General features: G+C 61.7%; 42 protein-coding genes and 6 pseudogenes. 18 read left to right on the top strand and 30 right to left on the bottom strand.

Annotation, left to right across the window (positions count from 1 at the left end; translation table 11 throughout):
• From P3W85_RS17700 to P3W85_RS17670, 7 genes and pseudogenes are all read right to left on the bottom strand, one after another.
• Nucleotides 1–520 (bottom strand): fimbrial protein (locus P3W85_RS17700; RefSeq protein WP_276265744.1); only part of this gene is annotated, 520 nt, incomplete at its 3' end.
• The gene (locus tag P3W85_RS17695) at nucleotides 517–834 is read right to left on the bottom strand and encodes a hypothetical protein (protein ID WP_276265743.1); all 318 of its coding nucleotides are present in this window, start codon (nucleotides 832–834) and stop codon (nucleotides 517–519) included. The genes P3W85_RS17695 and P3W85_RS17700, both read right to left, overlap by 4 nt.
• Before the next feature lie 673 nt (nucleotides 835–1,507).
• On the bottom strand, nucleotides 1,508–4,060 hold the full coding sequence (locus tag P3W85_RS17690) for an ATP-binding protein (protein WP_276265742.1): 2,553 nt from the start codon (nucleotides 4,058–4,060) through the stop codon (nucleotides 1,508–1,510).
• A 280-nt stretch (nucleotides 4,061–4,340) separates the two neighbouring features.
• Complete coding sequence (locus tag P3W85_RS17685; RefSeq protein WP_276265748.1) at nucleotides 4,341–5,561, bottom strand: EAL domain-containing response regulator; 1,221 nt, start codon at nucleotides 5,559–5,561, stop codon at nucleotides 4,341–4,343.
• Nucleotides 5,562–6,365: 804 nt separating this feature from the next.
• Nucleotides 6,366–9,767, bottom strand: a complete 3,402-nt coding sequence (locus P3W85_RS17680; protein WP_276265741.1) for an ATP-binding protein — start codon at nucleotides 9,765–9,767, stop codon at nucleotides 6,366–6,368.
• Nucleotides 9,768–9,800: 33 nt separating this feature from the next.
• Nucleotides 9,801–10,445: a response regulator transcription factor gene (locus tag P3W85_RS17675; RefSeq protein WP_276265740.1), complete on the bottom strand. Its 645-nt coding sequence runs from the start codon at nucleotides 10,443–10,445 to the stop codon at nucleotides 9,801–9,803.
• Nucleotides 10,446–10,914: 469 nt separating this feature from the next.
• Nucleotides 10,915–11,575, bottom strand: a pseudogene (locus P3W85_RS17670) (transposase).
• Nucleotides 11,576–11,759: 184 nt separating this feature from the next.
• Here P3W85_RS17670 and P3W85_RS17665 point away from each other — a divergent pair.
• Complete coding sequence (locus P3W85_RS17665; RefSeq protein WP_276265739.1) at nucleotides 11,760–12,155, top strand: transposase; 396 nt, start codon at nucleotides 11,760–11,762, stop codon at nucleotides 12,153–12,155.
• Between the two features lie 85 nt (nucleotides 12,156–12,240).
• Here P3W85_RS17665 and P3W85_RS17660 read toward each other — a convergent pair whose 3' ends face one another.
• From P3W85_RS17660 to P3W85_RS17620, 9 genes and pseudogenes are all read right to left on the bottom strand, one after another.
• Nucleotides 12,241–13,023, bottom strand: a complete 783-nt coding sequence (locus P3W85_RS17660; protein ID WP_276265738.1) for a hypothetical protein — start codon at nucleotides 13,021–13,023, stop codon at nucleotides 12,241–12,243.
• Nucleotides 13,024–13,474: 451 nt separating this feature from the next.
• Nucleotides 13,475–14,039 (bottom strand): annotated as a pseudogene (locus tag P3W85_RS17655) (IS630 family transposase); the annotation flags it as partial.
• A 107-nt stretch (nucleotides 14,040–14,146) separates the two neighbouring features.
• Nucleotides 14,147–15,748: an EAL domain-containing protein gene (locus P3W85_RS17650; protein ID WP_276265737.1), complete on the bottom strand. Its 1,602-nt coding sequence runs from the start codon at nucleotides 15,746–15,748 to the stop codon at nucleotides 14,147–14,149.
• A 593-nt stretch (nucleotides 15,749–16,341) separates the two neighbouring features.
• On the bottom strand, nucleotides 16,342–16,479 hold the full coding sequence (locus P3W85_RS17645; protein ID WP_276265736.1) for a hypothetical protein: 138 nt from the start codon (nucleotides 16,477–16,479) through the stop codon (nucleotides 16,342–16,344).
• A 277-nt stretch (nucleotides 16,480–16,756) separates the two neighbouring features.
• Nucleotides 16,757–17,485 (bottom strand): hypothetical protein, encoded by a 729-nt coding sequence (locus tag P3W85_RS17640; RefSeq protein WP_276265735.1) that lies wholly within the window; start codon nucleotides 17,483–17,485, stop codon nucleotides 16,757–16,759.
• 110 nt (nucleotides 17,486–17,595) lie between these two features.
• Nucleotides 17,596–19,299: a hypothetical protein gene (locus P3W85_RS17635; protein ID WP_276265734.1), complete on the bottom strand. Its 1,704-nt coding sequence runs from the start codon at nucleotides 19,297–19,299 to the stop codon at nucleotides 17,596–17,598.
• Between the two features lie 37 nt (nucleotides 19,300–19,336).
• Nucleotides 19,337–19,612 carry a hypothetical protein gene (locus tag P3W85_RS17630; RefSeq protein WP_276265733.1) on the bottom strand — a complete coding sequence of 92 codons (276 nt, stop codon included), beginning with the start codon at nucleotides 19,610–19,612 and terminating at the stop codon, nucleotides 19,337–19,339.
• A 293-nt stretch (nucleotides 19,613–19,905) separates the two neighbouring features.
• Nucleotides 19,906–21,255 carry a patatin-like phospholipase family protein gene (locus P3W85_RS17625; protein WP_276265732.1) on the bottom strand — a complete coding sequence of 450 codons (1,350 nt, stop codon included), beginning with the start codon at nucleotides 21,253–21,255 and terminating at the stop codon, nucleotides 19,906–19,908.
• An 897-nt stretch (nucleotides 21,256–22,152) separates the two neighbouring features.
• The gene (locus P3W85_RS17620) at nucleotides 22,153–24,126 is read right to left on the bottom strand and encodes a PhoX family protein (protein ID WP_276265731.1); all 1,974 of its coding nucleotides are present in this window, start codon (nucleotides 24,124–24,126) and stop codon (nucleotides 22,153–22,155) included.
• A 1,190-nt stretch (nucleotides 24,127–25,316) separates the two neighbouring features.
• On the opposite strand from P3W85_RS17620, the gene P3W85_RS17615 reads away from it, so the two are divergent.
• Together P3W85_RS17615 and P3W85_RS17610 are read left to right on the top strand one after the other, a co-directional pair.
• Complete coding sequence (locus P3W85_RS17615) at nucleotides 25,317–25,646, top strand: hypothetical protein (protein WP_346430271.1); 330 nt, start codon at nucleotides 25,317–25,319, stop codon at nucleotides 25,644–25,646.
• Nucleotides 25,643–26,101 (top strand): DUF2846 domain-containing protein, encoded by a 459-nt coding sequence (locus tag P3W85_RS17610; protein WP_276265729.1) that lies wholly within the window; start codon nucleotides 25,643–25,645, stop codon nucleotides 26,099–26,101. The genes P3W85_RS17615 and P3W85_RS17610 overlap by 4 nt, the downstream gene beginning before the upstream one ends.
• Before the next feature lie 148 nt (nucleotides 26,102–26,249).
• On the opposite strand, the pseudogene P3W85_RS17605 reads toward P3W85_RS17610, so the two are convergent.
• The 3 genes and pseudogenes from P3W85_RS17605 to P3W85_RS45540 all read right to left on the bottom strand — a co-directional run.
• Nucleotides 26,250–26,620 (bottom strand): annotated as a pseudogene (locus P3W85_RS17605) (IS6 family transposase); the annotation flags it as partial.
• A 96-nt stretch (nucleotides 26,621–26,716) separates the two neighbouring features.
• The gene (locus P3W85_RS17600; RefSeq protein WP_276265747.1) at nucleotides 26,717–30,124 is read right to left on the bottom strand and encodes an adenylate/guanylate cyclase domain-containing protein; all 3,408 of its coding nucleotides are present in this window, start codon (nucleotides 30,122–30,124) and stop codon (nucleotides 26,717–26,719) included.
• A gap of 761 nt (nucleotides 30,125–30,885) precedes the next feature.
• Nucleotides 30,886–31,050 (bottom strand): annotated as a pseudogene (locus tag P3W85_RS45540) (IS6 family transposase); the annotation flags it as partial.
• 154 nt (nucleotides 31,051–31,204) lie between these two features.
• Here P3W85_RS45540 and P3W85_RS17595 point away from each other — a divergent pair.
• A complete protein-coding gene (locus P3W85_RS17595; RefSeq protein WP_276265749.1) occupies nucleotides 31,205–31,372 on the top strand; it encodes a hypothetical protein in 168 nt (55 codons plus the stop codon).
• Between the two features lie 68 nt (nucleotides 31,373–31,440).
• On the opposite strand, the gene P3W85_RS17590 is transcribed toward P3W85_RS17595, so the two are convergent.
• The 10 genes from P3W85_RS17590 to P3W85_RS17545 form a co-directional block, all read right to left on the bottom strand.
• Nucleotides 31,441–32,547 carry a porin gene (locus tag P3W85_RS17590; protein WP_276265728.1) on the bottom strand — a complete coding sequence of 369 codons (1,107 nt, stop codon included), beginning with the start codon at nucleotides 32,545–32,547 and terminating at the stop codon, nucleotides 31,441–31,443.
• Nucleotides 32,548–32,928: 381 nt separating this feature from the next.
• A complete protein-coding gene (locus P3W85_RS17585) occupies nucleotides 32,929–34,353 on the bottom strand; it encodes an NAD(P)(+) transhydrogenase (Re/Si-specific) subunit beta (RefSeq protein WP_276265746.1) in 1,425 nt (474 codons plus the stop codon).
• 11 nt (nucleotides 34,354–34,364) lie between these two features.
• Nucleotides 34,365–34,688 carry an NAD(P) transhydrogenase subunit alpha gene (locus P3W85_RS17580; RefSeq protein WP_276265727.1) on the bottom strand — a complete coding sequence of 108 codons (324 nt, stop codon included), beginning with the start codon at nucleotides 34,686–34,688 and terminating at the stop codon, nucleotides 34,365–34,367.
• Between the two features lie 11 nt (nucleotides 34,689–34,699).
• Nucleotides 34,700–35,830 carry an NAD(P) transhydrogenase subunit alpha gene (locus tag P3W85_RS17575; RefSeq protein WP_276265726.1) on the bottom strand — a complete coding sequence of 377 codons (1,131 nt, stop codon included), beginning with the start codon at nucleotides 35,828–35,830 and terminating at the stop codon, nucleotides 34,700–34,702.
• Between the two features lie 73 nt (nucleotides 35,831–35,903).
• Nucleotides 35,904–36,938 carry an L-idonate 5-dehydrogenase gene (locus P3W85_RS17570; RefSeq protein ID WP_276265725.1) on the bottom strand — a complete coding sequence of 345 codons (1,035 nt, stop codon included), beginning with the start codon at nucleotides 36,936–36,938 and terminating at the stop codon, nucleotides 35,904–35,906.
• A 26-nt stretch (nucleotides 36,939–36,964) separates the two neighbouring features.
• Entirely contained in the window at nucleotides 36,965–37,738 is a 774-nt protein-coding gene (locus tag P3W85_RS17565) for a glucose 1-dehydrogenase (RefSeq protein ID WP_430869564.1), read from the bottom strand.
• Entirely contained in the window at nucleotides 37,738–38,253 is a 516-nt protein-coding gene (locus P3W85_RS17560) for a gluconokinase (protein ID WP_276265723.1), read from the bottom strand. The genes P3W85_RS17565 and P3W85_RS17560 overlap by 1 nt, the downstream gene beginning before the upstream one ends.
• An 8-nt stretch (nucleotides 38,254–38,261) precedes the next feature.
• A complete protein-coding gene (locus tag P3W85_RS17555; RefSeq protein WP_276265722.1) occupies nucleotides 38,262–39,257 on the bottom strand; it encodes a 2-hydroxyacid dehydrogenase in 996 nt (331 codons plus the stop codon).
• A 48-nt stretch (nucleotides 39,258–39,305) separates the two neighbouring features.
• Nucleotides 39,306–39,980, bottom strand: a complete 675-nt coding sequence (locus P3W85_RS17550) for an RraA family protein (RefSeq protein ID WP_276265721.1) — start codon at nucleotides 39,978–39,980, stop codon at nucleotides 39,306–39,308.
• Nucleotides 39,981–39,996: 16 nt separating this feature from the next.
• Nucleotides 39,997–41,205: an aspartate transaminase gene (locus P3W85_RS17545; protein ID WP_276265720.1), complete on the bottom strand. Its 1,209-nt coding sequence runs from the start codon at nucleotides 41,203–41,205 to the stop codon at nucleotides 39,997–39,999.
• Nucleotides 41,206–41,400: 195 nt separating this feature from the next.
• Here P3W85_RS17545 and nac point away from each other — a divergent pair, with 195 nt between their 5' ends.
• The 12 genes from nac to P3W85_RS17485 all read left to right on the top strand — a co-directional run bounded on the left by nac (nucleotide 41,401) and on the right by P3W85_RS17485 (nucleotide 51,357).
• Nucleotides 41,401–42,342 carry a nitrogen assimilation transcriptional regulator NAC gene (nac, locus tag P3W85_RS17540; protein ID WP_276265719.1) on the top strand — a complete coding sequence of 314 codons (942 nt, stop codon included), beginning with the start codon at nucleotides 41,401–41,403 and terminating at the stop codon, nucleotides 42,340–42,342.
• Nucleotides 42,343–42,432: 90 nt separating this feature from the next.
• Nucleotides 42,433–42,885: an acetyl-CoA carboxylase biotin carboxyl carrier protein gene (locus tag P3W85_RS17535; protein ID WP_276265718.1), complete on the top strand. Its 453-nt coding sequence runs from the start codon at nucleotides 42,433–42,435 to the stop codon at nucleotides 42,883–42,885.
• A gap of 15 nt (nucleotides 42,886–42,900) precedes the next feature.
• Complete coding sequence (accC, locus tag P3W85_RS17530) at nucleotides 42,901–44,268, top strand: acetyl-CoA carboxylase biotin carboxylase subunit (RefSeq protein ID WP_276265717.1); 1,368 nt, start codon at nucleotides 42,901–42,903, stop codon at nucleotides 44,266–44,268.
• Nucleotides 44,269–44,280: 12 nt separating this feature from the next.
• Complete coding sequence (gene pxpB, locus P3W85_RS17525; protein WP_276265716.1) at nucleotides 44,281–44,940, top strand: 5-oxoprolinase subunit PxpB; 660 nt, start codon at nucleotides 44,281–44,283, stop codon at nucleotides 44,938–44,940.
• Nucleotides 44,937–45,929 (top strand): biotin-dependent carboxyltransferase family protein, encoded by a 993-nt coding sequence (locus P3W85_RS17520; RefSeq protein ID WP_276265715.1) that lies wholly within the window; start codon nucleotides 44,937–44,939, stop codon nucleotides 45,927–45,929. The genes pxpB and P3W85_RS17520 overlap by 4 nt, the downstream gene beginning before the upstream one ends.
• Before the next feature lies 1 nt (nucleotide 45,930).
• Nucleotides 45,931–46,344, top strand: a complete 414-nt coding sequence (locus P3W85_RS17515) for an acetyl-CoA carboxylase biotin carboxyl carrier protein (RefSeq protein ID WP_276265714.1) — start codon at nucleotides 45,931–45,933, stop codon at nucleotides 46,342–46,344.
• Between the two features lie 12 nt (nucleotides 46,345–46,356).
• Nucleotides 46,357–47,157 (top strand): LamB/YcsF family protein, encoded by an 801-nt coding sequence (locus P3W85_RS17510; RefSeq protein WP_276265713.1) that lies wholly within the window; start codon nucleotides 46,357–46,359, stop codon nucleotides 47,155–47,157.
• A gap of 346 nt (nucleotides 47,158–47,503) precedes the next feature.
• Nucleotides 47,504–48,256 (top strand): SDR family oxidoreductase, encoded by a 753-nt coding sequence (locus P3W85_RS17505; protein WP_276265712.1) that lies wholly within the window; start codon nucleotides 47,504–47,506, stop codon nucleotides 48,254–48,256.
• A 13-nt stretch (nucleotides 48,257–48,269) separates the two neighbouring features.
• Entirely contained in the window at nucleotides 48,270–48,971 is a 702-nt protein-coding gene (locus P3W85_RS17500; protein WP_276265711.1) for an amino acid ABC transporter permease, read from the top strand.
• 3 nt (nucleotides 48,972–48,974) lie between these two features.
• Complete coding sequence (locus P3W85_RS17495) at nucleotides 48,975–49,721, top strand: amino acid ABC transporter permease (RefSeq protein ID WP_276265710.1); 747 nt, start codon at nucleotides 48,975–48,977, stop codon at nucleotides 49,719–49,721.
• 24 nt (nucleotides 49,722–49,745) lie between these two features.
• Nucleotides 49,746–50,480: an amino acid ABC transporter ATP-binding protein gene (locus tag P3W85_RS17490; RefSeq protein WP_276265709.1), complete on the top strand. Its 735-nt coding sequence runs from the start codon at nucleotides 49,746–49,748 to the stop codon at nucleotides 50,478–50,480.
• 34 nt (nucleotides 50,481–50,514) lie between these two features.
• On the top strand, nucleotides 50,515–51,357 hold the full coding sequence (locus P3W85_RS17485; RefSeq protein WP_276265708.1) for an ABC transporter substrate-binding protein: 843 nt from the start codon (nucleotides 50,515–50,517) through the stop codon (nucleotides 51,355–51,357).
• Nucleotides 51,358–51,520: 163 nt separating this feature from the next.
• Here the strand turns inward: P3W85_RS17485 and P3W85_RS17480 are convergent.
• Nucleotides 51,521–52,065 (bottom strand): annotated as a pseudogene (locus tag P3W85_RS17480) (IS6 family transposase); the annotation flags it as partial.
• A 132-nt stretch (nucleotides 52,066–52,197) separates the two neighbouring features.
• On the opposite strand from P3W85_RS17480, the gene zwf reads away from it, so the two are divergent.
• Together zwf and P3W85_RS17470 are read left to right on the top strand one after the other, a co-directional pair.
• Nucleotides 52,198–53,688 (top strand): glucose-6-phosphate dehydrogenase, encoded by a 1,491-nt coding sequence (gene zwf, locus P3W85_RS17475; protein ID WP_276265745.1) that lies wholly within the window; start codon nucleotides 52,198–52,200, stop codon nucleotides 53,686–53,688.
• Between the two features lie 67 nt (nucleotides 53,689–53,755).
• Nucleotides 53,756–54,566 (top strand): annotated as a pseudogene (locus P3W85_RS17470) (glucose-6-phosphate isomerase); the annotation flags it as partial.

Raw genomic sequence — 54,566 nt, 5'->3', positions numbered from 1 at the left:
TGGTGTAGAGCACCTTGGAGGTCGCCGCGCCGGCGGTGGCTACACCTGTCGCGACGTACTGCACGAAGTACGACAGGGTGGCGGAGCCGCCGGTGATCGCAACCGCCTTCGAGTTCTGCGACGCGTCGGCGTAGCCAGCCTTGATCGCGGTGGCGTCGGAGTTCAGCAGACCCAGCTGGACATTGGTGGCGCCATTGGCGTCCAGGTTCAGGTTGCCGCTCGCGTCGGTAGTCGAACCCGCCTCGAAGTAGGTGTGCACATTGCCCCCGGTCCCCGTGCAGTTCGTCAGCGCGATGTTGAACGGCGTACGGCCGGCCGTCTGCCCGGCGCTGGCCAGGCTCGCGCTCGACACGGGCGGCAGCGTGACGGTGAAGTTGGTCGCGGCGACACCGCCGTTGATGGTGCAGGTCTGCGCGGTGATACTACCGTTGAAGGTAATGGTGCCATCGGCTGCCAGCGCATTCTGGGAGAGAGCGATGACGCCGGCGGCGATCATGGTTGACAGCAGCTTCGTTTTCATGGGTGAACCTCAAAGAGAAGAGTAGAGAAGAGAAAAAAAGAGACTACAGAGAACATGCAGGCGGCCTTTCTATTGCCGAGGCATGCAGCTACTTCACAATTTCGCCCGCCAATAATGGGCAAAAATGTCCTTTGCCAAGCCATAGGGTGATGGGGATCAACGCTTGTTTGGACTTCGATGTCACCATGACTGACCAGCCCCTCCAATTGCGCTCCGTTTTCAACACCTTCGGCGACTACCGGCAACGATAATTTCGGACAAAAACCCGGAATACTTTTCAGAAATGCAATGGCGGGGGTATGCCGGAATTCCACGAAGGAAGGCTTGATCTAGCTTCACCCCGTCAACCCGTATGAGCCCATCGCCGCAAGAGGTGGAAAGACTGATCCGAAATCATTCAGAAAGAGACGAACCAAAAATTGCCGCAACGGACCTGCAAACTCGCTCAACGAAAGCAAAGTTGAGACGTCCTCGACCTCCGCGATTTCCAAATCGACGCTGCCCGGGTTGACACAGACTTGGCGGTGCCTCGACGTGGAGATATTTCAAGGACGAATCTTATCGACAGGATTCAGGGTCGGATATAGTAAGTTGTCCATTTTCTGCGAACTCGCCTCGCGCGGCTGATTATGTTGATCGTGCCACCGCGACCCTAGCCAAGCCCTCGATGAGGGTCGCCGTCATCGCGCTCCCCTGCTGATTAGCCAGATCGCCATCGAAAACTGGATGATTGCTGTCGGCGGTTCAGCGCCCTCGCACTCGATTTTCGATCCGCTCGTACACAATGCATATAGATCTGAAGGGGGAGCGAACGTGGATGGATGCATCTCACGAAGCTGGACCGCGCGGCAGACAGGCCCCGAGGGGTGTCACTCTACATCCACGGCGGCGCCCAGGTCACACGAGTCATCCGCTTACGTATGCATCGATAAAAATGCATGTCCAGCTTCGGCGAAATGGACAAAGAGGACTATTGGAAAATATCCTTCACTTCGCCCCGTACATTTGAGCGAGAGCGCTTCGCAGTTGATTTACTGACACCGGCTTGGTCAGAAACACTTCTGCACCGGCGTCACGACATCGCTGTTCCGTCTCCTTTAAGACGGAAGCAGTAATGGCGACAATCCGCGTACGGTGATTGGATGCAAGCTCAGCAGCGCGCACACGCAAAATCAACTCGATGCCGTCCAGCTTCGGCATATAGACATCGGTGATGAGGAGTGCAACTCTCGTAGTCGAAAGAACGCTCCATGCCTCTTCACCATGGCTACAGGTGAGGACCGCCTCGCAGCCTAGCTGCCTCAACTGATTCGTCAGAACCAGGCAGTTAACGGGACTATCATCCGCTACTACCACTGGGCCCATCGCCGCCCAATCCAGCGAGGGTTCAGCGAAGCCGCTGCCGGCGCCGTCCTCACTTGCATTCTGAGCGATCGCTTCCTGGCAAGCGGCAACGAAGAGAGACCAGTTCGGTGGGTTCGCCCAATAGTTCGGCAACTCCGAGACGCCTTCCGGCCGCACGGAATCGAGCCGCCCAACCAGCATGGCATGCCCCGGCCACCCGGGCATGCCACCTTCCGCGTCCCGCACATATAGGGTAGGCATCCCCCTATCCCGCGGCCACAATCGTCCCTCTATTGGCTCCATCCCTGCCGCTAGCGCGAAGGCCCGCAGCGACTTTGTTACGTTGATCATTTCGGTGCCGATGAGAATCACCCGCCCTTTGAACTCCGGGAAATCGTACTGCTCGCGCTCCGCGGTCAGGTCGATCCTAATTATCACCGACGTCCCGAGATGTTCGGCACTCGCGATCTCTACGGTCCCACCCATCATCTCAACCAGACGCTTGCTGATCGCCAGGCCAATTCCCACTCCGCCGAAACGACGTGTGAGCGTCCCCTGGGATTGCTCGAACGGGAGAAACAGTCCCTTCTGGGCCGTCTCCGAGATACCGATCCCGGTATCGTAGACTGTAAGCACCACCTGCTGCCTCGTGCCGTCTACTTTTCCGAGACTGACCGATATCCCAACGCGTCCTTGCGACGTAAACTTGATTGCGTTCGAAAGAAGGCTGAGCAAGACCTGGCGAAGCCGGTACGCGTCTGCAAGATACGTTGCGGCAACACCCGGATGGACATATACCGCCATCTCAAGCCCTTTACTCTCCCCGCTCCCCGCCAGTGCCGCCATGACCTCATCAACGACCTCCCGAAGATCCGTAGGTGCTGGCATCATGGCAAGCGTACCGGCATCAACCATTGAATACTCCAGGATGTCGTTAAGTATCTGCATCAGTGCTTTAGCGGAACTGTCCGCAACGTCCAGGTAATGCCGTTGTTGGGCATCAAGAATGGTTCGCCGCAACGCTTCCAATAGACCAAGCAGACCATGCATCGGTGTTCTGATTTCATGACTCATCATGGCCAGAAATCTGCCTTTTGCCTCGGATGATGCAACCGCTGCGTCTCGTGCCTCTTCCAGCAGCCCCGCCTGAACCTGACTATCACTCACTGCCTCCCGCAATCGCTCGACCAGCGTCGAACGTTCGGACTCCAGCTGGCCGTTTCGCACCATGGCATCCCTTAAGGCCTGCAGCGCGTCAAGAAGCGCCCCGATCTGATCCTTCCACCTGAATGAATAGGCCGGTGTGGAGTAATTCCCGCTCGCGAAACTCAGGATCGAAACAGTCGCGGCGGATATCGGCTCGATTATTCTCCGTGAAAAGAGGACGAGGACGGACACAATCGAAAGAATGATCGTCACAACAACCGCGGCCAGCAGGCCCAGGGCATTGCGTGTACTATTTTTCCGCTCGTCCACATACCGGATGGCGGCATCAAGCTCGGCATCCCGCAGCGCTGTAATCGGCCGCATGAGGGGCACATAGTGTTGCGCGAACGACGCCGCCGTGGGCATCATTGCTTCCTTGGATCCCGCCCGTGCGGTCTGCCTCAGATAAGCAATGCCGCCATCAAAATAGATCCTCTGCATCTGCGTTACCGCGACAGGATGCCTAAGCGTGCCTCTCCCGATCAAATCACCCAGGGCATGAATGCGTCCAATCACCAGCCAGAGTCTCTCCATTTCATCTGCAGACAGTGCCTTCCGGCTCATCAGCGCCGGTGTGAAAAGCGATCCTGCGCGGCCAGCTTGTTCTCGCAGCTCTGCAGCAAGACGTGCTACCAATACGTGTTCCGCCACCGATGGCTCGTCGCGGATTAATTCAAGGATGATGCGGTCAGTGACAAGATTCATATCCTCAATAAACCGAAACATCCTGGAAATTGCATGATCTGCGGCGCGCGTTGATCGTTCTTCCCGCGGCATAGCCGCGAGGCGATCGATATCCTGTCGCGCTAGCTGGAGGCGCTCACGGGCCGACCTCATGAGTGCAGCGTCGCGCTTGCAGTCGTCGCAGGACGATTCCTGGAGCCGCTTGATCGCGGCCTCTAGGGTTGCGTCACTTTGCGCCCTTGCCAGATCAAGCGCCGCTCTTAAACCGGCTCCGTCTGGTTGCGTAGCACCAATCAGCGCATTCATTGGCCCTCGCTCAGCTGACAGATACTCAGATGAGCTCAGCGTCGTCCTGAGAACCTGCAGGAGCATTGCGGCACGCTCTGTTGCCTTGTATGACCTCCAGTCTCGTGCCAGGAGTACTCCGGCACCACTCATTGTCACTCCCAGAACAATCACGGCAACGAGCCGAAACAGCTGATCGATGCGTATCGCGCCCATCGGAGAACTCATAGAAACAGTGAACGAACGGTGGCTCCAACTCAACAGCCGGAGAATGTGGCAGGATGCGGGGGGGGGGGCCGCGCTATCGATCCGTCGAATCGTCGCGCCGCAGGTTCAATCGTCCAGCCACCACGTCAGACAGAAAGGCTGCCTCGGACTTCGGCCTGGACCATAAATATCCCTGCCCAATCTCACACCCGAGATCCAGAAGCGCATCTCGCTGCTTCTCCGTTTCAACGCCTTCAGCGACGCACTCGAGCTCGAGATCACGCGCCAGACTGATCTGGCTACGGCAAATCGCGGTACGTTGGTTATTCTCGGCGAGAGCAGAGACAAATGATCGATCGAGCTTCATTTGCGTAAACGGCAGGTCAGCCAAAAGCGTGGGCGTTGCAATCCCAACCCCGAAATCATCAATCGCCACACCGTATCCACGCAACCGCAGCCGGTTCAAGGTGATCGCCAACTGGCACATGTCTGGGATCGGGCCGTCTTCGGTCACCTCGATAATGAGGAATTTTGGCGTGACCCCGCTTGAACCAACCTCGGTCTCGAATCGTTCGAACCAGCCGGGATTGCACAGAGTCTGCGCTGATACATTGATTCCGATCGGTATCGACATACCGCAATTGATCAGGTGCTGCTGTACCCCAAGACACCGGCCCAGGACAAGGAAGAATAGTGCTTCCAGGTGCCCGAGCGCTGCCAGCCGTGGAATGAACTTGTCGGGTGCGATCCTGCCCACAGGAGAGTGCTTCCAGCGACACAGCGCCTCGGCCCCCACGAGCTTGCCCGTCGAGATGTTGACCTGCGGTTGCAGGACAACCGCAAAACCATCCTTGACGCGTAGCGCCTCCGTGAGTTCTGCATCGTCCGGCGTATCAGGCTCTCCGCCTTGCTCATCTCTCCGCGTATCGCGAGTTAAAGCTATCTGCAAAGCCGGGGCGATCGCTGCGTTGGTCAGCGGCTTCTTCAACGCACACACCTGGCGAAATCCGACGGTGCTGGCGATGCCGGCATGGGAATAGATTATGTCCTCAGCCATAGCGGAGATCCATACCCATACCGGTGCTTCGCCAAGAGATCCATAGCTTGCGAGACGTCGCAGTTCCTGCATCAACTCTGGTCCGTTAAGATCCGGCAAATCGATGTCGCACAGTACGATATCGAAGCACCATCGCCCCAATGCCTCGATCGCTTCCCGTCCGCCGGACACTGCGAGAATCTTGCCTGCACCAAGTCCAAGTAACAGCTCCCTCATCGCAGACTGCTGGAATGGGTCGTCCTCCACAACCAGAACCATCAAGGAAGAATAACTTCTCATTCTCATAATTTGTCTCGTATCGCGAGCGCTTTGGCTTGTTCCCGAATCCACCGCAATGCGGAGAACGGCATTCCAGAACACTCAGCCCCAAACTGGAGAGCGACCCATGATCGGATCGGATAGCACGATGTGAAAGCCCATCGCCCTGTCTTGGTCAGCTGATCAATCCCCGTTCTCTAATGCGATCGCTTCTGATCGCTATCTTTTCCGGGCACGCGCAGAGGTTGTAGGGCTGCGGGGTAGGAGTCGGAATCTGGATCAGCAACCGAGTGGATCTCTCTGGTTAAGCAAGAAACAACGACTTCTCGTGCTCAATCTTGTATAAGACTACGGCAGTTGCAGGCCGGTAAGGCCGTCCTTACAGCTAGCGCATCATGGAATCGTGAGCAGTATCCCCTTGTAGTGAAGCATAGCCCTCGTCACGACAGGACCTCGTGGCATAGCCGTATCGCCGGTTCTGGTATTTCATATGTATCCCTGGAACACCGGTAATTGCACGACGAGAAGCGATAGATTCAAGAACAGCGCATAGAGCGTTGGCGAACTGCGGATCGGTGCTCTCCTGAACGATCACACCCTCACTGACGCCCCCGGAAGAACAGCTTGAAGTCATGCTAGCAAGCGAGTTTTCCGCAGTCCATCGCAATCGCTCCATATATCTCCGTGCTGCTCCTACACCCGATGGGCATCACCAGCCCGACCCCCTGCGCCAAAGGCCAGCCGGCTCGATCATTGGCCACGATACAAGAGCATTCAACACCACCGTGAAGCCGGATCAAAACCCTACTCACGCGACCCTTCCGAAGCGGCCATGTCGCCCAAACATAGCGCGGCGACACGCGCTTCGATGTCATTCACCATGGCACGCCAGTCGTCGCACCATTCGCCCGTACCCGTGCATGCCAATTCGACCTCGATACATCTTTCCGCGAGAGTTTGGTGCCCTATCAAGAGCAGCGTGCCTCGCATCCGATGCATCCACCGTTCGAGCGCACGCACATCCCGGTTTGGCACCAGCCGTTCCAGCTCAGCCAACTCTTCTTTCGCGTGCGCCTGAAACCTGGTTACCAATGCCTCTTTCCCGCCGCGGTCCATCGCCAGGGCTTGCTCCAACCACCGATCGTCCACAATATCTTCCTCGGGATGTGATGTATGGCACCGAACCAGCACACGCGATAGCCTATCGAGATTGACAGGCTTGGCGATATAGTCGAAGAAGCCCTGGGCAAGTCTCCTCTCCACCTCGCTATCAGATTCATAGGCACTCACCGCTACCACCGGAAGACCTGAATTCTGCTTGCGCACGGCGTCAAGTAGCTCTACCCCGCTCATCCCAGGCAGATCCAGATCGGTCAGCACGATATCAACATGGTTGTGATGCAACGTCACAAGGGCCTCAGCGCCGCCAGCTGCGCTTAGAACGCCATATCCGAGCGAGCGGACTTGATCGACCAACAACTCCCGATTTAACTTGCTATCGTCCACAACAAGCACGGTCAGTGCCATGCCCTGGTCGCGGCGGCCGGGAGACGAGACGATGCCAATTCCCTCATCGGCCACGGGCAAGGTCTGCATCCGCTCTGCCGGGGCCTGCCCCATGGCAAGTTGCAACGCCTCCTTGAGCGCCTCGGTGTTGAATGCGGTCACCTCGATCACACGCTCGGCCAACCGTATGGGTCGTTGCACCGCCATCTGCGCTACCAGGATGACCGGTACCTGCACTCTGTTCGAAATCTCCAGGGCGCAACCTGCATTGCTATCAGCAAGCACGACCACATCTGCCGAAGCGTCCGAGATCTCCAGCGCAGACGCCGCCCCGTCCCGAATTGAAGCACACCATCCCCAGTCGGTAAGCCATGCCTGTAGACATCCGCCGTATTCGCTCATCTCCGTAACAATCAGCGCACTTCCCATCGTCTCGCTCATCGCAACAGCTTGACTCGGCGCGACAGAGACAGGCAGTCGCACAGTGAAGGCTGAGCCCACATGAAGGATGCTCTTCGCGGAAATTGTGCCGCCCATCAACCTGCAAAGGGTCGCGCAAATCGAAAGTCCTAGCCCCGTCCCGGCATATCGCCGGCCTTCTCCGTCCGCTTGCGCAAATGGCGTGAAGATACGTTCAACCAGTTGCTCGTCCATCCCGTCGCCGGAATCGGTCACCTCGAGCATCAAGGTCGCAGACTTCGGCGTTTCGAGGACGAGAGAGCCCCTGACTGCCACTCGCCCGGCATGCGTGAACTTGAACGCGTTGCTAAGGAGGTTGTCGAGGATTTGAGAGATCCTGCTCGGGTCGCCGATCATAGCGTGTCGTCCCATGGCCGGATCCGCGAAGATGTGGAGATCGATGTGTTTCGAGATTGCACGTTCCACATAGCCCTGAACCACCCCCTCCACACATTGGAGAGGATAGAACTTGGACTCCACGAGTTTCATTTCGCCAGCCTCGATTCTCGATAGATCAAGAATATCGGTCACAATCCGCTGCAGAGCTTGCGCACCCGTATGTACGGCCTTAAGTCGGCCTACTTCGGCGTCGTTCAACTTTCCGACGGGAAGTAGATCGACGTTTCCAAGGATGACACTCAACGGGGTTCTGATCTCGTGACTCACCGACGCAAAGAAGTTCGATCTCGCGCGGAGCAGCCGGTCCGACTCTTCCCGCGCCTTCGTGGATTCGAGTTCGGCCAGTTTCTGGGTCGTTGCGTCGCTGACAGCACAAATCAGCACCGCCTCTCCGTTATAGCTCGAGGGTGCGAAGGCAATTTGAAGAAAAAACGGATTGCCGCCAGCTTCACGGCTCAAGCTTATATTGAAGTGCACGATTTCGGATCCCGCCTGCGCGCAGCCAGCTGAGCGCGCGCGGAACTCTGTTTCGATTGAAAACGGCAGTTTCATTGGCGCACGCATGTCAAGAAGCGATGCTGCCAACAAATTTGTCCGCACGACCGAATAGTCCCGGGCACAAACGATGAGCAAGCCGATCGGCACCGCGCTTACAAGGACATGGTTCAGTATCTCGTTCTCGATAGCACGCCTGGACGCTATGTGCCCCCTCGCCAGGACGCGCCTATCCCACTGATAGGCCGCCGCAAGCAACGTAAAAAGAAAGGTGCCACCGAGCGCCCAGATCCAGCCTGTGGGCCGCGCCACCGACCTGAGAAGGTCGATATAGCTTAAGCCATAGACCAGATGACCGAAGTGTTCGCTGACGGGCTCGATGAGATACATCCCGTCGCTTGTAAAGCGCGGTCCGCGTGCGCGCGACTGCTGCAGCACCAGCGCTGCCCCTCGGTCAAACCATGCGCCGGCAGCGCTCTGATCAATCAGGAGGGCGGTCGCACTGTACAACCCCAGCGCACCATATTCAACCTCGCGTCGGACTCCGGCCAGGAGAGACTTGACGGGCAGGTCCGAACCAAACAGGACGAGACCTCTTCCCGCCACCTCAATCACGCCAACGCAACTCAAGACGCTCTCAGCCTGGTCCTTGTCCACCAATGGGTACTTCCAGTGTACGCCTTCCGTTGCCCCCAGGACCTTCTCTCCAACGACTCCCTTTTCCCGCAACGACTGTACCAAAGCCAATGGACTAGTCCCCTGCACGTCGTTCGATAGTCGATAGTCCGCCGCTGGAAAGATGGCAGCATAGTCACGATCGAGTCCGACCACATACGCACGCCGCTTGATTTTCATCGCATCCAATGTTGACATGCCGCCAGCCGCGATGTTTGCGAGCGCATTAGCCTGCGCTTCCCATCCGGGTTCCAGGCCCTTCTTCCCCTCCTGTGGAAGTACAATCAAAAATGTATCAGCCTTGAATGCAGGGCGACCCCGGGCTTCTTCCGAAGTTCTGAGTGATTGAATCACGTCGCCAAACCGTCCTGCCTGCCATTCTCCGGCACTCGAGAAAAAGTGCTTGACCGTATGACTCATGCGCCGGACAAAAACTTCGTCATGCTCAATGATCCTCCCCACCTCCGAGGCGTACCGACCCAATTGGTCTGATCTCCGCTCAACCTCTGCACGCATGCAGAGGTATGTTGCCAGTATCGCAGCACACAAAACGCCAGCGGTGGCGAGGCTAATCCCCCAGTAGAAGAACAGGCGTTCCCGCCGGACCGTCGCCGTTAATGCGTCAAAGGCATTCTTATGTGCCTCTTGGTCTCTATTAAGAATCATCACCATTGACCCTTGGCAGCTACTCAGTGCCCATCATCTTTAAATCAGGCCTGTCTCAACGGCATAGCGAATGAGCTCAGTATTCGATGTGAGATGCAGCTTCCTCATCGCTGTATACTTTTGCGTCGATATTGTGCTCACGGCGCGACCGAGTTGATCGGCAATCTGAACTAGTGAGTGCCCGGCCGCATAGAGTCTCAGTACATCGAGTTCCTTACGCGTCAGCTGTTCACTTCTCCGCATCCCGCCCCCGTCGGCTTGATCCAACACCGCCTTCGCTACTGGCGAGCAGAATTGTCCGCTGCCTCGCTGAACAAGCAGGCAAGCTTGTATCACCTCACTGAGTTCGTCCTCCTTGCACACCACAGCATTGACCGATTGCATCAATGCTCGCCGCAAAACACTTGGGTTCTTCTGGGCGGTAAATAGAACAATACCGCAGGCGGGCGCGCAATCCCGGATCCTGCGCAGCAGTACGAAGCCATCTATCGAGAGATCGTCCCGACTCATGCTGAAATCGGTGACCACGATGTCTGTGGGCTTCTCCGCCAGCTTCTGCAGCAGATCGGCACCAGAAAGGCACTCGTGGACGACGGTGAAACCTGGAACCACGCTAACCAGTGAACTGACCGCCTGGATTGCTATGGGATGATCATCTGCAATCGATACCGTTATCTTCTTCATACCCAAGACTCAATTCGAACTGCACGAGTAGACCTGCTAGCTATCGTAGTTGAACTAGATTATGGCGATCTCACCAACGACGTAAATCGTAATTCGGCGATGTTTTTCATCGAACGGCCGTATCAAATAGCTGTTTAACTATGATTGCGTCGATTCGCGCAGCGCTGCACCAAGGCCGCGCCTCCAGTGTCGGCTGGACCAGGATTTCTGGCGCCCATAAAGCCAGTGCTGCGACGTGATCGCTATGGCATGTACGTCACCCGGCCAGCCACTCGGCTCTCCTTCCCAACCAGCCGGCGCAGCGAATCACTTGAAATTCTGCGCGGAGGTCGGCGCTCCGCACCGTTTCTTGTTTATTCGATTGTCAAATGAACCACCTGAGCGAATCCCATTCTCAGTTGCCAGCACGAGGTACGTGCTTGAAATTTGTGTAGGATACCCATCTGGCGGGATCCGATGCGCTAATTACTCAGCAGTCAGTAATGTAGGAAACAATCGGATGCCAGAAGAATGAGCGAACAAGAGCTGGATCATCGGCGACGGCTTGGAGTTGACCATCGACGCGCGCCTTCATCGTTTCGCCTTTGCGCGGAGGCCTGCGCGCCGGACCCGTAGTCTTGGCGTAACTCCACACCAACTCGTCGGGGCGAGGTCGGGCGCACAGTCCGGCATAAAATGCGGCGTGAGTTTTCCCTCGCGTGGCCTGCCCCGCGCGCATTTACCGCCGAGGCCGTGCTGATGCTCTGGCGTTGACCGGGCACTTGCACGATGGGAGTTTGGCCCTTGGCCGCCCAGGCTTTACCGTACACGGTATCGGCCCGGAAGCCCGACTCATCTCAGGAAAACACGTGGACGGATTCGGCACGTGCCTGACGGGCGATGGCCGGATAGACCTGGCGTTCCTGCGCGGTGCTGAGCTTGCGCGCGACCCGTAGCTGGCCGCGCGTCCAAGCCGTGAAACCCTTTACCCCGTCTGCCTGCGGCTTTAAGCCAGCGGTAAACCACGCAGCGATGAAAGCCATGGCTAGCAATCACCTGATTTGGAGATTCACCCTCGCGTACCCGCTCCACCGCCATCTTGCGGATGGGCTTCCGACGCGGTGGTTCATCTGCCCTCCGTCTCGCTTCATGGCAAATTTGACTCAACTGAACTCCGCCGGTTCCAGAATTTCTATCAAAATTCCTGACTGCTCATTAAGCGCAATAAATATATATATTACGCAAGCATTCTGTAAGCGCGAAATTTGCCACTCATAGCGTGGGAAGCGCCAGACGGCGCAGGATTGAGTCCGCATTTTTTAGTGGACACAACTCATGGGCCAGATCGATTTGGATTTCTTGCCGCTGCAGGTGATCAATGTCGGCGCCAACGACAAGCGCAGTTTTGATAGAGGTGACAAGGGACGGCTGGTGAAAGCGTGCCTGAGGCCTGGGATGTCGATGGCCAACCTGGCGATCAAGGCGGGGGTGAATGCGAACCAGTTGCGCTGCTGGATCGAGCAATACAAAGCGAAAGAGAGGGGCACGGCTGACACGAAGGGTGCCACCCAGGAAGCGCGGGCGGTATTCGTTCCGATGATGGAATTCCCCGGCGGCGACGACCGGGTCGAACCAGGGCAAGATGCAATGCCGGTGACGACATTGGCAGCGCTTCCGGTACGGTTGTCAGCGCGCTGGCCCAGTGACGCAGGCATGGGGCTGGAATGCTAGACATGACACGTCATGCAGACGCAGTCCGCATGACGTGCTCAGGAACGAGCGGAAAACAAACCAGAAAGAGAGGGGCAGGGCGATATCACACCAATAGCAGTGGCTTTATCAATGGAGCGAAGCGGGTCGCCGCCAGCTTAGCGAATCCACCAAAAGTCGGATGCAGCTCATTACTCCATTGGTCGTCGGTCAGCGTCCCTGGGGTGTTTACCCGTATGACTCGTCCCGGATTGTCCTTTTCGAGCGCCGACAGGTGCGTCGTCATGTCGTCGATCAGGAGTTTTACCAGTTGTCGCCGGAATGAGTCTGTGGACAGGTCTCCCGGCATTGGTACGTGACAATTGTTCATGGGGATCTTCAGCCACTGCCCGGAAATCCCGTGGAAGCTTCGACCATCAGGAATGGCGTAGTCATAGCTGTGGACCAGAACCTTTGCGTCCGGTCGTAGTTCGACGACGTCTGCGATCAACGTCCGATAGGACTTGATCACCGCATCGAACAGATTGCCGGGTTCAGCTTGACGGAAGCAGTCGGCCGGGTTCTGACACTGGGAGCAATCCTGGTTGAGCAGATCGGCAAAGTCGTCCAGGCCAGCAAAGTCGTTGCCCCCGGCACTGAGCAGGACGACCTTGATGGTGTCGAAGGTCTTTAGGTAAGCCCGGAAGTATTCACGGTATCGGTGGGCAGCCAGTTGCACGGATTCGGCCCCGTTGGCGCCCAGGCAGAGTGTATTCGTGCCGGCACAGAGCTTATCGATCGGATTGAGTAGATTGTTCTCCGGGTACCAGAACCAGGAGTCACCCAGTGCCAGGATATCCGGGAAAACTCCTACGTTCCGCATCTGCGGTTCGAAATTCCAGACTGCCATATCGCCTCCCAATAGAAACAGATGCTGGAGTGGATCGCGGGAAAGTAAGGTGTCCTACGTGACGATGAAGAGGGATAAGCCCCTGGGCACGATCTCGTGCTAATCCTGCTCTGGCAGATGGATCTATAGTGACACAATATATCGACTTCGGCACCCTACAGGAAGGGGGGGAGGCAACCAATCAGCGCAATAGCATCAATCGAAGGTGACGGCTGGGTTGGCGATGACGCCCAGGCAGGCAATCGAGTCGACGGCCGGTGTTATCACCGAGAAATCTTTTGCTGCGGGAACGTATTTGGATGTTTTACTATTCTCATTCGGCTATCGAGACGCGATACTTGCAAACAGTAGCGCTAGCTCCCCCTGTGCTGCTTCACTTGTGAGGTTACCCCCCTCCTGGTATTTCCCGCGAGCATCTGTCTCACCGGCAGATGCTCTTTTTTTGTATAGCGAAGTGGAACCGGATAACCGGCGTTTGCCCCTTCAACGCCCAGGTCTGCATCCGTGTGGGGCGTTCGCTGATACCGGATTCGTCGATGAAGACGATCAATCGGCGCTCGCGCCGGGTTTTTTTAAGTGCCGGCCAGGTGCGCTGCTTCCTCGGGCGTACAGCCTCTTCGTCGTGCTCGATTGCTCGGCGCGCAGGCCTTTTGCACGCTGAAACCCAGGGTCCCAACGAGGCGCCAGATTTGCGTTTGTCCGAACTCAGCACCGTACATGCGCTGGATGAGCGCACCCACGCGCTTGAGCGTCCATAGTTCGGTGCCAAAGCCGTGTTCGGTCGGGTTTTGTAGTAGCGCCTTGCACAGTCCGGCGAGTTGCTCGTCCTCCAGTCTGGCCGGACGGCCTCGACCGGGCACGGCCCGTAGCGCATCGATTCCGCCTTCATCGAGCAAGCCCTTCCACGTGTACGCGGTCTGTCGGGCTAGCCCCACGGCCAACGCCACCTTTGCCGGACGCTTGCCCGCCAATAGCATCCGGCCAGCCCGCCAGCGCTTCTTCGCCATGCCACCCATCTCCAACCATTCCGTTAGAGAGACAACGCGCCAGCATGGAATCGGTCGTCATGTTTTACGGAAATCTCAATAACTGACGCAGCGTACCAGGCTCCTTGTGCGCAGCGTTATCCTGCAATCCCGCTACCTAACTCAGATCCCGGATCCTGCAGTGACTGGCTATCAATCCACGACTGCAATGCCCGTGCGCTCATAGGCCGGGCAAACAGGAAGCCCTGTGCATACTTCACGCCTTTGCCGCGCAAGTAGGCCGCCTGTGTCTCGGTCTCGATACCCTCCGCAATCAGCGTGACGTCAAGGCGTGCGCCCAAGGCGATGATCAACTCCAGCACCGGCGCATTCACGGCATCCGTGTTGATCACCGAGACAAAGCCGCGATCGATCTTGATGTAGTCCACCGTGAATCTCTCCAGGTACGCCAGCGAACTGTGCCCCGTTCCGAAATCGTCGATGGCGAATTGCACCCCAGCCGCGCGCAGCGCCTGTATGTTCTTCAGCACCGCATCGGTGTCGGGCACAACCTTGCGTTCCGTGATCTCCAGCACCAGACGTGGCGCTTTTCCGTGCAGCGCTTGCTGCAGGCGCTGCACATCCGCAATCATGTCTGTGCTGGCTAGGTGCTCCGCCGTGATATTGACGCCAATATGGAAGCCGGGCGGGAACGACAGCGATTCGACGTCACGTTGTATCAGGGCAAAAAGATGCCGCGTGAGGGGAAGCGCCAGCCCGTTGTCTTCTGCCACGCTGAACAGCAGGTCAGGGCGGATCGGCCCAGCACCCGGCTTGTTCCAGCGGATGAGCGCTTCCACGCCAGATGTCCTGCCGCTGGCGAGTTCAAGCAAGGGCTGGTAGTGCACATGGAATTCGTTGTTGCGCATGCCGCGGCGGATCTCGGCCACCATCGACAGGCGCTGCATATGGAAACGATAGGCTGCGTACGCGAGCAGCAACGATGCCAACAGCATGAAGGGCGCGTAGTGAGCCAACAGCTGATTGCGCAGTGCTGCAATCACCGAGGGCTGGATACCGGCATGCACGGAGAGCGAGTAGCGCTCGGACGGTAGCGGTGGGAGCGTGTCGAGGCCAGGCGTGGTCAGCGGTGACCCGCCAGGCCCCGCCAGTACGCTGCCTGAGTGTTTTAGCACAATCGCCATGGCGAAGCGGTCCCGTGGGCTGGCAGCGGCGAGGAGATCCTGCAGATACTGGCCGTCCAGCGTGGCGATGGCGCCGCGCCCGCCGTCCAAGCGCAGTGCCACGAGTAGTGCCGGGCGGTCGGGCACCTTGGGTGTGCCCGGCAGGATATACAGGCTTCTGCCCATCGGAAGCGGGCCGGGCCGCTTCGTAAGATGCGGTATGGGCAGTTGCAATGCGCCGGTTGCCGACGAGCAGTAGAGGGTGTCGTCACGCACCAAGAACAGCGAGCGGAAATAAGGCCTGAAGGCCCCGATCTGCTGTAGCTGGGCTGCCACCTGGTCGCAAGGCTGCGCGGCGAGTGTGGCCAGGACCCCCGTCAGGTTGACGGCTTGATTGAGCATGGTCTCGGTTTGGCGCAGCACGATCTCGCTGGCGGCAATGGCTTCTTCTTCCGCTTGCCGCTGGGCCTCTATATAGATGACCTGCAACATCAACAGGAATGGCAGCGCGGCGGCCATTGTAATGGACAGAAGCCGCAAGCCCGTCAAACGGCCCCGCATGATTCTAGTTGGCATGGGTTCAGCGCTCCGCACAAAATGCGTGAGGATGTCGACGGGGAATCTGGGCTGGGCCAGGCACGCCTTTAGTCTAAAGGCGGAACTCCAGCCGAGAGGCTTTTAGTACTGCGGCGAACGATTTCAATTTCTCAAGCAAGATTCAAACCATCTGATTGTCAGGCTGCATGTCGATTTTCCTAGGGGATGGAAGCAGACTATTGCTTGCGAAGCAAGCGCCAGCGAGATCTTGCAAGTGGCGCAGTACAAAAGGCTGCGTGAATTTCACATTTTCATCGCGATTAGAGCATTGGCGCTAGTGGCGTAGCAGATCAGTGATGACCGACCTCCAGGCAGCCGGTTGCTTTGCCGTAGTCGCGCCGCCGCCGGCACCCGAGCCGACGCGCACCTACCGTAACGCCGAAGGGCAGAAATGAAACAGACAGGGCCGAGTGGTCGCCGTGGGTCAAGGCTGACTGCGCTGTACCGGCAGATCAAGCGATTCTTCCAGGCCTGCGCCAGCGAGCCGGGCCTGGTGGATCCGCGCGGCGCGCCGCGCCGAGCAGGCCGAGTAACGAGGGAAGGGCGAAAGCCTCACCCGATCCGGGGCGATCCTACAATCCTGCCCGCATCAGCGCCTTGCTGTCCATCCAGCTTTGCACAAGCTCCGCGACTTGGTCGGCGTTGCGATCCATCATCGCCATATGGGAATTGCCCCGGATACCGAGCGCCGGCAGGTCCACGATCTGCACGTCGCGCCGGCTTGCCGCACGGCTTCAAGATAGGCTGTCGAGGCACTCCGGTAGTGCTGCCATAACGGCGACTGGCTGATGTAGTCGCCCCAGACCGCGAGGTGGGGAATGCGCGACCTCCTGCCGGTATCCGCACCTTACGGATCGACACTGTTGAGAGTGCCTGGCGTGAGAACTCGGAGGCTCGCGAGAAATATCGACTTGGCAGTTCTGATAGGCGCCGTTTCCAACTTATTCTGGAAATTAGAAGAATATTATTGTTTGCCTATTGGTGATACTATTGACCCGGCTTCTCTAGCTTCAAAAGCATCGCCTTGTTCTGGTCAAATGCAATGCCAATGATTCCCGCCTCTCCGGCTTGCCGGGTGAGATTCCACAGAGTCTTTTGAGGGTTAACCCAGTTTCCGTCTGCGTCTCGACCGGTGGCACGTATTGTGCTGAGTTGCCAAAGCGTCGTACTTGCTAATGCGTGACGCTTTAGCGCAGCCGAAATGTTTTCCTCGTACCTGTAGACCTGGGGCACTGCAACCCAGAATGCCACAGATGCAGAGCATAGAAAAAAAGATGGTTTCAGCCACCCTGGTGCCGACGCCCATCCGTATATCGAGATCGCCAACAAGGTCATAGCGCTCAGCGCGCCAGCAATAAGTGCCGATAATGTGGAAAAATACTGCCATTTAAAAAACGACTTAATAAGGTCAAACTGTGTCTCGGCGCCTTTGAGAATTCTCTCCTGCGCACTATTGATTAAGTCCAACTCAGGTTTGTTAAAATCATTGCATCCTGATGTTTTTCCTCTCTGCAATGATGTCGAGATTTTTTCGCACTCATAAATGTTAGTAGAGATGGAAATCGGTGATCGGAAAAATGGACAAAATTCTTTGATCGTATCATACCCCACCGTAACCAAGAATGCGTACGGAACCAAGTAGATCAAAACTGCAGCAGCGAGCGTCGGGGCCGCTAGCTTCACAGCCTTGATACCACCTTCTATCATTGCATTCATGGATCACTCCTTTGCGACCTCCAAGGCCGAGTTGATCGGTACGATCATCCTGATCTGTTTGAGATAGTCTTGCCGCCGGCAACGCCATCGGTTTTCTGCGCACACTGGGACTAAGCGTGTACCCAGAACGCGCTCTCGGCAAACTCCATCCCGTTCCACCAATTGGCCCGGCCCTTGCCATAGCGGAAGTTCGTGGCGCCAGCCTGGCTCTGGAGCGGGGCGGTAACCTCGCCCATAGCATCACGCCTGGCGCTCTCGACGGCGCTTTCCGGTACCACGGCAACGATGTGACCCGAGCGACCGTCCTCTTTGCGCCGAGCGACGATCAAGCCGATCGCCCCCTGGTTGACCGTTTGTTGTAGCTTGGTCAGCGTGCCGGTCTGGCGCCAGCCGAAAGTGGGGCCGAAGTCCCGAAGCCAGCGAAACAGATCGTTGGCACGCATTTCAGCGATTGTGTCGCCAATCAGCGGTTCGACGGATTGGCCCTGTGTCAGCGCTAGGATGGCGCGGGTCGTCCACCACACGCGCGGCAGATAGACGTCGGCGAGGTGGCAGTAGTCGTGGCAATAGATATTGCAGAACGTCAGACCGTCATGGGGTTGGTAACGCCCGTGCGCCGCCTTGTCGACAGCCAGCCAGTCAATTATGGCGCTCAGCGACGCGCGGAGCTCGTCGGGAGATGTGCCCGCACGCGTTGGTTGATTCGGCTCGTTAAGCGAGTGCGCGCCGGCCGGGTCCGAACGCTTTGTGATGTGGCCTGGCCGGCTGGGCATGAAGACCGCGACCACACCGGTGACGGGTGGCGCCTCTGACGCTGTGACAATGGGAATCTCCGTGACGCCGGTGTCGGCCACGAGATACTTCTGCGAGGCGAATCCACGCAGCAGCGCACCGTTCAGCGAGGTCTCGACTTCCCGAAACCCATTGCGGGCCTTGCCCGTGAAGGCTCGCACCGGCTGCCCGTCAGGCATGTGGCCGACCACGTTCGCTTGCGGCGGATCGCTGATCTTCGGTTCGCTGCGCAACCGTAACATGCCCTCCTTCGTGTCCACGCGCAGGAACGTGCCCTGCGCGATCACCGGGCTCGGTGATGGCACCACAGCCGTGTTCTCCCGTGGCGGAGTCAGCAGCGGAGAATTGCCAGGAAGGGCCACTCTGTGGGCCATCTGAAGGAAATCGAAGAGCTGCTCGCCGTAGAACTTTTGACCGTCGAAGAAACCCTGGCGTAGGCCCTTCTTTGGAGTGAAGCTGCCTGTGTTATAAGCGATGCCCACCGCGGCGAGCTCCATGTCAGTCAACAACGCGCGGCCCTCGAATCCGAGCCGCTTTGCAGCGTGGCCGAGTTCTTCCAGGCAACATTCGAGCGTGCCCTCGAACGTCGCATAGCGCTTCTCCAGGAAGTAGTCAGGGTCGGACTTGAAAAATTGCAGGTCCCGTTGAAACATGCCAAAACCGTGGCAAAACTTGTTTGGCCGCTTTGCCACGGCGGCAAACGACGGAATCTCTTTCGACATGTCGATGAGTGCCTGGCGGGCGATCGTATACATCTCGTCGCCGTGGGCGGCAGCTAGTAACGCTGCCTTGTTCCTTGGAAAAGCGCTACGTCCCTTGTCATCGTCGAGCGTATCACCAACGCATAGGGCCAGCACCTGGTCGATCGGCAGCCTTGCACGCAGCCTAGACCACACGTAACCGGTTTCCTGGCAGGCGATTGCGGCGAGGAAGTCGACGGTCAGCGGGGAGTTGGCCAACAGCGGCTCGATGCGCGGTTGGAACTGGGTCTTGAACCACAACACGTCGTCCCGAGTTGGCATGGTGGACTCCTTATGGGGGCGTAGTGGCCGGCGCGTCTTAAGCGTGCCAGATGCGCGGCAGGAATCGGTAGGGGCCGTCGGCGACGATAAACGCCAGACCGAGGAGGATAGCCGCAAGCTTCGCGAGCGTACATACCGATGACAACACGCGCCATGGATAGGCCGTCCGCCCGCCGAGCATCTGCAGTATCGCTTTCCCACTGCCGTCCAATGGAATCGCCAGATGTGCGAGCCACGCCATGGTGGCTGCCAATGAGGCGTAGTTAGACCCCTGGCCGGCGCCGCTTTGTATGCAATGCAGCGAGATCGCCACGGAGTAGCGCAGAAGGCACAGAGAGCCGATGGGCGTGTGAAGGCGCAAAGCCTGGACGCCGAGGGGGTGGTATTTCGTAAGGCGGCCAGCATCGCTTTTGCTCGGGATTGTCCCCGCGGTATCTCGAAGTCGACGGCGGCACGATACGGAAAGGGACCCCCTGAATTGACCGCGCTTGACGCGCAGGTACGCACCGGCGAGCAGCGCGAAGACGACCGCGACAGCGCTACCGGCGCGCTGGGCTGTTGGGCTGAGGGAGGCGAGCGGACCAAAAGCCATGGCCGATGGAACGCTCAGTCCGGCTTGCTGCCACGGAACTGGCTCCGCGGCATCGTGCTTGCCGCCGTCATCTGCGCGGCCGACAGGCTTTCGCGAATCGTCTTGTACGCCTGCCAGTCGAAGCGAGCGAGAAAGTCAATCGCGGTCAGCGCGCCACGACGGAAAAGGTCGAGCTTTTCGGCATCCGCCATGCTGAACGCCAGCCAGTCGTGCTCGGCCGTGTCTATGTACGCAACAAGCCGGTTGAAGTCAGGGTTCTTCCTCAGGAATTCGTAGTCCAGGCAGTGCCGGGCCGCATTGAAGGTCTGTGTGACGATTTCCTGCAGACGGTCAATATTGTGCGCTCGCTCGTCCCACTGTAGCTTGACGCCGAACGTTGGTCGTGTCGGCACCTTGAGCGGATTGTGGAAGACGTCAATCGGGAAATTGGATAGTACCCCGCCGTCGACGATCAAGCTAAACTTCGGTGGGAAACGCTTCTTCTCGATATCGACCTCATTAATGCCGGCCAGATCGCACCACAGCCTCTCGTGAGCTGGGTCGCGCATTGCCAGTGGAATCTTCACGGGGCGGAAGAAGAACGGGATGGACATCGAGCAACGCACGTAGTCTGCTGGGTCTACCTGGTCAACATCTGCCCAGTAGAGACCGGCCATGCGTGGGAATTCGAGCTTGGTCTCTGTGGAGATGTCCGCGGCGACGATGCATAGTTTGCAGTCCTTGGGATCGAGCGGCGGCAACGCAGGCTCGCCCTCGAGTTGAGACTCCCGGTGAAGGGAGTCGTCCCGCAGCCGCCAGCCCGTCGGCGTAGTGCCCATCTGTGCCAACAGCGCCTTCGTGGTGGTAAGGCCACGGGGCTTGAGGACCATGTCTTTGAGCCAGCGATGAAAGTGTTCGCCACGGTTCAGGCCCATGATCTCCGAGAAGTTATCGACGACCTGAATGCCTTTCCAGAGCGCCTTCATCAGGCCGCGGCGCGCAAGTATAGTGTCGAGAAAATCCGAGGCGTCCGTGTCGTCGTCGTCCTTGCCATCGACGAAATCGGCCATCGGCATGTTGGCCACGATCTCGATGAGCATTTCACTCTTGGCCGCCGCCGGCACGTCTAGCGCCGCGAGCGCCAGGGCCGTAATGGATCCCGCCGAGGCGCCGCCAAGGCTGGCAAATCGCAGTCCAGCCTGCTCTAGCACATAGACGTAGCCAAGTAGAGCGATCCCGAGCACGCCGCCACCTTCCATGACCAGGTCTACGTATTGCAGCCCCGCGTCATCTATGACGTCGCTATAGACCCGGTTTTTCAACGCGGCGATGTCCGCCTGCTTGTCCGCGATGGCGTCGATAAAGCTCTGGCTGCTGAGCGTCATCTCAATCTCCCTTGTTTGAAGCGAAAGCATGGATGGACCGGCGAGTCTGGCTGCGAGAGGTACAGGCACGGAAAGACGCCGGCTCCTATGCTCCCGTCGATCTATTGCAGAGGAATGTTTGCAGCCCTATCTCCAAGGGTTGAGATGAACCGAAGCCATACGAGTGGTGCTATCCGGGTCAGAAGTAGAGCCTCCAAGTATAGTAAGAGGCTCAGCGGACCGCCCAGCACTCATGTGGGAGTCATTCTGACAGTATGGAAAAATGGGATACGGCGGTGCCCCCACGAAGGAGGGACGGAAGATATAACGCATGCGATTTATGCGTGTTTATCTTATTTACATCGCTGGTTTGATTTGATCACTGCGTCGGAATACGCTTGGACATGTGAGTTGCACTGCGTCGATATGGATGCAATGAGCCGTGCGTAACCCATTGCGCCTGGCCGAGGTGGTGCTGACGCTGGTGCGACAGAGCGCAGGCCACGCTACGCTCGATACCACTACCCGCAACGTGATCACCGAGGCGGCGTGACGCATGGAAGCGATGTGGATGGTGCGGGATGCCGACAAGGGGGATTGTGCGGCCCAAATCGTTGCACCTTTCAGACTCCCAGAACCTGATACCTATGTCTCTTGAGATTGAGCGCGCCGCGGCCATGGTGTGGATCCGTGTGCAGATGGCAAGGCACGGCCTGACCTTGACCGACCTGCGGGCAGCCGGTTGTTTTGCCATCGTGGCGTCGCCTCCGCCGCCGCCGGCTCCCGAGCTGACCCAGAGCACCGATCAGCGGTGTATGCGGCTCCCAGCTCGCACTTGAAGCTGCTTCTTGGCAAAAGAAATTGCGGCGGGCCGTGGCCCGCCGCCTAGTCCTGCCTCAGAGAAGAGCGTGTTACGCGTCAGGCCTTGGCCAGCTTCACGCCGGTCGGGTCTGCCGTCAGGTAGCCGACTGCGGCGCCGAACCGGTCCTTGTAGTTGGCGCGCACGAGCGGATCGAGTGCGGCCTTGACCTTGTCGTGCAGCGGCGTTTCCCAGTCGCCGGCGTGCTGGAAGTTGCTCATGATATAGGTCCAGCCGTTGATCTCATCCACCGCATGCAGGCCGGTGGACTCGGCGCCCACCGGGCACGACAGCACGCGGGAGAGCTTCTTCGTGTCGACGTTGTACGCCCACAGGAAGTTGTTGACGTGCGTGTTGCTGTCTTCGCCGATGAACAGCGTGCGCAGCTTCTCGGAGAACTTCAGGTTGTCCGGCGTGGCGATTTTGTCCGGGTTGGCGAAATTGCCCAGTGCGTCCTGCTGCTTCATCTTGCCGCCGCCCAGATCTTCGCTGACGAGCGCAGGTACTGAGGCCATGTCGACCGGCACCCACTCGCTGTTGACGGCGGCGCCTGCCTTGTCCTTCTGGCCACCCTTCAGGTTCAGCTCATAGATGCAGCCAGAGTACGGGCCTTCCACCTGGATGTCGCCGGCGTTGGCGGCATTGCCTTTCAGCATGCTCGTCTCGATGCGCGACATCGCCGAGTAGGCCTTCCTGTCCTTGATGTTGACCGTGGTGCCCTCCATCTTGGTGAAGCCCAGGCTGCCGCCCACCAGCGCGGCGTAGCGGTGTGTCTCCAGGAACGCCGCGGCCTTCTCCTTGCCAGGCAAGAGCTTCACCCAGTTTGGCTTGCCCGCGTACAGGATGCGCGTGTACGACGTGTCGGCCGGGTCGGTCGTCTTCACGACCATGATGTCGGCCGCCTTGATGCCACCGTCCACCAGCGCGCGGATCTCCGCGCTCGTGGCGCTTCCCAGCTTGATCCACGACAGCGTGGCCGCGCCCGGCCCGGTACCCGAGGTCTGGTTCCACTTGGCGACGTAGAGCGTGCCGCTGGAGAGGTCGCGCGCCTTGTCCGCGATGAACATGAAGAGGCCGCCGTTGGCGGCGTCGTCGCCCATCAGCACGGTGCGCTCGTCCGGCATCACCTGCACCAGCTCGTGCGAGATGCGGCCCAGGCAGTAGTGTTTCTTGATGCTGCCGGTGCCGTCCGCGTTCACGGTCACTTCCGGCAGGTGGCCGTAGTGGTAGGGTTTGGCCGTGTCGGGATTGCCGAACAGGTTCTGGCTGAAGCCGCGCAGTTGCGTGTCGGTGGCGGCCTTGGTGGCGTCTGGCTCGTATTCCTCGCTTGAGAGGTGCGTATTCCACGGCGATAAGCTGGCGCCACAGGTGATCCACAGGCCGTTGACGCCAGAGGTGTCGACGTTGTGGTACTTGACCACCTTGAGCCTGCCTGTGGCCGGGTCCTGGTCCAGCGTCAGCACGGCGATCGGCGACGGCAGTTGGCCATACATGCTCGTGTTGTTCTGGTTGGCCGAGGTGTACTCGAACTGCACCACCGCGAACACCGTCTTGCCCTTGACGCCGGACACGGAGGCGTTGGCCAGCGTCAGCAGCGAGCTGCCGTCCGGGGCGTCGGAGAAGAACTGGCGTTCCTTGCCTGCCACCGAGGTGTCGATGATCGGCTGGTTGTTGATGTTGTAGTAGCCGCCTGCCACGACCGTGCCGCCCTTGCCGTCGGGCGCGGTGTCGCCGGTGATGAAGAACGGCTGGTAGGCCAGCTTGTAGGTCTGGCTGCTGCCGTCGCTGAACGAGACCTTCAGCGAAGAGTTGACCGTCGTGGCGGCCATGGCTGCGGGCGTGTCCAGCGTCGGTGCCGCCATGCCGGTGAACTCGGCGGTGGTGAAGCTGGCGGCTGTGGGTGCGGCTACGGCGTCGTCACCGCCGCCGCAGCCCGCCAGCAGGGCGAGAGAGCCGGTACCGAGCGGCAGCATTGGCGCACTGGCGAGGAGTTTCAAAGCCTTGCGGCGGGAAGCATCCGGTTTGTCAGTCATGGTTTGTTGTGGGGCATAAGCAGACTACGAAGGGGCCGCGGCGCCCAGCTGTCTGCTTCGCTGCAGCGCACCGCGTTCGCGGGATGTCGGAAAGCACGCAGGACTATTCCGTCAGCACCTAGAGAAGACGCGCGATCGGCGACCTTGCCCGCACTCCATGACAAACCAGTGTCACAATGTCTCAATGTCGCGTGGGGATGTGGAAGTCTGCGCAATAGAGATAATTAGCGCGTATTCTCAACTGCGACCCCGGCACGCGAAAGAGAAGTTCATCGCGGATTTCCGGGCAAGGCCGTCCCGGTTCTCGAGGAAAAATAGTGGTCATCGCGGAGCCATAGGTCATGCGCTCGGCCCATGACCGCGTCGGCAGACTCAAGCGGGCTCGGTCGGAATAGGCCCCAGTAGAATGGACGGATCTCGAATGCAGCTGGGTATGATCAGCCATGACTCTGCAAGTCACGAAGGTTTTGATGCACTTGCACCACCCGCTAGAGGTGATGCTGGCCTGCGTGCGCCGGTACGTCTCCTTTCCCCTAGAATCTCGTGCGAGCGGCGGATTATTTGGACCCACCTCGAGGCAACATCCGTGACACTCTCCCCGAGCCGGCCTGTAGGCGTTCCCGTCGGTCCATATTCTTCTTCACCGCGCGCACCTGCACTGTTGCCGAGGCTTCGCCGCGCGGCTGCGTACCGCCAGCAAGCGCACCCACGTTTCTCGCGCGCTGGCGGTCAGGGCCCCGCTGGAGGTGGTACAGCAGACCGCCGGCCATGTCTCGCTCGATGCCACCACACGCAATGTGACTGCCGCAGATGGGGATGGGGTGTGGATATCGAAATTGCGCAGTTTATATGCTATTAGCGCTGGATTGGCTTTATCTCACGCACACTGATTCCGAGGTTTTGACAGTATCGCCGAAGATTTTCGGGTCGCCGCAAGTTGGGTTGTGGCTGTCAGTAGCTCGTAAGTCTCTTTGGCCCCTCTTCTGCGAGGGGCGATTTTTTGGCCTCTGGCATGGCGTCATGGAATAGGAACGTCTCGGGATAGAATAAGGTACGACCCGTTGTCGATTTGAAAATGGTTTCCAAAATAAATGCAAATACCCGTTTTCATGAAGAGCCTATCCTCGATGTGTCGGCGTCCCCTCTGGGTGATACTCGCCTGCAGCATCGTTCTATTTAGTTGTGCCCCAATGATCGCAACGACACCATCAATTGTCGAATTTGCCCAGGATGGGACCGAGGTGCGATCCATAGTTATCCTGGCAACAGCAAAGATCCAGCTCGATACGGGGTACTCACGAGAATTGGCCGAAACATCCGTCTGGAAGCGGGTGGGACGCGTGCCGCAAGGTACTGTCTATCAGCCGGTCGGAACGATCTTCACAATCGAGGGTCGGCAGGTTCACGAAGCCTACTTGGTCCTCAAAGACAAGAAGCTGGTGGGCTTCTATTTACCGGGTGAGCAGAACTACTCCCCACTTTCAACCGCAGTACCCCTGACCTTGGGAGACATCGAATGAAACGAGTTGCGAGGATGGTGATGGCCGGAATGGCGATGTCCTTGCTGATGGCGGGTTGCGCTTCGGGTGTGAAGCATTCCGAGATGGCGGCCTCTATCCCGGCAATCAAACCAGGGGAGGGCCGCATCTACTTCCTGCGTTCGGCGTCCATGTTTGGCGCTGCGATTCAACCGGAGATTCGCCTCAACAACCAAGTCGTTGGGGATTCCAAGCCAGGTGGCTTCTTCTTTGTTGACCGACCAGCTGGAAAATATCTAGCCTCGGCGTCGACTGAAACGGAGAAGACGCTCAGCTTCGCCCTGGATGGCGCGGAAACGAAGTACGTGCGCAGCTCGCCTTCAATTGGTCTGATGGTTGGCCGCGTGGTGCTGGAGTTGGAAACACCAACCAAAGCCAAAGAGGAGCTGTCCTCCCTAAGCTATACCGGAGACGTGATGAAGACCTCGGCAAAATGAACTAGCAGGCCAGCTTGAGCGGTGTCACGTGGGCACCGCCCAGGTGACCGAGAAACACGTGGGCCGGACAGCTGTTTCCAACCCGGCCTACTACCTGCACCTCACAAGTGACCTTTCGCTCGAGCCCTTGCCTCGTGTCATTCGCGAAGAAGGCCTTGGCTGCAGCGACATCGCGCTTGACGCTGAGCCGGAAGTCGACCGTCTCTCCCGCTCGATCAACTGCACGGTAAAGATAGACCCATTTGCCACGGATTTGCACATACGTCTCGTCGACTCGCCATGAACGACCCGCCGATCTCGCAAACCGATGCCAGCACTTCACGAACTCCGACGTGAAGTGTTTGACCCAGCGCATGATCGTCGTGTGCGCAAGCGACAGGCCGCGCTCGGCCATCATTTCAACGAGGTCTCGAAAGACTGAGCTTGTAACGCAGGTACCAACGCACGCACGGGACGATGACTTCGCGGTCGAAGTGCCGCCCCGTTGAACAACCAGTCGATGTCTCTCGGCGTACTCATTGCGGGCTCGCGCTCGTCAAAAACCTGAGCGTGGCCCGCCGGCCCCTCCGATTTGCGCCAGAGCCGCCGGAGCATGGCCCCGCCCCGGTGCACGCTTCAATCGAGCACGGCGAGCAGCGACTTGGCTTCCTGCAGGTCCAATGTGTCGAATCCCTCGGTGAACCCCTGGTAGACCTCGCTAAGCATCTCGCGCGCCTCGGCCGACCTGCCCTGCCGCCGCCACAGCCGGTTCAAAGCCATCACCGCGCGCAGCTCCATCGACCGGGCGCCCTGGCGGCGGGCGATTGCGATCGCCTGCAGGAAGCAGGCCTCGGCCTCGTCCCGGCGGCAGGCCTCCTCTCCCTCGCGGACATGCAGCAGGGTCAGCTCCCCCTTGAGCCGGTACAGCTCAGCTTCGTACAGGTGCTCCTGCGTCCGCTCCACCAGGCCCAGCGCCTCAGCCAGCGTCTTGAGCCCTGTCTCGGCCTGCCCCGTTCTCGCATAGGCCTCGGCCAGCAGCGCCAGGAAATGAGGTAGCCAAAGCTCCGCCCCGGTGCCCCGGTAACCGCTCAAGCCCTGCAGCATCCTTTCGATGCCCTCTGCCGCGCGTCCCTGCGCGGCTAGCGCCCAACCCGAGAGGATTGTTCCCCAAGTCAACCAGAACGGGAAGCCGTGCTCGGTCGCGAGCGCGAGGAGTGCCTCCGCCATCTCGCGGGTCGGCTGCGCCTCGCGGCGGTGCAGATGAAGCTCGGCGGCGAATTGCAAGGCAGCGGCCGAGGCAAGAGGCTGGGACCGGGTCTGGGCCAGGGCGAGCATTTCCTGGCTGCGCGCCAGGGCTTGATCCGGATAGCCGAGAAGCCACAGGTCCAAGGCGAGGAAGGCCAGCCCGAGCACGCCGGGCTCCAGAAAGAAGGCAGGCGAGTGTTGCTGCCGAGGATCATAGAGGGCCAGGGCCTGCTCCAGCTGCGCGCGGGCAGGTTCCAGCTCGCCGAGACTCAATAAGCTGGCCCCCAACGCCCGATGGGCTTCTACGAGCAACGCAGGGTCTTGCGCCTTCTCGGCCAGCGCAAGGAGTTGCTCCCCCAGCTCGCGTGCGGTCCGCAGCTCGCCACGGACTATATAAAACAGGCGCAGCCCCAGCACGGAGGGGAAGAGCTGGGTCGTATCCCCTAGCTGTCGACACAGCATCAACGCCCGGGTATAGGTCGTCTCCACCTCCGGGGCACCATGCCCCTTGGCGGCCATCCAGGCCGGGCCGAGGGTGATCTGCAGCGCGAGCTCCTGCCGCGCGCGCTCGGGCGTGTCGGGCTGGGTCTCGAGCAAGGCCAGGGCCCTGGTGAGGTGGGCGACCGCTTCGGCATCGGCGGAGCGCTGCACCGCCTGGCGCCCGGCGCAATGCAGGTATTCCACCGCCTTGGCCGCGTTGCCGCTGCGGCTGAAATGATGGGCCAGCTCGCTGCAGTGCTCCTCGATCTGGTCATTGTGCAGGGCCTCGATCGCTTGGCCCGTGCGCTCGTGCAGCGCACGGCGCCGCTCAATCAGCAGCGAACCGTAGCTGACTTCCTGGGTCAGCCCATGCTTGAAGCTGAACTCCACCTCCGGAAACGCCGGCTGCTCGTAGATGAATTCTCTGGCCTGCAGCCGGCTCAGCAGGCTCTTGAGCGCGTCTTCGGGCTGCTCGACGACGCGCGCGATCAGGCTCCAGGCAAATTCCTTGCCGATCACCGCCAGGGTCTGCAGCAGCGCCTTCTCGGCCGGCTCCAGGCGGTCGATGCGGGCAGCGAGCACCCCCTGTACGGTGGTCGGGATGTGCAGGGCGGTCGGGATCTGCTCGAGCCGGTAATGCCCGCGCTCGCCGCGCAGCACCTGCTCCTCGATCAGCGTCTGCACCACTTCTTCGATGAAGAAGGGGTTGCCTTCGGTCTGCTCCAGGATCAGGCGCTCGAGCGGCGCGAGCCCGGCGCCCTCGCCCAGCAGATCTCGCAGCAGCTCCCGGGCTTCGACGCCGCCCAGGGGATCGAGCCGCAGCTGGCTATAGTAGCCCTTGTGGCTCCAGTCATGCCGGTATTCGGGCCGGTAATTGACCAGCAGCAGGATGCGGGCGTTGGCCACGCTCTCGCCGAGAAAGCCGAGGAAGGCCTCGGTCTCGCTGTCGAGCCACTGCAGGTCCTCGACGATCAGCTCCAGCGGTTGGGCCAGGCTCTCGCGCACCAAGAGCCGCTTGATCGCCTCGAAAGTGCGCTGCCGGCGGATGTGGGGGTCCATCTGCGCCAGCGCCGAGCTCGGCTCGGTGCCCCCCAGCATGTGGAACAGATAGGGCAGGCTGTCTTCCAGCGCGCGGTCCAGGGTCAGCAGCTTGCTGGTGAGCTTCTCGCGCCGCAGGCGCTCGTCGTCCTGCCCCGTGATCTGGCAGTAGTTCCTCAGCAGATCGATCAGCGGCAGGTACGGATAGGCCTTGCCGTGCGAGACCGAGAAGGTCTCCAGCACCAGGCAATCGCGCGGCGCAAGCAGCTTGAACTCGTGGAACAGCCGCGACTTGCCGACACCCGGCTCGCCGACCACGCCGACGATCTGCCCGCGTCCGGCCTGCGCCAGCGCCCACGCCTCGCGCAGTTGCTCGAGCTCGCGGACCCGGCCGACAAAGCGCGCCAGCCCGCGGCTGGCCGACACCTGGAGCCGGGTGCGCAGCGGGCCCAGGCCCAGTACTTCGAAGACGGGCAGCGGCTCGCTAAGCCCCTTGATCGGCGTCGCGCCGAGCGCCTTGAATGCGAAATAGCCCTCGGCCAGCTTGTGCGTGTCTTCGCTTGCAACGATCGAGCCGGGCACTGCGATGCCCTCCATGCGCGAAGCGATGTGGATAGAGTTGCCTACCGGATCGTAATCGGTGTGCAGATCCTCGGTGCGGATCGCGCGCACCACGACCTCGCCCGAATTGACGCCCACGCGGATCTGCAGCGCGATACCCTGGGCTCGGCGCACGCGGTCGGCGTAGCGGCGCATGTCCTCCTGCATGCGCAGCGCTGCCAGCAGGGCGCGCTGCGCATGGTCCTCGTGCGCAATCGGCGCGCCGAACAACGCCAGAATGCCGTCGCCCATCGACCTGGCCACATAGCCTTCGTAGTGGTGCACAGCCTCCATCATCAGCGCCAGCACCGGGTCGATCAGGCTGCGCGCGTCTTCGGGGTCGAGATCCCGGATCAGCGCGGTCGAGCCTGCCATGTCGGCGAACAGCGCGGTGATGGTCTTGCGCTCGCCCTCGGTCGCGCCCCGCGCCTGCATCGCGGCCCGGGCGGCCCGGATACGCTCGGCCAGATGGGGAGGCGTGTAGTTTATGGGGGCGCTGGCCGCTGACGCGCTACCGCGACCTGCCGCTCTCAATGGCGCGCCGCATTCGCTGCAGAACTTGGCGCTCGCGCTGGTCTCGTGCCCGCAGGCCGGGCAGACATGAACCAGCTTGGCGCCGCATTCCTCGCAGAACTTGGCGCCTGCCGGATTCTCGAATCCACAGCTGCTACAGCGTCGCATCGGGCCCACCTTCGCCTTCGGCGGCTTGCGAACTTACGATTTTTTCAAGGCCTGCGGTTCCGCGCCCGTGCCAGCGTGGTCGGCACGACCCCGTTACAGCCCCGGTCCGCGGACTCGCCGCGCGACCTGGCGAACTTTGAACGGGAACGCGAATGCGCCGCTTGGATGATGAACCGGCGGCCCAAGGGATCCTGCCGGCTGGCCATCGACGATCGCCAGTGGTCGTTCCGACTTGACTGCACACAACTGGACCTGACCAGCACCCGCGTCGGCATGACATCGGATACGCAGCGCGAACTGCATGAGAAGCTTGGGCGTCTCGCAACCGCGCCTAGTGTTGCACCATGATCGCTGTCCCGACCGCAATGCCTTTCCAGGGTGGTGTTTATCATCATGGGGTGTTGTGTCTCGGCGAGGGTGTAAGTCGTCAACCATGAAGCCCAGCCGGACAAGCCAACTGTCGCTCGCCAGGGGGCGAACCAAGATACGCGCCTATGCTCTGTAGAGCACAAAGCCGCAGCCACACGCGTTTGCTCGAAGCAAAGAAATGCAAGTCATTGATCGAAAATTATATTTTAGGATCAAAGCGCCATTTTTTGCACGACTTGGACAATCGCCCCCATTTACGAGAACCCGTCAAATCGGGGCGGTGATCAGCCTTCCAGAAAGAGGATGATGAGCCACCTACAATAGGCTCATGTCCTTCGAAGCTGTGGTGCAAATTGTGGGCGCGAGCGAAAAAAGGCGTATTCGTCGCTACATCATCGTGCTGAAAGGACTGCCTGCCCAACAGCAGGCGCAGTGATCTTCGAGGCGCAGCTTTGTGAGGTTGAACTGACTTTTCGAATGCGAAGCATCAGCTCGATGCCGGAGATCGTAACGGCCGCATTCCTGAAGCGTTTGAAGCCGAGCATCGCATCGACCTGGACTCCCTCCGATTGCGCCAGAGTGCGATTTTGTCGGCCCTTCAGAATGGGACGAAGCCAAGCGAGGCAACGGATTGCAGGAAGGGAGCCAGGCCGGGAAGTCCCAGAAGCGATATTGATCTGATTCTCTTCCCGGGAGTTGAGGACCTGACCGATGAGCACCCCCGGTTTCTTCCGCAGCCGGCTTGACAGCATGATCGACCTGCGCTATCCGCTTGCAGTGCTGGCCACACGCATGCCCTGGGCCCAGATAGAGGCGTCGCTGGCGCCGAGATGCCAGGTGCTGCCTGGTTTGCGCTGTGCGGCCTTTACGGCCAGGTGAGCAACGAACGTGACATCGATGGCTCGCGAGCGGCGCGATTGCCATGCCGCTCGCAGGCCACCGCTTCGTCAGAACTTATGCCGCATGCCGATGGTGGCCTCGAACACGGAATTGCGTCCGCTGACCGGCAGGGTGAATCCCGGCGTACCAGCCAGTGTTCGCCATGCTCCCGTCAGCTTTGTATAGTCGACTCCCGCGTAGACATCGGTGCGTTTGCTAAAGCTGTAGTCCAGCAGCGGGCCGCCGGTGATGCGCGTGCCGTTCTGCCCGCCGTGCTTGAGCAGATCCACGTAGACGGGCAGTTTCAGTTCAAGCGAGGGTGTCAGTGGGTAGCTCACCGCCGCGGAGAACGAATCGTTCCGGTAGCCCGCCGGGTAGACGTTGCTATAGATGTAGGATGCATATAGCTTGGTCGCGCCGAGCTTGTAGGTCGCGCCTACGGTGAACACCTTCTGGGTGCTGTCGGGGATCAGGATGCCGAAGTACGTGCTGCCATAGGGGGTCGTCGCTGGCGTAAGCCCACCGATGTTGTTGATGATCTGGAACGCCGCGCCGACGCTCAGTGGGCCATTGTCATAGGAAGCCGCCACGCCGGGAGATGAGAACCGCTTGGCGTCACCAGCGATTTCGCCGAACGTGTAGGCGCCCTTGAAACTGAAGCCACCGAAGGTGGGAGAGGAATAGCGTACGGTGTTGTCCAGCCGGCCGCCGCCGGTCAGTCCCGCACCCTGGAAGCCGAGCGTGCCGACATAGTTTGACAGGGCGTACACGTCATGGAGGAACGCCATCTCGTGGACCAGCGTGTATTGACGGCCCAGCGTGATGTCGCCGTAGGTTGACGACGAGAGGCCGACCAGCGCGGTTCGGCCGAACAGGCGCGCATTGCCGGACGGTGTCGATTGCTGGGTCGCCCCGGTGCCGGGTGTGAATCCGGACTCGAGCTGGAAGAGGGCCTTGTTGCCGCCGCCCAGGTCTTCAGTGCCGATCATGCCCCAACGGCTGCCCGACAGCGGTCCGCCGTTGCCCATGCCGATCTTGCTGTCGCCGGCGGCATTCTGATGCGTGTTGTAGCGTATGCCGACGTCGATGACGCCGTATAGCGACAGGCTGCTTTGCGAGTGCGCCGCGCCGGATATGGTCCCGAGAACAGCGGCGGTCATAAGCGTTTTTTTCATTTTCACTCCCTTTCAGTGTGCTGCATGCCATTGTTGTGATGCTCGGTTGCCGGACGCACGAATCCGCTCCCAGCCGCCTTGCGCGCAAGGGTGGCTGGCATTGGAGTGTCTGGCCAATAGGGTTGGAAGCCCGCTGGTCGCAGTGCGCACCTGAGGCTGTCCGCGTTCGCTCTACTTCAGTGCCGCGATGGTGTCGGCGAAGCGAACGCGGCCTTTACTTGATGATTCCCGCGGTGGTGGCGACTGGGCCGAGAAAGCAAAGTGACTTGCCTTGTTCGAAATTAAACGCCTTGCCGCCTTTGCTGACCAAGACGACTTGCCTATGGGGAAATAGTGCCGGCTTATGCTTGCGCGAAGCCCGCTCTTCTGTCCGTGGCGCAGTTACTCCACGGCCTTGCCCATGTCCTCGACCACCTTCTTGGCGTCGCCAAAAACCATCATGGTCTTATCCAGATAGAACAGTTCGTTATCCAGGCCCGCATAGCCAGCGGCCATCGATCGCTTGTTAACGATAATGGTCTTCGCCTTGTAGGCTTCCAGAATGGGCATGCCGTAGATCGAGCTGCCCTTCTGTTGCGCCGCGGGGTTCACCACGTCGTTGGCGCCCAGGATGATCGCCACATCGGCCTGGCCGAATTCGCTGTTGATGTCCTCCATCTCGAACACCTGGTCATAAGGCACCTCGGCTTCAGCCAGCAGCACGTTCATGTGGCCGGGCATGCGTCCTGCCACGGGATGGATGGCGTACTTCACCGTGATGCCCTTGTGCGTGAGCTTCTCGGCCAGTTCCTTGACCGCATGCTGGGCGCGGGCTACGGCCAGTCCATAGCCTGGCACGATCACCACGGTCTCGGCATTGCCCAGGATAAAGGCCGCATCGTCGGCGCTGCCGCTCTTGACGCTACGCTGCTGGATCGTGCCCGCTTGCGCACTGCCTGCCTCGCCGCCGAAGCCGCCCAGGATCACATTGAAGAAGGAGCGGTTCATCGCCTTGCACATGATGTAGCTCAGGATCGCGCCCGAGCTGCCCACCAGCGAACCCGCGATAATCAGCATGCTGTTGTTCAGGCTGAAGCCGATGCCCGCGGCCGCCCAGCCCGAATAGCTGTTGAGCATCGACACCACGACCGGCATGTCGGCGCCGCCGATGGGAATGATGATCAGCACGCCCATGAGGAAGGCCAGTGCCAGCATGGCGATGAACGCCGGCCAGCTCTCGGCGCCGATGAATGCGGCTCCCAGGCCGACGGTGGCCAGGCCCAGCAGCAGGTTGAGCATGTGCTGGCCCGCGAACTGCACCGGGGCGCCCTGGAACAGGCGGAACTTGTACTTGCCGGAAAGCTTGCCGAAGGCGATGACCGAACCGGAGAAGGTGATCGCGCCAATGGCAGCCCCAAGGAAGAGTTCCAGTCGGTTGCCGGTCGGAATCGCCTCACCTTTGGGCGCAATGCCGAAAGCATGCGGCTCCGCAACGGCAGCCACCGCGATGAACACAGCCGCGAGGCCGATCATGCTATGCATGAAGGCCACCAGCTCCGGCATCCTGGTCATCTCGACGCGCTGGGCCATGAATGCGCCGGCACCGCCCCCGATCACCAGTCCAAGCAGAACATAGCCAAGGCCTAGCGGGCTCCCCCCGGCAAGCTTGAGGATCAATGTGCCGGTCGTGAGCACGGCAATGGCCATGCCGGTCATGCCGAAGCGGTTGCCGCGGATCGAAGTGGTGGGGTGGCTCAAGCCCTTCAGGGCCTGGATGAAGAAGACGCTGGCTACCAGGTAAAGCAGGGTAACCACGTTCAGACTGATGAATTCCAGGTTCACTTGGCCCCCTCTCTGGAAGCCGCAGGCTTCTTGTCCTTCTTTTTGAACATCTCCAGCATCCGGCGCGTCACCAGGAAGCCGCCGAAGACATTGACGGCGGCCAAGGCGACGGCAAGTACGCCCATGACCTTGCCCAGCGTGGTCTCGGTGAGTGCGGCGGCCAGCATGGCGCCGACAATCACGATGGCCGAGATGGCGTTGGTCACGGCCATCAGCGGTGTGTGCAAGGCCGGCGTGACGTTCCATACCACGTGGTAGCCGACATAGACGGCCAACACGAAGGTGGTGAGATTGATGATGGTGTGCGAGACCGCTTCCATAGTGTTGCTCCTCAGGTTCTCAGTACCGTTCCGCCCTTGGTGACCAGGCAGGCGGCGACGATGTCGTCGCTTTCATCGATCGTGAGCCCCCCGTCCTTGGGCAGGATCAGCTTCAGGAAGTCGAGCACGTTGCGGGCGTACAAGGCCGATGCATCGGCGGCCACGAGTGCGGGCAGGTTTGTCTCCCCTACGATGGTCACGCCATGCTTGACGACCGTCTTGCCCGCTTCGGTGAGCGGGCAATTTCCGCTCACGCCATCGGCACCTTTGCCAGCGGCAATGTCGACGATCAGCGAGCCCTGTTTCATGCCTTGCACCATTTCCCCGGTGATCAGTAACGGTGCGGCCCGGCCCGGGATCAGCGCGGTGGAGATCACCACGTCGGCCTGGGTCACTCGCTTGGCCACCTCTACCTTCTGGCGCTCGAGCCACGAGGCTGGCATGGGCCGGGCATAGCCGCCCACTCCTTCGGCGGCTTCCCGCTCCTCGGCGGTCTCGTAGGGAACCTCGATGAACTTGGCACCCAGCGACTCAACCTGTTCCTTCACCGAGGGCCGGACATCCGAGGCTTCGACCACCGCGCCAAGGCGCTTGGCGGTGGCGATGGCCTGCAGGCCGGCCACGCCGACGCCAAGAACCACCACCCGGGCTGCCTTCACGGTGCCGGCAGCCGTCATCAGCATCGGGAAGAAGCGCTGGTAGCGATCGGCAGCCATCATGACAGCCTTGTATCCGGCGATGTTGGCCTGCGATGAGAGCACGTCCATGCTCTGTGCCCGGGTGGTGCGCGGGGCGGCTTCCAGCGCGAAGCCGGTGAGGCCGGCCGCCGCCAGGCGCGCAAGGTTGTCCTTGTTGAAGGGATCGAGCATGCCTACCAGTACGGCACTTGGCTTCATCAAGGACAGGTCTGCCGGCGCGGGCGGGCGGACGGTCAGCACCAGGTCGGAGCCGAATGCGCCCGCCGCATCGGTGATCTCGCAGCCAACGGACTCATAGGCCAGGTCGGGGATCGAGGCCCCGCAGCCTGCGCCGGTCTGCACACGCAGCACGTGGCCATGCGCCTTCAGTTTCTTTGCTGTCTCCGGCGTGAGGGCGACACGGGTCTCGCCCTCCGCGGTTTGCAGCGGAATGCCTATCAACATCCAGGTCTCCAGGGAAGCAACTCGGGATCGACGCCGCTGCCGGCGCGTCCGAGGTGGTGTTATTGGAAGTCCGTTATTGGAAGTCCAGCAGGACTTTCATCGCCTGCGTGCGGTCAGCCGCCAATGCAAATGCGCGCCCTGCATCCTGGTACGGGACGGTGGCGGAGATCAGCGGTTTCACGTCGACCAGTCCCTTGTTCAGCAGTTCGACGGCCATCGCAAACTCTTCATGGAACCGGAAGGCGCCGCGCAGGTCCAGTTCCTTGGCGACGATGGCATTGATGGGCAACGTCATCTCGCCGCCCAGGCCCACTTGCACGATGATGCCTCGGGGACGCATGGCGTCGATGGCGCCACGCAATGCCCGTTCATTGCCGCTGGCCTCGAACAGCACGTCGATCTGGCCCTTGTCGACCGTGTACGGCTTAAGTGCCTCGGGTTGTTCGGCTACGTTGAGCGTCACATCGGCGCCCACCGCGCGGGCGGCCTGCAGAGGGTAGGCGCCCATGTCCGTGACGATGATTTCCACCGCGCCAGCCCGCCTTGCCGCCACCACGATCAATGCCCCAATGGGGCCGCAGCCGGTCACGAGGACGCGCTTGCCCAGCAACGGACCGGCGCGGCGAACCGCGTGCAGCGCCACCGACAGGGGCTCGGCCATTGCGCCCTCCTGGTCGCTCAGCGAATCGGCAAGGCGATGGGCCTGGCTTTCCTCGATGACGATCTCGCGGCGGAATGCCCCTTGTACATGTGGCGTGCGCATGGCGCTGCCGTAGTAGCGCATGTCCAGGCAATGATTCTGCAGGCCCTGCTGGCAGTATTGGCACAGGCCGCAGGGACGGCTTGGGCTGATCGCGACGCGATCCCCCTTGGCGTGGTTGCGCACGTTTTGCCCGACTTCCTCGATGCGGCCGGCTACCTCGTGGCCGAGCACCATCGGTTCGTTGACACGCACGGTGCCAAAGCCACCGTGGTTGTAATAGTGCAGGTCAGAGCCGCAGATGCCGCCAAAGCGGACATGTACGCGTATCTCGTGCGGCTGCACATCGGGGGTGACAACGTCTTCGATGCGCAGATCGTTGGCGCCGTGGATGACAAGAGCGTCCATGATGAATTCCAGTGAATGCCAGTGAGTTATAGAGTGGCGGTCACGCCGCCGTCGACGTAGAGAATGTGGCCGTTGACAAAATCGGAGGCATTGCTCGCCAGGAACACGGCCGCGCCGATGAGGTCTTCAACGTCGCCCCACCGGCGCGATGGCGTGCGCCCCACGAGCCAGGCGGTAAACTCCGCGTTATCCACCAAGGCCTGCGTCAGCTCGGTCTTGAAGTAGCCCGGGCCCAAGCCGTTGACCTGGATCCCGTAAGGACCCCAGTCAATCGCCATGCCCTTCGTGAGCATCTTTACCGCGCCCTTGCTGGCGGTGTAGGGGGCGATCCCGGGGCGCCCCAGTTCGCTCTGCACCGAGCAGATGTTGATGATCTTGCCGTGCCCGCGCGGGATCATGTGGCGAGCCACTGCCTGTCCGACAAGGAAGACGCTGTCGACATTGGTTTTCATCAACTCGTGCCAGTGGGCTTCTTCAAACTGCTCCAGCGGCGCACGGCGCTGCATGCCGGCATTGTTGACGAGAATGTCGATGGGTCCCACATCGGCTTCCACCGACGCGATGCCCTCGGCCACTGCCGCGCTCTGCGTCACGTCGAACGAGACCGTGCGGACGTCGGCACCTTGCGCTCGCAGGCTTTCGGCTGCCTGTTCCAGCTTGTCTTTCCGGCGGGCATTGAGCACCACCCGTGCGCCGGCGCGAGCCAGGCCCCCGGCCAGCGCCAGGCCAATGCCGCCGCTTGCGCCGGTAACCAGGGCGGTGCGGCCACTCAGGTCAAACATCTTGAGATCTGGGTTCATCATTTGTCTTGCCTTGCGGTTTCTTCGGCGATCCAGCGCAGCACCTGCGTGACTTGCGCATCGAGCGGCTGGTCGGCCGGGATTTGAAGCACGCCGGGTTCCCCTGCCGGTGCTTCCAGGATGGCGAACTGGCTGACCACCGAACCCGGCTGGAACATATGCCCCTTGCGTGCGGACACCCGTGCAATCGCTTCCGAGAGCGTGATGTCGACGTGCACGATGCGCAGCTGCGGCACCGCTTTCCGCAGCCGTTCGCGGTAGCAGCGCTTAAGGGCGGAGCAAGTGAGGATGGCATCGCCGGGCGCCGCGGCCAACAAGGTTGCCAGCTTGTCCAGCCAGGGCTCGCGGTCGGCATCCTGCAAGGCGGTGCCCTCGCGCATCTTCGCCTTATTGTGCTCGGGATGGTGGTCGTCGCCTTCGATCCATTCAGCGTCCATCGCCTTGGCCAACTGCGCAGCCAGCGTGGACTTGCCGCAGCCTGCGACCCCCATCAGCAGTAGCTTATTGATAGGCATGGCGGCCTCTACTGCTGCAGAACCTGCGGGTTCACCGGCGTCGGCGGCTGGCCCGCCCGAGGCCCGCGGCCGAGGGCAGCGATCAGGTTGTCCACGGTCAGTGCGGCCATGGCCCGACGCGTGCTTACCGAGGCGCTGCCAATGTGCGGAGTCAGCACGACATTGGGCACGGTCAGCAGATCCGGGTGGATCCGGGGCTCGCCTTCGAAGACATCGAGCCCCGCCGCTGCGATGGTGCCTTGGCGCAGTGCCTGCGCCAGGGCTTCGTCGTCGACGATGCCACCGCGCGCGATGTTCGTCAGCGTCGCGGTAGGCTTCATCTGCGCCAGCTCGGCTGCGCCAATCGCGTGATGCGCCGCCGGCGAGTAGGGAAGCACCAGGATGAGATGGTCGGCTTCCTTCAGCAGGGTGGCCTTGTCCACGTAGCGGGCATGTACCCTGGCCTCCGCCTCGGGAGCAAGCGGCGAGCGATTGTGATAGATCACCTGCATGTCAAAGCCCAACGCGGCCCGCCGGGCGATGGCCTGGCCGATCCGCCCCATGCCGAGAATGCCCAGGGTGGCTCCATGAACGTCGTTGCCGACCATCTGGTCGTAGATTCCCGTCTTTTGCCATTCGCCCCGCCGCACGAAACGCTCGGACTCGGTGATGCGCCGGGCGGTGGCGAGCATCAGCGCGAAGCCGAAGTCCGCGGTGGTTTCCGTGAGCACGTCCGGCGTGTTGGTGACCAGCACGCCCCGCGCGGTGCAGGCGGCCACGTCGACATTGTTGTAGCCTACCCCCACGTTGCATACCGCCTTGAGTGCAGGACAGGCGTCAAGCAGCGCGGCGTCGATGCGTTCGCTGCCAGTGCTCATCACGCCTTGCTTTCCTTGTAGCTGCGCGATCAATTCGGCCGGGGTCCAGACCGTGTCGGCCGCGTTGGCGGTGACTTCGAAATGTTCGCGCAGCCGGTCAGCGATGTCGGGAAAGGTCGCTCGGGTGACGAGGACGGAAGGGCGCATGCGGGTCTCCTTGCTCTATGGTTGTTCGGGCGGGAAAGAAGTCAGCGGTCAGTTGTTGCACCGGGCTTCCAGCGCATCGATGAAACTGCGGTCCCAGCGGCCTTCCTTCATGGCGCGTATGGTTTCGGCTTCGGCGGCGAGTACGGCGCGGGCTTTTTCAATCAGCAGCGGCACATCCTCAGGCGGTATGGCAAGCAGGCCATCCTGGTCGCCCACCAGTACGTCCCCCGGGCGGACAACCATGCCGCCGACCGATACCGGCACGTTGATCTCGCCTGGCCCGTCCTTGTACGGGCCGCGATGGGTGACGCCGCGTGCGTAGACCGGGAACTCGCGCTCCCGCAGCTCCGCGACATCCCGTACCGCGCCATCGATCACCACCCCGACCACGCCGATGCTGGCTGCATAGTTGGAGAGGATGCCGCCGACGACGGCGTTCTGCAGGTCGCCACCGGCGTCGATCACCAGCACGTCGCCAGGCCGGCAGAACTCAAGCGCTCGCAGGTAGGTGAGGTTGTCGCCGCCGCGCGATCGCGCGGTCACCGCAGTGCCGGCCATCGTGGCCGCGACCGGTCTGTGGAAGGGCCGAAGGCCGACTGTGCCCGTATTGCGATGCATGCTGTCGCTGAGCGCGGCGACCGGCAGTTCCCGCAAGGCGGCGAGCAGGGCGGCGTCAGCCTGGGGAGCGGAGGGGTTCTTGCGGATGGCTTTGTAGGTGCTCATGGCGTTCTCTTGTAGGTCAGGACAGGGCCAGGACTGCGCGCTCGATGCGGCGACAGCCCTCTTCGAGCGTGTCCAGGGCGGTGGCGATCGACAGGCGGAAGTAGGGCGAAAGGCCATAGGCCGTCCCGGCGACGAGCGCCACCCCCTCGCGCTCGAGCAGGTACATGACGACGTCGGCATCGTCATGCAGCGTCTTGCCGTCCGGTGTGGTCTTGCCGATCAGTCCGCCGCAGTTGACGTAGAGGTAGAACGCCCCATCCGGCGCGCGGCAGCTCAGCCCGGGGATTTCGTTGAGGCGGGCGAGCGTCTGGTCGCGGCGCTGCTTGTAGACGGCCACGCTCTCGGTGACGAAGCGCTGGCCGCCGTTCAGGGCCGCTGCCGCGGCGGCCTGGCTGATCGAGCAGCAGTTTCCAGCCGATTGCGACAAGAACGTGTCGAGCGCCTGGATCAGGTCGCGTGGACCGGCCACCCAGCCGAGCCGCCAGCCCGTCATCGCGTAGGTCTTGGAAACGCCATTGATGGCCAGCGTGCGCTCGCGCAGTTCAGGAGCCGCATTGAGCAGGTGGGGCGTGCGCACTGCGTCGAAGCGGATATGCTCGTAGATGTCGTCCGTCATCACCAGCACGTCCGGGTGGCGGGCCAGCACATCGGCCAGCGCCCGATACTCGGCCAGGGTATAGCTGGCGCCGGTCGGATTGCTCGGTGAATTCAGGATGAGCCAGCGGGTGCGCTCGGTAATGGCGCCTTCCAGCTGGGCCGGCGTCAGCTTGAATCCCTGGTCTTCCGCACACGCCAGCGTGACCGGGATCCCGTCGCAGGCAAGCACCATATCGGGATAGGAGACCCAGTACGGGGCGGGGATCAGTACCTCGTCTCCCGCTTCCAGGGTGATCGCCAAAGCGCTGTAGATCGCGCTCTTGGCGCCGTTGGTGGCGATGATCTCGTTCATCGCGTATTGCAGGTCATTCTCGCGTGCAAGCTTGTCGGCGATGGCCTGGCGCAACTCCACCGTACCGGCCATCAGCGTATAACGGGTCGCGCCCTGCTCGATGGCCCGCACTGCGGCTTGGCGGATGTGTTCCGGCGTGTCGAAGTCGGGTTCGCCGACCACCAGATTGACGATGGACTTGCCCTGGCGGCGCAACTCGTTGGCACGGTCCGCTGCGGAGGTGCTGGGGGAGGGTTTGATGCGCCTGACACGTGCGGCGATACGGGACGTATTCACGAGGGTTCCTTGCTGCGATTAAGGAGGGTTAAGCGCAACAGTAGCCGTGGCGGCCAAGGAAGGCCAAGATGACTCCGGTATGTCCAGATAGGAAACACCTATAGGTACGGACCCGCCAATGCCCTAATCTCCTGTACTCAGCGCTTGCGGCGCAAGAAGATAATGGGCTGTAGATCCCCGCGGACAGGAGGTAACTTGAACTTCAGGCGATTGAGGTATTTCGTAAAGATTGTCGACATCGGCAGTGTGACGCAGGCGGCCGATCTGCTTCATGTCGCTCAGCCCTCCCTGAGCCAGCAAATGGCAACGCTGGAAGGCGAGGTGCGCCAGCAATTGCTGCTGCGCACCAAGCAAGGCGTGATTCCCACCGAAGCGGGCAAAGTGCTGTACCGGCATGCCCAGGCGATCCTGCGCCAGGTCGATCAGGCAAAGGTGGAGATGAAGACGGCCGGACAGGGCCTCTCGGGCGCGGTCTCGGTTGGGTTGGCGCCCGGCACCGCCGCGGCGGCGCTGGCTTTGCCGTTGCTGCGTACGGTCCGGGCCCGCCACCCCGGGATCCTGCTTTACCTGAATGAGAGTTACGGCAGCACGCTGTCGGAACTGATCATGAACGGACGCATGGACATGGCAGTGCTCTACGGCGGCAAGACGCCTGTCCATGGGCTCTCGTTCCTGCCGCTGCTGAAGGAGCCGCTCTATGTGGTCGGCCCCGAAAGCATGCCGGCGCCGCCGGATGAGGTGCCGCTGCCTATGCTCGGGGACATTGATCTGTACCTGGCGCGACCTTACAACGTGGTGCGCAGGCTGGTCGATGAAGCGTTCAATGCGATCGGCATGGCGCCGCACGTGCTGGCTGAAATCGAATCGGCCAGCACGCTCAAGGCGATTGTCGCGGACGGGCTGGGGGCGACCATCCTGCCAGCCTCGATGGCGCGCGAGGTGGCGATGTCCTGCGACGCCTGGCAGTGCCGCATCGTCGAGCCGGTGATCGAGGCGCCCCTGGCGTTGTGCCAGTCCGGCCACCAGCCACTGTCCGAGCCGGCCCAGGCAATCAAGGAGATCCTGCTGGAATTGGTGGCGGGGCTGGCGGGCAACCTGCTTCTGTGCGACCGGGCGGAGAACCGGGAGGCGTCATAAGACGTTCCTATCGGGGCACAGACAAACCGTCTTGGTACTGAAGGGCAGAGGCCGATACTGTGTTCACCAACAGCTATGAAGTGAACGCACATGGATCTCATGCACATCAAACAGCTCATCGACGTCATGGCGGCCTCCGACATGGCCGAGATGAGCTTCAGTCAGCACGGATGGACGTTGCGCCTGGCGCGGCATATTTCCGGGGGAGCCAGCGGCGATCCCGCTCCCCCACCGACCCTTCCCTGTACGCAGCCCCGGCCACTGGGGCAGCTCTCCTCGCCCTCCGAGCCTGTTTCTCCCGTACCGGAGGGACGTGAATTGCTGGCTCCACTTTTCGGCATCGTGCACCTGCGGCCCGCGCCCGACGAGCCGGTGTTCGTGCAGCCGGGCCAGACCGTGGAGGCCGGCCAGACCGTGTGCGTCATCGAAGCGATGAAGGTTTTCAACGCCGTGCTCGCCGAACGCGATGGCGTGGTCGAGACCGTGCTGGTCGAGTCCGGGAAGGAAGTGGAGGCCGGCCAACCCTTGATCCGATTCGCCTGAGCGCCGAGGTTCGTCATGTTTGACACTGTCTTGATTGCCAATCGCGGGGAGATCGCCTTGCGTATCCAGCGCGCCTGCCGCGGGCTGGGCTTGCGCACGGTGGCCGTGTATTCGGAGGCGGATCGCGAAGCCGTCTACGTGCGTCAGGCCGACCAGGCCCTGTGCATTGGCCCGGCGTCTCCCACCCATAGTTACCTTAACCAGGCTGCGCTGCTGGCGGCGGCGCGTGTCAGTGGCGCCCAGGCCATCCACCCCGGCTATGGATTCCTGTCCGAGAACGCCGGCTTCGTCGACCGCGTGACCGACGCGGGTCTCACCTTCATCGGCCCCAGCGCGGCCTGTATCCGCACGATGGGTGACAAGGTCAGCGCCAAACGCGCAATGCGCGAAGCCGGCGTGCCCTGCGTACCGGGTCCCGACACCTCCCTTCCGGAGGACCCGGCCGAGGTGTTGGCGATCGCGCGCGATATCGGTTACCCCGTCATTGTCAAGGCAGCGGGCGGTGGCGGCGGACGTGGCATGCGGGTCGTGCATCAAGAGGCGGGACTGCTGGATGCGCTGGCGCTGACGCGCGAAGAGGCGCGTCGTGCCTTCGGCAATCCGGAGGTCTATATCGAGAAGTTCCTGACCCACCCGCGCCACGTCGAGATCCAGGTACTGGCCGATGGCCACAACCAGGCGCTATGGCTTGGCAGCCGAGACTGCTCGCTGCAGCGCCGGCACCAGAAAGTCCTGGAAGAGGCGCCGGCGCCTGGCATCGATCCCGCGCTGATCGCAGCGGTCGGCGAGCGCTGCGCCGCGGCCTGCCGGCAGATTGGCTACTGCGGCGTCGGTACCTTCGAGTTTCTCTACGAGAACGGGGCATTCTATTTCATCGAGATGAACACTCGGCTGCAGGTCGAGCACCCGGTCACCGAAATGACCACCGGCATCGACATCGTCCAGCAGCAGATCCGCGTGGCACGCGGCGAGCCCCTCACGCTGGCGCAGGCCCAAGTGGCTTGCCAGGGACATGCGCTGGAGTGCCGCATCAATGCGGAGCATCCGGACAGTTTCGCCCCGGCGCCCGGGAAAATCATCGACTGGCAGTTGCCTGGCGGCTATGGCGTACGCGTCGACAGTCATGCCGGCCCCGGCTATCGCGTGCCGGCGCACTACGACTCGATGATTGCAAAGCTCATCGTGCATGGCGCCACCCGGGAGGATGCGCTGGCCCGCATGCGCCTGGCGCTGGACGAGATGCAGGTGGGCGGCATCGCCACCAACTTGCCTATGCACAGGGAAATCGTTCGGGACGAGGATTTCGAGAAGGGCGGGGTCGACATCCACCACCTGGAACGTTGGCTGCAGGCGCGCGCCGCGCGGCCTGCCGGGACGCATTGAAGGATCTTGAGCATGACCATCGAAACGGGGACCATCAGCCTCCTGGGCACCACTGCCCTGCTGTTCGAGGCGCCAGGCGAGCTGAGCCTGGGGACTCAGCAACGCCTGTGGGCGCTGGCGCAGGAGGCCGAAGCATGGCCCGAGGTGCGCGAAGCCGTACCCGGCATGAATAACCTGATGTTGAGCTTCATGCGCCCGCCGTCAAGGCTGGCGGAAATCGAAGCCCGTCTGCACGAGGCCTGGCTTGCCGTCACGCCCCTGGCTCGCGACGGGCGCCTGATCGAACTGCCAGTCATCTATGGCGGCGCACCGGGCCCGCATATGGCGGACGTGGTGAACCACACGGGTCTGTCCGTGGACGAGATCGTCGAGCGCCACAGCGCGCCGCTCTATCACGTCTTTGCGCTTGGCAGCCATCCCGGCTACTGCTACCTCGGCGGCATGGATCCCCGCATTGCCACGCCGCGACGCAAGGTGCCTGTCCTGAGCATTCCCGGCGGCGCGGTGTCCATTGGCGGGGCGCAGACAGGCGTTTCGGCCTCCGATGGGCCTAGTGGCTGGAACACCATAGGCAGCTCCGAAATGTGTTTCTTCGACCCGCAGAAGAACCCGCCCGCGTTGCTGCAGCCGGGGGATGTACTGCGCTTTCGTGTCGAGAAGGTGATTCGATGATCGAGATCCTCTCTGCCAGCGCGCTGGCCACCGTCCAGGATCTGGGCCGCCTGGGCGCGCTCCGTTGGGGAGTCGGCACTTCAGGGGCGATGGACCCGCTGGCGCTGGCCGCCGGCAACCTCCTGCTGGGCAACGACGAGGGGGCGGCAGGCATCGAAGTGCCGGTCTTCCCGTTCCTGGCGCGCTTTACACAGGACTGCCGTTTCGCGCTGACCGGTGCGGACTGTGCCGCGCAGCTCGACGATCGGGCCCTGCTGCCGTGGTGGGTGCATGAAGCCCGGGCCGGACAGACCCTGCGCCTGGGCGTGCCGCAGCCTGGTCCCATCCCCGCCTGCCGGGCCTATCTTTGTCTGGCTGGCGGCGTAGACGTGCCGGTGGCCCTGGGGTCACGCAGCACCCAATTGCGCGGTGCCTTCGGCGGTCTCGACGGGCGTGCGCTCAAGCGTGGCGACGTGCTGCAGGCCATCTCGCCGGGGCTCGGCAAGGGGGCTGGCAGTGCCGGCATCGGCCTGGTGCCGCCGGCCTTCTGCTTGCCGCTGCTGGTGGACGGCGCTGCGGCGATGCGCGTGCTGCCTGCCGCCGAGTATGGACTCTATACCGAAGCTTCGCTGCGCAGCTTCTGGTCCGAGCCCTGGAAGATCACCGCGCAGAGCGACCGCTACGGGTATCGGCTCGCCGGCCCGTCGTTGGCGGCGCGCCAGCCGGTCGAAATGCGCTCGCATGGCATTGTGCCCGGTGTCATCCAGGTGCCGCCCGGCGGGCAGCCCATCGTGCAGATGCGCGACGCCCAGCCCTCAGGCGGCTACCCCAAGCTGGGCACCGTGATCGAGGCTGACCTGTGGCGGCTGGGGCAGGCGCCGATCGGCAGCCAGGTGCGCTTTGTCGAAACCACGTGGGACGAGGCGGTCGCCGCCCTGGACGAAGTCGAGGGGTGGCTAGCCGATGTTCGGCGCCTGGTAGGTCTGCATGGCGCAACAGGAGGGCGCTGAGATGGAAACCGAACACATTCGCCAACTCTGCGCATGGCTCGCGGCAACCGATATTGCCGAGCTCGATCTGCAAGGCCCGGGCGTCCATCTCCACCTGCGGCGCGAAGGCGCCACCGTGCAGGAGATGGTCGCGCTGCCGACGCCGACGCCAATAGCGGCCGGCAGTCCCGCGTCGCCCGAAATCGTGCGTGCTGGCTCCGTAGGTGTGTACCGTCACCGCCACCCCCAGCGCAGCGCCCCGCTCGCTGCCGTGGGCACTGCGGTGCAAGAGTCACAGGCATTGGGCCTGTTGCAGATCGGACCGCTGCTGCTGCCGGTGACCGCTCCGCGCGAGGCGGTGGTGCTGGAGATACCGGAGCCCGACGGCGCGGTGGTGGGCTGGGGCACGCCGCTCGTGGTGCTAGGTGCTTCCTGACTAGGGGTTGACATGGAAATTGATCTCAATGCCGATCTGGGCGAGGGCTTTGGCCCGTGGCGCATGGGCGACGACGAGGCGCTGATGTCGCTGATTTCTTCGGCCAACGTGGCGTGTGGCTTCCACGCCGGCGACCCGCTCATCATGGACCGTACCGTGCGCCTGGCGCTCCAGCGCGGCGTCGATGTGGGCGCCCATGTGGGCTTCCCCGACCGGCAGGGTTTCGGGCGGCGACTGATGCAGATCGATCTGCCTGAACTCGCGGCGATGGTCACGTACCAGCTCGGCGCATTGGCAGGCATTGCCCGCGCACGGGGCAGCCGGATGACGCACATGAGTTTTCATGGCGCTCTCGGCAACAAGGCAGCAGCCGATCCGGCGTGGGCCGTTCCGCTTCTGGAGGCGATAGCGGCTTTCGATCCACAGCTTATTATCAGCACTTCGAGCAGCCAGGCGATCGAAGGTGCGGCCGCCAGCCTCGGGTTGCCTGTCGCCGTCAGCTTCCTCGCAGACCGCGCTTACGACGACCAGGGCCTGCTCGTCAGCCGCGCCCTGCCCGGTGCGGTGATCCACGACGAAGAGCGGGTACTGGCCCGTGTGCGGCGGCTGCTCACGGAAGGCACGGTCGCCACGCACACCGGCAACACGTTGCCGATGCGGCCGCGTTCCATCCTTGTCCACGGCGACACGCCCGGGGCTGTGGCGCTCACACTACGCTTGCGAGAAGAAATCGAGTCCCTTGGCGGCCGCATCGTGCCGATCTCGCGGCAGCTCGCGCACGTTCCCGGTGCAACAACATCTAAACAGTATTGATAGGTGGCCAACGCTGGATAGCGTCAGGCACACGCCATTTCAGGGCATGGCCAGGACGAAAGCGCAGGCCTGGACCGACATCTACGGATCGCGATCTGTCCGGGTCACCAGGTCTTCACCATTTTGGCTCGCCTGAGCGTGCATGGCCGCACGGCAATGGTGCGTTATTTTGCAGCGGCACAGCTGGTCATCCTGCTTTTTCAGCCGCATTTCCAGCCAGTAGTATCTGGGCTTCGTATTAGGGTTACCCCGACATAAGAGGGTCCTATCTCGCCAAAGACATTCCATCTTGGCGTAAAAGGCCGGCGCTCGATAAATTGACATCAAGCCATCGTACAGGATTCATATGCCTTTCTCAGACTACAAAACAGCCTTGGTCACTGGCGCTTCTTCCGGCATCGGTGCCGCCGTCGTCGAACGTCTGTGTCGCGAAGGCCTGCAGGTGCATGCCCTGGCACGTGGCGCAGACGCGCTCGCCGCCCTGGCTCAGCGTACCGGCTGCATCCCGCATGCAATCGACGTGACTGACCTGGCCGGCATCACAAAGCTGGCGAAGGAGGTGAGCTTCGACGTCCTGGTCAACAACGCTGGCGTGGATCGCCCCGGCTCCCTGCTCAACGCGGATGCCGCTGGCATTGATCTGCTGGTAGACGTGAATTTGCGCGCAGTGCTGCATCTGTGCCGGCTGGTGCTTCCGGGCATGGTGGCGCGCGATCGCGGCCATGTGGTCAACATCAGCTCGATTGCCGGCGCGTATAACTTCGGAGGCAACTCCACCTACCACGCCACCAAGGCAGCGGTGAGCATGCTGTCGCGGCAATTGCGCATCGATGCCTACGGCAAGCGCGTGCGTGTCACCGAGATCTGCCCAGGACGCGTCGCCACCGACATCTTCGCCCATGTGCATGGCGACAGTGCCGAAACCTACGAGCGCTTCGTCAAGGGCTTCGAGCTGCCGCAGGCCGCCGATATCGCCGATGCGATCGCCTTTGCCATCGCCGCGCCGGTCGCCGTCAATATCGGGCACATGGAGATCACGCCGACGCTGCAGGTGCCCGGTGGCCTCTCCACGATGCGCCCCGAACCACTGCAAGACTGAACGGGGCCGAATCATGCATGGCTTCGATCTGATGGCGATCCTGCTGAACCCCGAGTTCAGCCGTATGCTGATTGAGGGCGTAAAGATGACGCTGTTGATCGCCGGCGGCTCCTGGGCGCTGGCGATGGCGCTGGCCTTCCTGTTGCTGACGCTGCGGCTGACGCCCAGCCGGCTGGCGGAGCGCTTTGTTGCGGGCTATGTCTCGTACCACTGCAATGTGCCGACGCTGGTCCAACTGATGCTCTGGTACTTCGGCATCTCCAGCCTGCTGCCTGACCCGATGCAGGCGTGGGTTGGAGAGCATCACGCCGAGGTCTTGTTTTCCATCCTCGCGCTAGGCTTGTGCCAGGCAGCCTACTTCAGCGAGGACCTGCGCTCCGGCCTTCGCGCGATCCCCCCGGGGCAGGAGGAGGCGGCCCGGGCACTCGGCAACAGCTTCCTTGGCGCCATGCGCCATGTGCTGATGCCGCAGGCTGTGCGCAATGCATTGCCGGCATTGATCAACCACAGCGTTTCGCTCTTCAAGAACAGTAGCCTGGCGATGGCCATCGGCGTGTCGGAGATGACCCATGCGGTCAAGGAGATCGAGAACACCAGTTTCCGGGCCTTCGAATCCTACCTGCTTGCGACGGTCATGTATCTGGCCTTCTCGCTCCTGATCATGGCCGCCGGTGCCTGGCTGGCCCGCCGCTTCCGCGTCGTGGCAGGGAGGTGAACCATGACGACACTGATCGACATCCTGCGCGAAAACTGGCTGCTGCTGCTGATTGGCCAGTACCCGAATGGACCCCTGGGCGGAATCGCTTGCACGCTGATCCTGTCGGTGCTCGGCATCCTGCTTGCGTTTCCGCTGAGCGTGCTGCTGGCGCTGGCGCGACTGTCGCCCTGGCGCTGGCTCCGTGCTCCGGCCACCGCGCTGGTGTATGTGGTGCGGGGAGTGCCGCTGCTGATGATCATCCTGTGGGTGTACTTCCTCGTGCCACTGCTGATCGGGCGCAACGTTTCAGGCTTTACCACGATGCTGTGCACGCTGGTCATCTACGAGGGAGCCTACCTTTGCGAGGTGGTGCGTGCAGGGATCGAGGCACTGCCGAAAGGGCAGATGGAGGCGGCGCGGGCTCTGGGGCATAGCTACCTTGGGGCCATGCGGCTGGTGATCCTTCCGCAAGCGCTCTACAACATGCTGCCGAGCATGCTGGCGCAGTTCGTCTCGACCATCAAGGAAACAACGCTCGGCTACGTGATCAATGTGCCGGAGCTGACCTTCGCTGCCAATCAGATCAACAATGCGCTGCTGACCAAGCCATTCCATGTCTTCTTCCTGCTGGCGGTGATCTATTTCGTCGTGTGCTGGAGCTTGACGCGTGCTGCTCGGGAACTGGAGCTTCGAATCGCGGCCAAGCGGGCAGGGAAAGGCGCGACCCTGGCATCCATCGCTCCCCAGCCGTTGGCCGTTGAACCGTAAGTGCTCACCAATTGAGTCATCGACATGATCAAGTTCTCTAATGTCTGCAAATGGTACGGCGACTACTGTGCCTTGAACAACATCAACGCGGAGGTCAAGAAGGGCGAGGTCGTCGTGGTCTGCGGGCCTTCTGGCTCCGGCAAGTCTACGCTCATCCGCACGGTCAACCGGTTGGAGGAAATCAGGTCCGGCGAGATACTGTTCGACGGAAACAACGTACATGCGCCGATGAGCAGCGACGCGCTCAACAAGGTGCGCAGCCATATTGGCTTTGTGTTTCAGAGCTTCAACCTGTTTCCCCATCTTTCGGTGCTCGAGAACATCGTGCTGTCGCCCATGCGAGTGCGCGGGGTCCGCCGCGGTGAAGCCCGCGACAAGGCGATGCAACTGCTGGAGCGGGTTGGCCTGGCAAACAAGGCTGACGCCTATCCGACGCAACTCTCCGGAGGCCAGCAGCAGCGCGTGGCCATTGCGCGGGCCCTGGCGATGGAACCACCCGCCATGCTGTTCGACGAGCCGACCAGCGCGCTCGACCCGGAGATGGTCGGCGAGGTGCTGGCCGTGATGCGCAGTCTGGCAAACGATGGCATGACCATGATGTGCGTTACCCATGAAATGAACTTCGCACGAGAGGTCGCCGACCGCGTGTGGTTCATGGACGCCGGCTGCATCCTGGAAGTCGCCGAGCCGAATGCCTTCTTCCGTGACCCGCAACACCCCCGCGCAAAACGCTTTTTGTCGGACCTGCGCTCGCATTGAATCATCCCTGTTCCCTAATATTTAGGAGTCTGATATGTCGGTTTATTCCACCGCTGCACGCCTGGCTGTCCTCGCTTGCCTGGGCACTGCTCCTTTTGCGGCCTTGGCCGACCAATGGGCGGAGATACAGAAGAACAAGGAGTTGCGTTGTGGCACCTTCGCCGACGTGCCTCCATTCGCCGCACCGGATCCGAAAACCCGGGAGATGGTGGGCTTTGACGTCGAGATGTGCCAGGCGCTGGCCAAGCGCTTGGGTGTGGTAGCCAAGATCACCCCGTTGTCGGTCGAGGCACGCGTGCCCGAAGTCAAGATGGGCCGGGTCGACGTGACGGTGGCCAACCTGGCTTACACGCTCGGTCGCGCGGAGCAGATCCAGTTCAGCGATCCTTACTACCTCGCCAAGGAAATGTTGGCCGTGAAGGCTAGCGATCCGGGCACGAGCAAGGCCGACTACAAGGGAAAGCGACTGGCGGCAGCCAAAGGTTCGACCTCCGAACTGTCGATCAAGATGAACGGTTCGGACCCGGTGACCTTCCAGGATACGGGCTCCGCCTATATGGCCGTGCAGCAGGGCAAGGCATTGGGCATCGTCTCCAACACCATGACGATCACCAAGCTGGTGAATCAGTCGAAGAGCGGTGGCATTGAGCTGAAGATGATCGCCGAGCCAATGACCTATCAGCCGATCGGCGTGGGTATGAAGAAGGGCGAACCGGCGCTGCTGGCCAAGGTGAACGAGGCGTTGCTGGCCATGGACAGGGCAGGCGAGATCAACCAGCTCTGGAACAAGTGGCTGGGCCCCAACACCGAATACAAGATGGTCCGTGAAGACAAGGTTGTCCCCTTGAGCGAATTGAAGTTCACGCCTATTCCTTGAAATTGCCTTCGATCACGGCTGCCAAGCTTTGGCTCGGCGGGTTTCTGATACTGTCCGCCGAGTGCGTTCCAAACTGGTCGGCCGGGATCTCGATTATCAGCGGGAAGGACACTCAAGACGGACCGTGACGCGGCAATGCTGTGGTAGCACTGGAATCGGCCAGGCGCTGGTCCTGCTCGATGATGTTGTTCAGGTACTTGCGCTGACGGATCGTGATGGGCGTCTCGCGCTGCGCGTTCGCGGCGTGCAGTGCGGCACCGCGTTTGTCAATGGTCACGGTATCAGGCGCGCCGTTCTGGCCAATGGCTTTCTCGAAGCAACGCCGGGTGGCAGCCTTGTCGCGACGAGCCCGCAGCAGAAAGTCGATGGTGTTGCCGGCCTTGTCCACGGCGCGATAGAGGTACGCCCACTCGCCCCGCACCTTGAGGTAGGTTTCGTCCATTCGCCAGCTCTTGCCAACCGGGCGCTTGTGGTGGCGAAACGCCTTCTCGAACAGCGGCAGCAGCTTGATAACTCAGCGGTGCACGGTCGAGTGATCGACCGCAAGACCACGCTCGGCCATCATTTCATCGAGATCGCACAGGCTCAGCGAATAGGCTTACGTACCACCGTACGCAGAGCAGGACCATGTTCGGCGGATTATGCAGGCGCTTGAGCACCTTCACTACGCCAGCGGACAGCGCTTTTTTTCGCAGATGCCTTCTTCATTACGCGCTTCAGTTCAGGCCAATGTCGGATCCGATCTTACCCCGGCATCCTTATCTCGACAAAACCAGAATTCTAGCGTGATAGGCCCCCAAGCCGAATGCAACCCGACTCGACCAACCGATTCGTGACATGATGCAAAGCAATGCTGTAGGCACAGTGCCAGAGTTCGATTTCGTGCTGTTCGGCAGCACCGGCGACTTGGCCACGCGCAAGCTGCTGCCGGCGCTGTTCGACGCCCACTGCGTGGGCTCGCTGCACCCGCGCGGGCGCATCCTCGCGCTTGGCAGCCAGCCGCTTGGCCAGGAAGCCTACCTGGCCATGCTGGAGTCCAAGGTGCGTCCGGCGCTGCCCGCCGCCGCCGCGGCGGAAGCCTGGCAGGGCTTTGTCTCGCGCATCCTCTACCTGCAGGTGAACGCCAACGCGCCGGAGGGCTTCGATGCACTGGCCGAGCTGGTGCGTGCCCGCGCCGCGCCGGTGGTGGTGTTCTACCTGGCGACTGGCCCGCATCTGTTCGTGCCGATCTGCGAGCAGCTTGCCTGCAAGGGCCTTAACCACGCGGGCGTGCGCATTGTGCTGGAGAAGCCGCTGGGCCATGACCTGTCCTCGTCCGATGCGATCAATTCCGCGGTGGCGCGCCATTTCGCCGAAGACCAGATCTACCGCATCGACCATTACCTGGGCAAGGAGTCCGTGCAGAACCTGATGGCGATGCGCTTTGGCAATGTCCTGTTCGAACCGCTGTGGCGGCGCGAGTGGGTGCGCGACGTGCAGATCACCATCGCCGAGGAAATCGGCGTGGAGAAGCGCGGTGCGTTCTACGACGGCATCGGCGCGCTGCGCGACATGGTGCAGAACCACCTGCTGCAGCTGCTGTGCATGGTGGCGATGGAGCCGCCGGCCAGCCTGTCGGAGGACGCGATCCGCGACGAGAAGCTGAAGATCCTCAAGGCGCTCAAGCCCATCGAACTGAACGAGGTCGCCGAGAAGGTGGTGCGCGGGCAATACTGCCGCGGCGCGGCCGCCGGCGACGCGGTGCCGGGCTATGTGAACGAGCCCGCCGTCGCGCCCGACAGCCAGACCGAAACCTTCGTCGCCATCAAGGCGGAGATCGCCAACTGGCGCTGGGCCGGCGTGCCGTTCTACCTGCGCACCGGCAAGCGCATGCAGTCGCGCGTGGCCGAGATCGTGATCCAGTTCCGCGACGTGCCGTATTCCCTGTTCCCACGCCCGCTCGACCACGAACCCGGCAACCGTCTGGTGATCACGCTGCAGCCCGAGGAAAGCATCCGCCTGCATTTCCTGGTCAAGCAGCCGGGCGACACGCAGGCGCTGCAGCCCGCTTCGCTGGACCTGCAACGCATGCTGCCGCGCGGTCAGGGCAATCGCAATGAACGCAAGACCGGCGCTTACGAGCGCCTGTTGCTCGACGTGATCCGCGGGCGGCTCGGCCTGTTCGTGCGGCGCGACGAGCAGGCCCAGGCCTGGCACTGGGTCGCACCGATCCAGCAGGCCTGGGCGCAGAGCAACCTTGTGCCCAAGCTTTACACCGCGGGCACCTGGGGGCCGGCCGCGTCGAGCGCGCTGCCCTCGCGCGATGGTGCGGTCTGGCATGAAGAGCTGTGAGGCAAGTCTGATGCATTGCGGCGCGCCGGCGGTTGTTGGCGTGGCGGCGAGTACAGGAGTTGATTCGATGTCCCCGAAGTCCGCCACGTCCCCGATGTCCCCCATGCTCCAAGGGTCCCGTTCCCTGCCGACGTGGCGGCGCCTGGAAGCGCATGTGCAAGCCATTCGCCATGCCCACCTGCGCGACTGGTTCGACGGCCCGCAGGGTGAAGCCCGCGGCGCAGGCTTCGTGGCCGAGGCGGCCGGCCTGACGCTGGACTACGCCAAGAACCGCGTCACCGATACCACCATGGCGCTGTTGTTCGCGCTGGCCGACGAGGCTGGCGTGAGCGCACGGCGCGACGCCATGTACCGCGGAGAAGCGGTCAACACCACTGAGCGCCGCGCCGCGCTGCATATGGCGTTGCGTGCGTGGCCGGAGGACGGCTTTCACGCGCAGGGCGTGGCGGTGGCCGGCGACGTGGCCGCGGTGCTGGCACAGATGGAGCGCTTTTCCGGCGCAGTGCGCGGCGGCGCGTGGCGCGGCTGGGATGGCCGCCGGATCACCGACGTGATCAACATCGGCATCGGCGGCTCGGACCTCGGGCCGCGCATGGTCTGCCGCGCGCTCGCGCACCTGGATACCGGCGGGCCGCGCATGCATTTCGTCGCCAATGTAGACGGCAGCGATCTCGCGACCGTGCTGGCGCGGCTGGATCCTGCCAGCACGCTCGTGGTGGTCTGCTCCAAGACCTTCACCACGCTGGAGACCATGGCCAACGCGCAAACCGCACGCACCTGGTTCCTGCGCCACGGCGTGCCGCCGGCGCAGTTGGCCAGCCACTTCGTCGCGGTTTCCACTAACCGGCAGGCGGTGGCGGAGTTCGGCATCGACCCCG

The sequence above is a fragment of the Cupriavidus basilensis genome, from assembly GCF_029335485.1.
Lineage (GTDB): Bacteria > Pseudomonadota > Gammaproteobacteria > Burkholderiales > Burkholderiaceae > Cupriavidus > Cupriavidus basilensis_E.
This window is presented reverse-complemented; position numbering and strand designations above follow the sequence as displayed.

Excerpts from the sequence above, each read along its gene's own strand:
- P3W85_RS17690 (WP_276265742.1), bottom strand. The coding sequence starts at position 4,060 with ATGAATGCGCTGATTGGTGCTACGCAACCAGACGGAGCCGGTTTAAGA.
- P3W85_RS17685 (WP_276265748.1), bottom strand. The coding sequence starts at position 5,561 with ATGGTTCTGGTTGTGGAGGACGACCCATTCCAGCAGTCTGCGATGAGG.
- P3W85_RS17680 (WP_276265741.1), bottom strand. The coding sequence starts at position 9,767 with ATGGTGATGATTCTTAATAGAGACCAAGAGGCACATAAGAATGCCTTT.
- P3W85_RS17675 (WP_276265740.1), bottom strand. The coding sequence starts at position 10,445 with ATGAAGAAGATAACGGTATCGATTGCAGATGATCATCCCATAGCAATC.
- P3W85_RS17665 (WP_276265739.1), top strand. The coding sequence starts at position 11,760 with ATGGGCCAGATCGATTTGGATTTCTTGCCGCTGCAGGTGATCAATGTC.
- P3W85_RS17660 (WP_276265738.1), bottom strand. The coding sequence starts at position 13,023 with ATGGCAGTCTGGAATTTCGAACCGCAGATGCGGAACGTAGGAGTTTTC.
- P3W85_RS17650 (WP_276265737.1), bottom strand. The coding sequence starts at position 15,748 with ATGCCAACTAGAATCATGCGGGGCCGTTTGACGGGCTTGCGGCTTCTG.
- P3W85_RS17640 (WP_276265735.1), bottom strand. The coding sequence starts at position 17,485 with ATGAATGCAATGATAGAAGGTGGTATCAAGGCTGTGAAGCTAGCGGCC.
- P3W85_RS17635 (WP_276265734.1), bottom strand. The coding sequence starts at position 19,299 with ATGCCAACTCGGGACGACGTGTTGTGGTTCAAGACCCAGTTCCAACCG.
- P3W85_RS17625 (WP_276265732.1), bottom strand. The coding sequence starts at position 21,255 with ATGACGCTCAGCAGCCAGAGCTTTATCGACGCCATCGCGGACAAGCAG.
- P3W85_RS17620 (WP_276265731.1), bottom strand. The coding sequence starts at position 24,126 with ATGACTGACAAACCGGATGCTTCCCGCCGCAAGGCTTTGAAACTCCTC.
- P3W85_RS17615 (WP_346430271.1), top strand. The coding sequence starts at position 25,317 with ATGATCGCAACGACACCATCAATTGTCGAATTTGCCCAGGATGGGACC.
- P3W85_RS17610 (WP_276265729.1), top strand. The coding sequence starts at position 25,643 with ATGAAACGAGTTGCGAGGATGGTGATGGCCGGAATGGCGATGTCCTTG.
- P3W85_RS17600 (WP_276265747.1), bottom strand. The coding sequence starts at position 30,124 with ATGCGACGCTGTAGCAGCTGTGGATTCGAGAATCCGGCAGGCGCCAAG.
- P3W85_RS17595 (WP_276265749.1), top strand. The coding sequence starts at position 31,205 with ATGAGCACCCCCGGTTTCTTCCGCAGCCGGCTTGACAGCATGATCGAC.
- P3W85_RS17590 (WP_276265728.1), bottom strand. The coding sequence starts at position 32,547 with ATGAAAAAAACGCTTATGACCGCCGCTGTTCTCGGGACCATATCCGGC.
- P3W85_RS17580 (WP_276265727.1), bottom strand. The coding sequence starts at position 34,688 with ATGGAAGCGGTCTCGCACACCATCATCAATCTCACCACCTTCGTGTTG.
- P3W85_RS17575 (WP_276265726.1), bottom strand. The coding sequence starts at position 35,830 with ATGTTGATAGGCATTCCGCTGCAAACCGCGGAGGGCGAGACCCGTGTC.
- P3W85_RS17570 (WP_276265725.1), bottom strand. The coding sequence starts at position 36,938 with ATGGACGCTCTTGTCATCCACGGCGCCAACGATCTGCGCATCGAAGAC.
- P3W85_RS17565 (WP_430869564.1), bottom strand. The coding sequence starts at position 37,738 with ATGAACCCAGATCTCAAGATGTTTGACCTGAGTGGCCGCACCGCCCTG.
- P3W85_RS17560 (WP_276265723.1), bottom strand. The coding sequence starts at position 38,253 with ATGCCTATCAATAAGCTACTGCTGATGGGGGTCGCAGGCTGCGGCAAG.
- P3W85_RS17555 (WP_276265722.1), bottom strand. The coding sequence starts at position 39,257 with ATGCGCCCTTCCGTCCTCGTCACCCGAGCGACCTTTCCCGACATCGCT.
- P3W85_RS17550 (WP_276265721.1), bottom strand. The coding sequence starts at position 39,980 with ATGAGCACCTACAAAGCCATCCGCAAGAACCCCTCCGCTCCCCAGGCT.
- P3W85_RS17535 (WP_276265718.1), top strand. The coding sequence starts at position 42,433 with ATGGATCTCATGCACATCAAACAGCTCATCGACGTCATGGCGGCCTCC.
- accC (WP_276265717.1), top strand. The coding sequence starts at position 42,901 with ATGTTTGACACTGTCTTGATTGCCAATCGCGGGGAGATCGCCTTGCGT.
- pxpB (WP_276265716.1), top strand. The coding sequence starts at position 44,281 with ATGACCATCGAAACGGGGACCATCAGCCTCCTGGGCACCACTGCCCTG.
- P3W85_RS17520 (WP_276265715.1), top strand. The coding sequence starts at position 44,937 with ATGATCGAGATCCTCTCTGCCAGCGCGCTGGCCACCGTCCAGGATCTG.
- P3W85_RS17515 (WP_276265714.1), top strand. The coding sequence starts at position 45,931 with ATGGAAACCGAACACATTCGCCAACTCTGCGCATGGCTCGCGGCAACC.
- P3W85_RS17510 (WP_276265713.1), top strand. The coding sequence starts at position 46,357 with ATGGAAATTGATCTCAATGCCGATCTGGGCGAGGGCTTTGGCCCGTGG.
- P3W85_RS17505 (WP_276265712.1), top strand. The coding sequence starts at position 47,504 with ATGCCTTTCTCAGACTACAAAACAGCCTTGGTCACTGGCGCTTCTTCC.
- P3W85_RS17500 (WP_276265711.1), top strand. The coding sequence starts at position 48,270 with ATGCATGGCTTCGATCTGATGGCGATCCTGCTGAACCCCGAGTTCAGC.
- P3W85_RS17495 (WP_276265710.1), top strand. The coding sequence starts at position 48,975 with ATGACGACACTGATCGACATCCTGCGCGAAAACTGGCTGCTGCTGCTG.
- P3W85_RS17490 (WP_276265709.1), top strand. The coding sequence starts at position 49,746 with ATGATCAAGTTCTCTAATGTCTGCAAATGGTACGGCGACTACTGTGCC.
- P3W85_RS17485 (WP_276265708.1), top strand. The coding sequence starts at position 50,515 with ATGTCGGTTTATTCCACCGCTGCACGCCTGGCTGTCCTCGCTTGCCTG.
- zwf (WP_276265745.1), top strand. The coding sequence starts at position 52,198 with ATGCAAAGCAATGCTGTAGGCACAGTGCCAGAGTTCGATTTCGTGCTG.